Source organism: Sphingomonas sp. TF3 (genome assembly GCF_003985085.1).
GTDB lineage: Bacteria > Pseudomonadota > Alphaproteobacteria > Sphingomonadales > Sphingomonadaceae > Sphingomonas.
In genome coordinates, this window is the sequence record NZ_RWKS01000009.1 from 1 (window position 1) to 56,170 (window position 56,170).

A 56,170-nucleotide genomic window follows, 5' to 3' on the forward strand; every position below is an offset into this window, starting at 1 on the left:
GGTTACCTGCAACGCCCAATCGCAGCATCGGTCATAGCCTCGCGGAAATGATCGGGTGGAGGCGGACCAGGGGGCTTGGCGTTGAGGTGTGAATTCGTTCAAGTAAGCGCTGAAAATAATCGCATGTTGACCTTGTTTCAGTGTAGATCTCTAATGGTAGTAACGCTGACGCTTTAGAATTAGAATATGCCGGATGGAACGCTCCTTGAGTTTTGCACATTCTTTGCCGGGCAGATCTGAAGCGGAGTGGGAGCCGCTGTCCCATCATCTGCGGCAAGTGGGTGCGCGCGCCGAGGCATTTGCCGCCGTCTTTGGCGCGGCACAAGTCGCGCAAGTGATGGGTATATTGCACGACATTGGCAAGCACTCCCAAGCCTATCAGCGCTACATTCGAACGCCCCAGACGAGCGAGGCTAAGACGCGTGGCCCGGATCACAGCACGGCGGGGGCGAAGGAAGCTGTCTGCCTGTACGGCAAGCTCGGTCGTTTGATGGGGTTTGGCATTGCGGGCCATCACGGCGGCCTAATGGACGGGCACGCCCTGACCGAACGCCAGAACAAGACGGTCGAAGATTACACCGGGTGGGAGGTGCACGCCCCGCCGTTGCCCGACCTTGCTACGCTGCTGGCGAAGCTCAGAAAACCGCATCGCAACGCCATCGAACCGGCCTTCAGCCTCTTCTTCCTGGTCCGGATGCTCTTTTCTTGTCTTGTCGATGCCGATTTCCTGGAGACGGAGCGTTTCTATGCGGCGGCTGAGGGGCTTGCGCCGCCGCAGCGCGGGGGAAAGGTAGACCTTCGCCACCGCGATGCCGTCCGCGCCTTTATGGCGAAGCATCGACGTGAGGACACGCCCGTCAACAAACTGCGCTCGCAAATCCTGGACCATGCCGTGGCGAAGGCCGGGCTGGAGCCGGGCCTGTTCACGTTGACGGTCCCCACCGGCGGAGGCAAGACGTTGACGTCGCTCAGTTTTGCGATGGAGCATGCCAGCGCGCACGGGCTGGATCGGATCATCTACGTCATCCCCTTCACCTCGATCATTGAACAGACGGCCGATGTCTTTCGCGATGCGCTGGGAGAGCGGTTGAAGGGCGATGTGCTCGAGCATCATTCCAGCTTCGACTGGGATCGGCGGGAACCCGCCGGGGAGGGCGATGCCGAAGGGGAGGGTGTCAGCGGTCTCGCCAAGCTGCGACGGGACACGGAAAACTGGGACGTGCCGATTGTGGTGACCACGGCGGTCCAGTTCTTTGAAAGCCTGTTCGCTGCCCGTACCAGTCGTGCGCGCAAGCTGCACAATCTGGCCAGGAGCGTGATCGTGATCGACGAGGCGCAATCGATCCCGGTGCATCTGCTGCGGTCGTGCATGGCGGCGATTGATGAATTGGCCAAGAACTATGGGGCGAGCGTGGTGCTGTGCACAGCGACCCAGCCTGCATTGCGGCAGCAGGACGGTGCCCTGCCACACTCGACACCCGGAGGCGTTGCCGAAGGATTCGATATTCCCACCGAGCGCGAACTGGCACCCGATCCTGCCGCGCTGTACCAGGCCCTCAAGCGGGTCTCGGTCGAATGGCGGCAGGAGCCGCTGCCTGATGCGACCATTGTCGCGCGCTTCGCTCAACAACCGCAGATGCTGTGCATCGTCAACAGTCGCGGTCATGCGCGCGATCTGTTCGATGCGATCAGCGATCAGCCGGGCGCGCGCCACCTGACGACGCTGATGTGTGCCCGGCACCGGCGCGAGGTGCTTGCCAAGGTCCGCGCCGATCTCGCGGAGGGCAAGCCAGTACGACTGGTGGCGACGAGTCTGATCGAGGCTGGCGTCGACGTGTCCTTTCCAGAGGTGTGGCGCGCGGCCGCGGGCCTGTCGAACATTGCCCAGGCGGCCGGGCGCTGTAATCGGGGCGGCGAACTGGCCGGCTTCGGTCGCGCTGTGGTGTTCGAGCCGGCCGATCAGCGCATCCCGCCCGCCATCGACGCCTTTTATACTCCGGCCCGCGAAGCCTTGCGCCTCCATGCCGAAGACCCGCTGAGCCTGGAAGCGATCCAGCATTACTATCGGGCGCTCTATTGGCACCAGGGCTATGCGGCGCTCGATCGGGCAACCTGGCGCGGCGAATCCTATGCGATCGTCCCGGCCGTGCGGGCCAATGCGAGCGCGCGGGGCATCAACTTTCCCTTTGCGACGATCTCCGATGCCTTCCGCTTGATCGACGAGGTGATGGACCCGGTGCTCATTCCGTATGACCCGGATGCCGAGAAGGCGCTGCGCGCGCTTGCCCTTGCTCCATTCCCGCCCGCAGGTGTGTTGCGAACTCTTCAGCAATATGCGGTGCCGGTCCCGAAGAAGATACGCACCACCATGCTCGCCAGCGGGATCGCGCGGGTCGTTCGCGAGGACTATGGGGATCGGTTTGTGATGCTTCAGGACAGCGATCGGTATGATGCGTCACTCGGCCTCAATATAGGTGACGCGACTTGGAGGTCGAACGAAAACAATATTCTATAGTTTTATAAATTTTGAAGCATTGCCATGCGGCATCCCCCGGTTTACTCGCGTTTTGTTGGTGGGGGATGTAATGGCAGTTCGATTGCATGTCTGGGGAGGTCTTGCCTGCTTTACTCGCCCAGAGATGAAGGTCGAGCGCGTCAGCTATGATGTGATGACGCCTTCCGCCGCGCGCGGCATTTTGGAGGCGATCCACTGGAAGCCGGCGATCCGCTGGCAGGTCGATCGAATTCATGTGCTGAACCCGATCCGGTTTCAGTCGATCCGGCGTAACGAAGTGGGGACGAAGGCGAGCGCCGCCAACGCCGCCAGCGCGATGAAGCGCGGCACCACCGACGGGCTGGGTATCGCGGTGGACGACAATCGGCAGCAGCGCGCGGCGCTGGTGCTGGTCGATGTTGCCTATGTGATCGAGGCCCATTTCACGATGACCGATCGGGCGGGGCCGGACGACAGCGCCGCCAAGCATATCGCGATGTTCAATCGCCGCGCGGCACAGGGCCAGTGTTTCCATCGCCCTTGTCTGGGTACGCGCGAGTTTCCAGCCGAATTCGCGCTGATCGAGGACGGTGCTGCGCTGCCGCCCAGCACGCTCGACAAGCCGGATTCCGATTTGGGTTGGATGCTGCACGATATCGATTTCGCGCGCGGCAACGAATCGCGCTTCTTCCGGGCCGAGATGAAGGGCGGCGTGATCGAGGTGCCGCCGTTCGACGCCGCTGCGGTGGTGCGATGACGATCCTCCAGGCGCTGAACGGATATTATGATCGCCGTCCCGACCTCGCGGCACCCGGCTGGAGCCAGGAGAAGTTCGGCTGGTGCATCGTGCTCAGCACAGAAGGCGATGTGGTAGACGTCGAGAATCTCCACGACCTTTCGGGCAAGAAGCCCAAGCCGACGCTGTGGGTGGTGCCGGCCTCGTTCCCTCGGCCCGGGACGACGCCCCGTTCTTTCTTTCTCTGGGATAAGACTGCCTTTTCCTTGGGTGTAACAAAGGCCGCAACCGCATCTGGTTGGCAGATTGCGGAGCGTCAGCACGCTGCATTTGTTGCTTTGCATCTCGAGCGATTGGGGGCGCAGTCTGACGCAGGTTTGGTTGCTTTGCGCGGGTTCATTGAGGGCTGGCGACCAGACCAGTTCGAGGCGTTGCCGCGTGGCGGCCCGGAGATTCTCGACGCCAACGTGATGTTCCGGCTGGAGGGGGAACTTTGCTTCCTCCACGAACGCGCTGCTGCGCGGGCGCTGGTCGAAGGAGACATGCCGAGCGATCCAAGTGCCGAAGCGCAAGGCATCTGCCTCGTTACGGGGCAACGCGGTCCGATCGCTCGCCTACATCGTCCGATAAAAGGCATCGAAGGGGGGCAATCTTCAGGGGCGCCTCTGGTTTCGTGCAACAGTAATGAGAGTCCTGCCTTTTCATCGTTCGGCAAGGGGCAAGGTTTGCTGTCCCCTACTGGCAATGAGGCGGCCTTTAAGTATGCGACCGTACTCAACAGCATGTTGCAGCGCGACAGCGGCAACCGTCTGTCGCGCCCCATCGGTGATGCCACCGTGGTGTTCTGGGCGGATGCGAGCAAGGCGGAGGCGGAGGCTGCCGACGCCTTCATGGCGCTGATGATGGAGCCGGATGCGCGAGAGATCACCGACGAGAAGGAAGTTGCCCTCCTGCGGACGCAGATCGAGCAGATTGCTGCCGGACGTCCGGTGGCCGATCTGCGCGCGGACATCGCCGAAGGCACGCGCTTCCATGTCCTGGGCCTATCGCCCAATGCGGCGCGCATCTCCGTGCGGTTCTGGTTGACAGATACGCTGGATGTCTTTGCCCGCCGTCTCGCGGGACATTACCGGGACATGCGGATCGAACCGCTTCCGCGCAACTGGGGCGCGGCTCCCTCGGTCCGCCGCCTGCTCGCCCAAACCGTGGCGGCGCAGGGCGAAATGAAGAACGTGCCTGCGCTGCTCGCCGGGGAAGTGATGCGTGCGGTTCTGTCGGGCACAGCCTATCCCCTGTCGCTTCTCGCCGCTGTGCTGATGCGGCTTCGTGCCGGAGATAACGCGGCGACTGGCTGGCACGCGGCCGCGATCCGCGGCGTGCTGGCCCGCTCACCTGATTATAGTGCTTCCAATGGAGAACCCCCGATGAGCCTGCAACGGGACTATAAGGAACCGGGCTATCAGCTCGGTCGCCTGTTCGCCGTCTATGAACTGGCGCAGCGCGCGGCACTGGGCCGCGTGAACGCCAGCATCCGCGACAAATATTTCGGCGCGGCCTCGGCCACGCCGGCCAGCGTCTTTCCGATCATCGTGCGCGGCGGCCAGAACCATCTCGCCAAGGTGCGCAAGGAAAAGCCTGGCTGGGCCACGCTGATCGAGCGCGAGCTGGAGGAGATTCACAGCCATCTTGTACCCGAACTGCCGCGTTCGCTGAGTCTGCAGAAGCAGGGTGCTTTCGCGATCGGCTATTATCACCAACGCGCCACCAAATTGAGCAGCGATAAGGTCGGGGAACTCGATCCGACCGCGCTCACCGATACCGACGAGACCGAGGGGGAAGCATGAGCACGCCGGTTACACAGCGCCACGAGTTCGTCCTGTATTTCGACGTGACGAACGGCAATCCGAATGGCGATCCCGATGCCGGCAACATGCCCCGGCTCGATCCCGAAACCAATCAGGGGCTGGTGTCGGACGTTGCGCTGAAGCGCAAGGTCCGCAACTTCGTCGCGCTGGTGAAAGAGCAGGAACCGGGCTTCGAGATCTACATGACCGAAGGCGCCACGCTCAACAACCAGCACAAGAAGGCATGGAAGGCGCTGTTGCCCGAGGTTACCAAGGATGACGACTTCAAACGGTTGCCCAAGGACCAGCAGAAGGCGCAGGAACTCACCCGCTGGATGTGCACCAATTTCTGGGACATCCGCACCTTCGGCGCAGTGATGACGACGGGCGTCAACGCCGGGCAGGTGCGCGGGCCGGTGCAGTTCGGCTTCGCCAAATCGGTGGAGCGCATCCTGCCGCTCGAAATCTCGATCACGCGCATGGCCGCGACGACCGAGAAGGATGCCGAGGAAAAGGGCGGGCGCACCATGGGCCGCAAGCATATCGTCCCTTATGGCCTGTACCGCGTCCACGGCTTCGTCTCCGCGCCGCTCGCCAGCCATCCGACCAAGGGCACCGGCTTTTCGGAAAGCGATCTCGAACTGTTGTGGCAGGCGCTCACCCAGATGTTCGACCATGACCGCTCGGCCGCGCGCGGCGAGATGGCCAGCCGCAAGCTGATCGTCTTCCGCCACCAGAGCGCGCTCGGCAACGCCCAGGCGCAGAGCCTGTTCGATCGGGTGAAAACCTGGCGCGTCCACGAAGGGTCGGTGCAGGAAATCGGCAGCACCGCCACCGACAACTGGCCGCCCGCGCGCAAATGGGAGGATTACAAGGTCACGATAGATCGAGAGGGCGCACCGGCGGGCGTCGAGATCCTCGAATACTGACGCATGGCGATGCGCGCGCCGCCCCCGGACCCCGCCGCCGAAGACGCGCTGGTGCCGGTGTCGGCGTTGCAGCATTATCTGTTCTGCCCGCGCCAGTGCGCGCTGATCCATGTCGAGCGCATCTGGGCGGAGGACGGTGCCACCGCCGAGGGGCGCATCCTCCATGAACGGGTCGATGGCGGTCGACCGGATCGTCGCGCAGGCGTCCGAACGGTGCGGGGGCTGGTCCTCCGCTCGTTTGAACACGGCCTGGCGGGCAAAGCCGACGCGGTCGAGTTCGTCCGCGACGTGCCCTATCCGGTCGAGTATAAGCGTGGTCGCCCCAAGGCGCACCGCGCCGACGAAGTGCAGCTCTGCGCTCAGGCGCTGTGCCTGGAGGAGATGTTCGGCTGCGCCGTTCCTGAAGGCGCGCTGTTCTATGCCCAGACGAAGAAGCGCAGCCGCGTCACCTTCGATGCCGAGTTGCGCGCGCTGACGATCGCGCTCGCCGCCGAAACCCGGGCGATGCTCGCCGCCAGCCATACCCCGCCGCCCCAGGCGAAACCGGCCTGCCGTCGCTGCTCGCTGGCGGATGCGTGCCAGCCCAAGCGCCTGGAGCGTCCGCCCGCCGTCCAGCGCTGGCTTTTGCGCCAGCTCGCCGAACCCGATGCCCTGCCGGAGGAATGACCGATGCGGCGCCACCTCAACACCATCTACGTCACCACCGAGGATGCCTGGCTGCGCAAGGACGGGGCCAATATCGTCGTCGAGGTGGAGGGTGCCGAGCGCGGGCGCGTGCCGATGCATCTGCTGGAAGGGGTGGTGTGCTTCGGCCGACCGGGTGCCTCGCCCGCGCTGATGGCCGCCTGCGCCGAGGCGGCGATTGCACTCTCCTTCCTTACGCCCAACGGCAAGTTCCTCGCCCGGGTGGAGGGACTGCGTACTGGCAACGTCTTGCTACGCCGTACGCAGCACCGCGTCGCCGACGATCCCGTGCGCGCGGTACCGATCGTGCGCGGCATCGTCACGGCCAAGGCGGCCAACCAGCGCACTGTGATCCGCCGCGCGCTGCGCGATCATGGCGACCGGTTCGCCCCCGAAGCGCATGCTGCGCTTACGGCCGCAGAGGCGCGGCTGGGCCACGTCGCGCGCCGAGCTGCGCAGGCTGAGGATATCAATAGCCTGCGCGGGCATGAAGGGGAGGCGGCGCAAGTCTATTTCGGGGTGTTCGACGCAATGCTGCAGGGGGAGCGCCCCGTCTTCACCTTTGCTGGGCGTTCGCGCCGACCTCCGCTCGATCGCGTGAACGCGCTGCTCAGTTTTCTCTACGCGATGCTCGGGCATGATTGCCGCTCGGCGCTCGAAGGCGTAGGCTTCGATCCGCAGGTCGGGCTGCTCCATGCCGATCGACCCGGCCGCGCCAGCCTGGCGCTGGATCTGATGGAGGAACTGCGCCCGGTGTTGGCCGATCGGCTGGCGCTGACCTTGATCAATCGCGGGCAGCTTAAAACTCGCGATTTCGCGGTGGACGAGGGCGGTGCCGTGTCGTTGACGGAGGATGGTCGTAAGGCCGTGCTGGTCGCTTGGCAGGAGCGCAAGAAGCGCGAACTGCGCCATCCCTTTCTTGGGGAAAGCATGCCGATGGGGCTGGTGGCGCATGTGCAGGCGCAGCTGCTGGCGCGGCACTTGCGCGGTGATCTGGACGGTTACCCGCCCTTCATATGGAAGTGACGCGATGCTGATGCTGGTAACCTATGACGTGAGCACCGAGGACGCAGCGGGCCGACGTCGGCTTCGGCCGGTGTCCAAGGCCTGTCTGGACCTTGGCCAGCGCGTGCAGAATTCGGTGTTCGAATGCGAGGTCGATCCGGCGCAATGGGCATTGCTGCGCGCCGCGCTTTTAAGGGAAATTGATGCGGAAAAGGATTCGCTTCGCTTTTATCGGCTTGGTGCCGATGGCAAGCGGCGAGTCGAGCATGTCGGTGCCAAGCCGGTTCTTGATCTGGACGGCCCGCTGCTGTTCTGAACGTTCTGTCGCGGCAGGGTGCGCGAACCCCAATGTGTTGACATCGCACGGGAAGGTTCGCGCGGAGCAAAAACACATGCTTTTCATAGCGATGATTGGGAATGGGGGTGAAAGCACCTTGGTTTATGTGAAGTGTGCGCCACTTTCGCGCTGAAGCCCGGATTTACCGCTCTTTCTCATTGTATTAAGCACCGCGCTGTCGCTCCCCGCGCGGGGGCGTGGATCGAAACATCATCCGTTGTACACCAGAGTGAGTTGCGCCTTGTCGCTCCCCGCGCGGGGGCGTGGATCGAAACAGCCTGGTCGATGGTGCATTGCGCGCGATCGGTAGTCGCTCCCCGCGCGGGGGCGTGGATCGAAACGAAGTCATCTCGCTCAAGCTCGACGATGTCACCAGTCGCTCCCCGCGCGGGGGCGTGGATCGAAACGGAACATAGATGCAGAGTTCTGCATGCTCGGCTGGTCGCTCCCCGCGCGGGGGCGTGGATCGAAACCACCATCACGTCCGCGACGGGCAAGGCCGTCACAGGTCGCTCCCCGCGCGGGGGCGTGGATCGAAACTATCATCGTCATGGCTCTGGACAGTCGCCGCTCCGTCGCTCCCCGCGCGGGGGCGTGGATCGAAACCTTTCAGCATTACGACGCGTTCGCTGAATTGGAGGTCGCTCCCCGCGCGGGGGCGTGGATCGAAACAGTTCCCACTCGGTCAGCAGCATCGTGCAGAACGGTCGCTCCCCGCGCGGGGGCGTGGATCGAAACGGGATCGAGAACGGGTATGATACCCACTCTCAAAGTCGCTCCCCGCGCGGGGGCGTGGATCGAAACATCGTCAAGGATGTGCGTCCGGACGGCCATGGGCGTCGCTCCCCGCGCGGGGGCGTGGATCGAAACACCGGGGAGCGCTGCTTGACGGATACATCTCAGGTCGCTCCCCGCGCGGGGGCGTGGATCGAAACCCGCTCGACGAAAGCCACAGTTCGATATCTGGGCTGTCGCTCCCCGCGCGGGGGCGTGGATCGAAACAGGTGTGCGTCACGCGCTTTAACGTCGGCCAAGAGTCGCTCCCCGCGCGGGGGCGTGGATCGAAACAGCTTGCCCACGCGCACCGCCACAATGCGACAACGTCGCTCCCCGCGCGGGGGCGTGGATCGAAACACCGTCGAGCTGGCGCACGCGTTCCGCCACGCGGTCGCTCCCCGCGCGGGGGCGTGGATCGAAACCTTTCGGGTACGGGATAGTGTGTGGGGTAAGTCGTCGCTCCCCGCGCGGGGGCGTGGATCGAAACACGCACGAGATGCTGCGCGGCGTCGCGGCGGTGGTCGCTCCCCGCGCGGGGGCGTGGATCGAAACTACGTGTTCTGAATGTTCTGCGGCATCGTCGTTGGTCGCTCCCCGCGCGGGGGCGTGGATCGAAACAGTTTCTGAATAGCACTGATCTTGTCGTAACGCATAGTCGCTCCCCGCGCGGGGGCGTGGATCGAAACTGACCCCACGGCGCGGCCGGCGCGCCGCGCCGTGTCGCTCCCCGCGCGGGGGCGTGGATCGAAACCTCTGCAATATTTGACGGTACCGAATGTGTTGGCGTCGCTCCCCGCGCGGGGGCGTGGATCGAAACGTGTTCGATGGAACCGGCCGGTGCGGCGGGTGTCGTCGCTCCCCGCGCGGGGGCGTGGATCGAAACGATTTCATCGTTTGTTCGCTGACCGACACCGTATGTCGCTCCCCGCGCGGGGGCGTGGATCGAAACACCGTGGCGATAGACGACCAGCAGCAGGATCATGGTCGCTCCCCGCGCGGGGGCGTGGATCGAAACATGTGCCGTTAGCCGCCGGTGTCGTTGTGCTTACCGTCGCTCCCCGCGCGGGGGCGTGGATCGAAACTTGGCCACAATATCATACGAGTATGCGTGGAATGTCGCTCCCCGCGCGGGGGCGTGGATCGAAACTTTCCGCCTGGACTTGACACGCTTCGCCAGCGCGTCGCTCCCCGCGCGGGGGCGTGGATCGAAACTCGACCAATCGCTGCACGTTGGCGAACTGATCGAAAGTCGCTCCCCGCGCGGGGGCGTGGATCGAAACTCGATCGCCGCCGTGTCCACGCCGCGATCGGCCGTCGCTCCCCGCGCGGGGGCGTGGATCGAAACACCGCCGGGGCCGGGGCGGCGAGCGCTGCGGTGGTCGCTCCCCGCGCGGGGGCGTGGATCGAAACCATGCTTCGGCGCTCGTGTCCGGGCGGCGATCGGGTCGCTCCCCGCGCGGGGGCGTGGATCGAAACAGCCATCGCAGCCGCATCGGCCACGCGCGCAGCGTGTCGCTCCCCGCGCGGGGGCGTGGATCGAAACCCGTCGCCAAGATCGTGCGCGTCCGGCGTCCATGTCGCTCCCCGCGCGGGGGCGTGGATCGAAACACCGACATCAAACGTCGCGGAGGCGCGAAGCATGGTCGCTCCCCGCGCGGGGGCGTGGATCGAAACGAAGCCAAGGCGATCGAACTGGACAAGCCCCAGGTCGCTCCCCGCGCGGGGGCGTGGATCGAAACAATTGCGTCGCTTCGTCCGCGCCGATCCGGCCCAGTCGCTCCCCGCGCGGGGGCGTGGATCGAAACTCTGAGCTATCACGCTCCCACACCGTCATCGATCGTCGCTCCCCGCGCGGGGGCGTGGATCGAAACATCGCGGCCAATCCCGATCGGTGTCCGTCGCCGGTCGCTCCCCGCGCGGGGGCGTGGATCGAAACACCAAATGCCCCTAACGCGCTAGTCGGCGATCGAGTCGCTCCCCGCGCGGGGGCGTGGATCGAAACGCGATCGTCAAGCGCGCCCTCAAGAAAAGCCGTGTCGCTCCCCGCGCGGGGGCGTGGATCGAAACGGCGAGGTGACGATCGTCGAACGCGCCTGGGCCAGTCGCTTCCCGCGCGGGGGCGTGGATCGAAACATCATCCGCGCGAGGCCAAGCCCCCCGTGTTCGAGTCGCTCCCCGCGCGGGGGCGTGGATCGAAACGGCACAACCGGCCCGGTCGCGTAGACGATCTCGTGTCGCTCCCCGCGCGGGGGCGTGGATCGAAACACTGAGTTTAACATGAGGAGACGAATGATGGCAGTCGCTCCCCGCGCGGGGGCGTGGATCGAAACATTGGGCACGCGCGCGACAAGATGCATTTTCACCGTCGCTCCCCGCGCGGGGGCGTGGATCGAAACAATTCATCAAGTCGGCCCGGCCAGGCAAACCCGTGTCGCTCCCCGCGCGGGGGCGTGGATCGAAACATGGCACGCGCGAGGCCAAGCCCACCGTGTTCGAGGTCGCTCCCCGCGCGGGGGCGTGGATCGAAACTTTGGGCGAGCGGGTGAGCAGGTTCGCGCTCCCCGTCGCTCCCCGCGCGGGGGCGTGGATCGAAACATGCTGATGAAGTAGATCGTAGCGTTAACCGAGGCGTCGCTCCCCGCGCGGGGGCGTGGATCGAAACCAGCTTGAGCGAGAGGAGTTCGAAATTGTCGGCACGTCGCTCCCCGCGCGGGGGCGTGGATCGAAACCACTATGAGCCGACAGGCGACATTCAGTCGGGTCGTCGCTCCCCGCGCGGGGGCGTGGATCGAAACAGCGCGGCCGTCGCGGCACCGGCCGCCGCCGTTGGTCGCTCCCCGCGCGGGGGCGTGGATCAAAACTCGGTCCTGCTGTTTAAGAGTCATATGGCGAAAGACTGGTTTTACCCCAAGGGCACCTGAAAGCAGCTATTCCGCCGCCAACGCAGTTGCAACCGCCGCTATGAGATCTTCACCTTCCCGAACTTGCCGTCGAGAACCTTGGCGCCATCGCGAAGGAAATCAAGATGATCTGACCAGTGCTGCATCATGCGCACGCGCTCTTCCCAATATTCGCCGCGGGTATAGGCGCGGCGCACGGCATTGTTGTCGCAGTGGGCAAGTTGGCGCTCGATCGCGTCGGCGTGCCATAGCCCCATCTCGTTCAGCAGCGTCGCCGCCATGGCGCGAAAGCCATGGCCGGTCATCTGGTCTTGCGCGTACCCCATTCGACGAAGAGCTGCGTTGATGGTGTTCTCCGACATCGGTCGCTCAACCGAACGTAGCGATGGGAAAAGATACGAGCTGTGCTCGGCGTCGTGCTCAATCGATTCGATGATTCGAAGCGCCTGACGGGAGAGCGGTACCGAATGCGCTCGCCGCATCTTGGTCTTTTGCGGCGGGATCGTCCAAACGGCTTTGCCGAAATCGAAATCCGCCCATTCGGCAAAACGCAGCTCTCCAGGCCGAACAAATACGTGCGGTAGGAGGCGAAGCGCCAGGCCGGTCGTCGGATGATCTTCCAGCGCCTCGATGGCGCGCAACAGTGCGCCGGCCTCCGGGGGCGTGGTGATCGCGGCGCGGTGAACGTGTTTGGGTACGATCAGCGCGCCACGCAGGTCGGCGGCGACATCGCGCTCTGCGCGTGCAGTTGCGATGGCATAGCGAAAAATCTGCGAGCAGGTGCTGCGGAGCCGTTTTGCCGTCTCGTATCGACCTCTGGCCTCCATCTTGCGCAGCATGATGAGCAGTTCCTGCGCGGAGATCGAGGCGACCGGGCGCTGCCCAATCGCTGCGTTAATGAAGCCCAGCAGCCAGTGTAGCTTCTTCATCGTGACCGTCGAGCGACCCTCTTTCTTGACTTTGAGCAGCCATTCGTCCGCCACGGCTTTAAAGCTGTTGGAAGCTGCCACCGTCGCAGCAATCCGGTCGAGCTTGGTTCGTTCGGCAGGATCATCGCCCCGCGCCAGCACCTTGCGCGCCGCGTCACGGGCCGCGCGAGCCTCGGCTAGCCCAGTGTCGGGCCATACGCCGAATGCCAGGGTCTTTTGTTTGCCAAGGTGACGGTAGTTCATCCGCCAGTAGCGAGCGCCGGACGGTGCCACGAGCAGGTAGAGCCCGTCGCTATCACTCAGCTTGTACGCCTTGTCGCGACTCTTGGCCGCTTTGATCGCCACTACCGACAACGGCATGATGGTATCTCCATCCAAGCGACCGGCGCTGTGCCATCAAAAATACCATCAGATTGCTGGTATGCAGTGGTATTTCGCCGATCTGACTGAGACGGCTATACCACAAAAAACCGCAGAAAACAGCCATTTAGGGTACGTTTTGGGATGCCTTGGGAAGGCATTTTGGTGACCCCTACGGGAATCGAACCCGTGCTTCAGCCGTGAAAGGGCCGCGTCCTAACCGCTAGACGAAGGGGCCGTGCCCGAATGCTCGGGAGCGAAGGGCCGGTTAGGCAAAGCGGACGGGTTGGTCAACCCATTGTGTCGCATTTGTTGAATCAATCGGCCCAGGCGGCATCGTCGATGTGCAATTCGGCGGCGGGGCGGGTGCCCCAATCGTCGATGCGTGCGCGACCCGCAAGCCACAGGCGGCGATGCGGTGCCGCACCCAGCAAGGCCTGGCCCAGCGCGGTGTCGGCCTGGCGGAAGGCGACCGCCTTCAGCGTGCCACCGCCGCCGCCGGGGCAATCCCCGCTAACGATCGCGCGGACATGGCCGTTGCCGACCACATCGGCTTTGAGCACGCGCACTGGCCCCGCGACCACGCGCGGTTGTGGCCAGCCCATGCCATAAGGGCCGCCGGCCTCCATCGTCGTGACCAGATCGGGCGTCACGCCGCGCGCGCTCAGTACCGCGTCGAGCAACAGGGCGCGGTCGCCCATCGCGCGGGTGACGGCGGCGTCGAGACGTTCGCTCAGAAAGTCGCCAAAAGCTTCGATGCGGTCCTCGGCAATCGTCAGGCCAGCCGCCATCGCATGGCCGCCGCCTGCCACCAGCAAATCGGCCTCTTTCGCGGCGAGCACGGCGGCTCCCAAATCGACGCCGGGGATCGATCGCCCCGAACCCTTGCCGATGCCCGCATCGTCGAGCGCGATGACGAGTGCCGGGCGGCCGAACTTCTCCTTCAGGCGTCCGGCGACGATCCCGATCACGCCGGGGTGCCAGCCGTGCCCGGCGACGACGATCACCGCGCGGTTGCTCTTGTGTGCGGCGAGCATTTCGGCGGCTTCCTGCACGATCCCCTCGATCGCCCGGCGTTCCTCGTTGAGCCGGTCGAGCTCGGTTGCGATTCGTTCGGCTTCGCCCGGGTCGCGCGTTGTCAGCAAGCGGACACCGAGATCGGACTTGCCGACGCGCCCACCGGCATTGATGCGGGGGCCGAGCGCGAAGCCGAGATCGGTGCTGGTCGGCGCGCGAGTCAGCCGCGAGGCGGTGAGCAGCGCGTCGATCCCGATATTGCCGCGCTTGGCCATCACCTTGAGCCCCTGCGCGACGAAGGCGCGGTTGAGGCCTTTGAGCGAGGCGACATCGGCCACGGTGCCGAGGGCCACCAGATCGAGCAAATCGAGCAATTTCGGTTCGGGGCGATCGGCGAAGAATCCGCGCGTGCGCAATGTGCGGATTAGCGCGGCACCGAGCAGAAAGGCGACGCCGACGGCGGCGAGATGTCCGTGTGCGGCCCCCTCGGTCTCGTCGAGCCGATTGGGGTTCACCAAGGCAAGCGCATGGGGCAGGGCGCTCGCGCATTTGTGATGGTCGACCACCACGACGTCCACGCCCGCGACGCGCGCCATCTCCAGCGCCTCGAACGCCTGCGCGCCGCAATCGACGGTGATGATGAGGCTCGCGCCCTCGTCCTTCAGGCGCACAAGCGCCGGGCCGGACGGGCCGTAACCCTCCATCAGCCGATCCGGGATATAGGGCCGCGCCTCGAGGCCGAGGTCGCGCAGCAGCAGGATCATCAACGCCGCCGAGGTCGCGCCATCGACGTCATAATCGCCGAACACCGCGACATGCTCGCCCGCTTGCACCGCGTCGGCAAGGCGATCGGCGGCGCGGTCCATATCCCGGAAAATCGACGGATCGGGCATGAAGGCGCGGATGCTCGGGGCCTTGTGCGCCGCCAGCGCCTCGCGTGGGCAGCCGCGTGCCAGCAGCAATTGCGTGACCAGATCGTCGGGCGCGAAACCGGGGTCGCGTGCGTCGGTCTCCAGCATGCGCCAGCGCCACGGCTGGCCAAGAATCGAACGGGTGATGTTGAGGACGGTGTTCATTGCCGCCCTCCTACGCCGATATCGGGCTTGCGCAAATCATCGGGCCGCTGGACCGGGCGAACGCGCTGTGCGACGAGTATCTGAAAATAGGGGAGGACGGACGATGCGGTATCTGGCGAGCACGTCATTGGGATTGGCGCTGTTGGCGGCGACGCCCGTGACGGCGGCCCCGGCCCCGGCGCATTATGCCGCGACGATCACCCGCACGACCTTCGGCATTCCGCATATCCGCGCGACCACCTGGGGCGGCATCGGCTACGGCGTCGCTTATGCCTATGCGCAGGACAATCTGTGCATGCTGGCCGAGGAGTTCGCCACCGTGGCGGGCGAGCGATCGCGCTGGTTCGGGCCGAAGGAGAGCGCGGTGCTCGGCTTCGACAAGATCGACAATCTCTCGTCGGATGTCTTCTTTCGCTCGGTGATTGATGTGCCGACTTTGCGGTCGGGTATGACGCGCGGCAATCCCACCACGCGCGCGCTCGTGCGCGGCTATGTCGCCGGGTATAACAAGCTGCTGCGCGATATCGGCCCTGCGGGTATCCCCGGCGAGTGTCGCGGCAAGGGCTGGGTGCGCCCGATCACGCTCGACGATATGCTGCGGTTGAACGAAAAACAGATGCTGTTGGCGAGTTCGCTGGCGCTGGCACCGCTGGTCGTCCACGCGGTGCCGCCCGGCGCGACACAGGCTGCGCTGGTTCCCGGTGAAGACCCGCTGCGGCAACGCGACATTGGTTTTGGCAGCAACGGCTGGGCCTTCGGCAAGGACGTCACCGCCAATGGGCGCGGCCTTGTTGTCGGAAACCCGCATTTTCCGTGGAACGGGCCGTCGCGCTTTTATGAAATGCACCTGACCTTGCCCGGCCAGTATGATGCAATGGGGGTGGGGATCGCCGGCGCGCCGGTCGTCACGCTTGGCTTCAACAAGGATGTCGCCTGGACGCATACGGTGACGGCAGCGCAGCATTTCACGGTGTTCCAGCTCAAGCTCGATCCCGCCGACCCGACCAAATATCTGGTCGACGGCAAGAGCGAGGCGATGCGGCGGCAGGTGATCTCGGTCCCGATGCCGGATGGTGCTCCGCCGGTGCAGCGGACGACCTATGCGACGCGCTATGGGCCGATCGTCTACAATCCGCTGGCGGGCTTCGGCTGGACCAAGACCCAAGCCTATGCGCTGCGCGATGCCAACCACAATAACCAGCGGGCGCTGGAAACCTGGGTCGCGATCGGGCAGGCGCGCAGCGCCGGCGAGGTGCGCGCGGCGGTGGAGCGGACGCTGGGTATTCCGTGGGTCAACACCATCGCCGCCGATCGCGCGGGGAATGCGCTGCACGCCGATGTAACGGCCGTGCCCAACGTATCGGCAGACAAAGTGCGCGCGTGCGGGATGCCGCTGTCCGGCGCGCTGAAAGGCAAACTCATTCTGCTCGACGGTAGCCGCTCGGTCTGCGATTGGGATCGGGCTGCGGGCACGCCGGTCGCCGGCTTGATGCCGGCGCGCGATCAGGCGGTGCTGGAGCGGCGGGATTATGTCGCCAACAGCAATGACAGCTATTGGTTGAGCAACCCCAAGGTTCCCGCCGTGGTCCGCTCGCCTATCCTGGGGGCAGCCGAGAGCGAACGCACGCTGCGGACGCGCTCCGGTCTGATCGAGATCGACCGACGGCTGAGCGGCACCGATGGATTGCCGGGCACCAGGGTCGACCCCGCCGCCGCTGAAGCGATGGCCTTTGCCAATAAGAGCCTGGCGGCCGAACTCGCGATCGATCCATTACTGGCTTTGTGTCGCGGGCAGGAGGATGTAGCGGCGGCGTGCGCGGCGCTTGGCGGTTGGGACCGGCGCTTCAATCTCGACAGCCGCGGCGCGTATTTGTTCGCGACCTTCTGGGAGGGCGTGCGGTCTTTGCCGGGCTTGTGGGCGGTGCCGTTCGACAAGGCCGATCCCGTCCACACGCCGCGCGATTTGGTGACGAGCGGCGCGCAAGGGGCGAAACTGCTTGCTGCGCTAAAGGCAGCGGCGGCGGCGCTGGCAAAGCAGGGGATCGCGCTCGACGCGCGCTGGGGCGATGTGCAGTTCGCGGTGCGTGGGCAGGACCATATCCCGATCCACGGGGCTTCCGGGCAATTGGGGGTGCTCAACGTCCAACAATCCGACGCCGTTCCGGGCGGGATCGTGCCGAAGCATGGGTCAAGCTACGTCCAGATTGTCACCTTCGACACGGTAGGGCCGGTGGCGGACGCGTTGCTCAGCTATTCGCAGTCGACCGATCCGGCATCGCCCTATTTCGGCGACCAGACGCGCGCATTTTCGGCGAAGCGTTTCCACCATTTGCCGTTTAGCGAGGCGCAGATTTTGGCAGACGGGGGGCGCAAGAGCGTGCGGATCAGCGAATAAGCGGCTGGATCACGCCTTGATCCAATTGCCCTCGCGGAACCATTTGGTGACGATGTACTTCGTCCCCTGAACCACCGGCATGCCTTCGTGCAGCGTGGCGGTGTTGCGGTCGCCATCGGGCTTCATGTTGTTCCAGGTAAGCAGCAACCCTTTTTTCGGGGCGACGCGGATGCCGATGGTCGGGAACCATGTCGCGCCCCCTTCCTCGACATCGTTGAGGTAGATCATCGCGGTCCAGGTCCGCTGTCCGCCGGTTTCGACCATTTTGGGCCAATACGGCTGGGCTTCGTTGAAATAGTCGAAATGCGCGCGAAAATGCTGGCCGACCGCATAGCGCTGGCCCTGCATCGTTTCCCCGTGGACCGGATCGATACCGAGGAGATCGGCGATCGCTTCATCGGTTGGGCGGACGTCGGGCGACCAGCGATCCATGTCGCAACTGTCGCTGGTGCGAAAATCCTGCACCGATTCCTCTGCCAGAACGGTCGAGCGGCGGCGATTTGTGTCGATCAGCGCCACCAGCCGGTCGCAGGTCGCGGCATCGAGGAAATCGGGATGGTAGAAAATCTGCGCCTCGTCGACCTTGGCGCGCTTCACTGCCGGGTTGGAATCGAGTCGACGGGAAACGGATTCGCCGACCAGGCGGCGCAAAGGCGAAGGGCCGCCGGATTTCTTTGCAAACAGAGCCATGGCGCGGGACTTTGCCGCGCGCGCCCGAAAAAACAACTCGAAAAAACAGGGGCCGCAAACCCAAGTTTGCGGCCCCTGATCGGGTGGTTACCAGAAAATGTCGTACACCGTATCGACGACATAGCCGGTGCGGATATCCACGAGCAGCGCGTCATTGTAATAGCGCACCCAGCGATAGGGCCCGTAGGCTGGCGGCAGCCGATAATAGTCGGCGTCGTCGATCCAATAATCCTGGTCGTACAGGAACGAATTTAACGTAAAGCCGATCGAGAAACGGCGATAGCCATAGCCCCAACCCGCTGGAGCATAATAACGGGGCAGGTGGTAAAGGTTGCGGTTCTGGTTGCGGTAATAATTGTAATTATACCGGTTGTCCCGCCGCCAGTCGCGATTCCAGCCGCGATTACCGTTGTTATTCCAGCCGTTATTGTAGGCGGGACGACCGTCGTGCCGGTCACCGCGCCAATCGCCGCCGCGCCCGTCATTGCCGCGCGGATCCCCGCGGCCGGGTTGTGCACCGCCGCCATAGCGGGGATCGCGGCCCGGCTGGGCTCCGTCAAACGCCGGCCGACCGCCATTCGGACCACCGTTGAACCCGGGGCGACCATCGAACGGACGGCCGCCCGGCTGCTGCGGGGGCTGTCCCTGAGGGCGGTCGCCACGATCGTTGCCGAAGTCGGGACGAAAACCCGGTCGGCCATCCTGGCCATTCGGGCGTCCACCGCGATCATCCCGCCCTGACCACCTTGGTGCCTGGGGCTGTTGCGGTTGCGCCTGGGGCTGAGCTTGCGATTGTGGTGCTGGTGGACGGGCAGCGGGCGCTTGCCCGGCCGGTTGACCCTCCGGACGCCGCCATTGCGGACGACCGGCATCGCCGACCATCGCCGGGCGCTGCGGGCGTCCTTCTCGTTGGCCCTGACCCTCTTCGCGATGCGGCCGGTCGTTGCCCTCCTGCGCCATTGCGGCCGCCGGGATCAACGCAGAGGCCGCCATGATTGCGGCGAGCAAAGACTTGCGCATCAAAACTTCCTTCTCTTCGTCCAGACGCCATGTCCGGTCGTTGAACCCTATATGGTCCCGTGTCGATGAGCCGTCGCTGAATTGGGCTGACAGCTTTGCGAAAGGTATTATTTACTTCGCGGGATCAGCGCGGGAACTTCGCGTGCCGCGTCGGTTGGAGAAACGCCGGGCGATGGCGGAGCGTCGATCGTTTCGTCGCCGCGTTGCACGCTTGCCGCCAGCAACACCGCTTCGACCAGGCGCGGATAGATGCCGCAGCGGCACAGGTTGGTGATGCTCGCGCGGATGTCATCCTCGCTTGGGTTGCGGTTCTTCTTGAGCAGCACCGCTGCCGCCATGATCATGCCAGGGATGCAGAAGCCGCATTGTGGCACGTTCTTGGCAAGGAACGCCATTTGTGCCGGATGCGTGCGATCGCGCGACAGCCCCTCGATCGTGGTGACAAAACTGCCCTCGATCGCGCCGATCGTACGCTGGCACGAGCGCACGGCTTCGCCATCGATTTCGACGGTGCACGCCCCGCATTCGCCATTGCCACAGCCATATTTCGTGCCGGTGAGGTTGGAGGCATCGCGCAGCGCCCACAAGAGCGGCGTGTTCGGGTCCATCTTATACTGAACGGGCTGATTGTTGACGGTGAAGCGGGTCATGTCGGCACGATAGGCCAAGATGTGTCGGTACGAAACGGGTCGTTTCCCGTCCTGCGATTGTCGGGCGGGGAGAGGCGGGCGATATAAGTCCGATGACGCTTCCCACCCTGTTCATCCCGCATGGCGGCGGCCCCTGTTTCTTCATGGATCCCGCAGGCGGACCACCCGACCCGATGTGGCGGCCGATGCAGGCCTATCTGGCCGGGGTGATCGCAACGCTGCCCGAGCGACCGCGCGCCATCCTGATGGTATCGGGGCATTGGGAAGAGCCGGAACTGACCGTCAATGGCGGCGACGGGCATCCCATGCTGTTCGATTATTACGGCTTCCCGGAGCATACTTATCGGCTCGACTGGCCGTCGCACGGCAGCCCGGATGTCGCGCGGCGTGCGTCTGCACTGCTGGAGGGTGCCGGGTTCCCCACGACGAAAGATTCGGCACGCGGCTGGGATCACGGCGTTTTCATCCCGATGATGGTGGCAGTTCCGGACGCCGACATCCCGCTGGCGCAGCTTTCGCTGCGCGCCGATCTCGATCCCGCCGCGCACATCGCGATCGGTCGGGCGCTGGCACCGCTACGCGACGAAGGGGTGCTGATCGTCGGCTCCGGCATGAGTTTCCACAATTTGCGTGCTCGCGGCCCGCAAGTGACGGCGGTAGCGGACGAATGGGACGCCGCGCTGACCGCAGCCGTTACCGATTCCGATCCGGCCTCGCGTGCGGCGCGCATGGCCGCGTGGGAGAGACTTCCCCACGCTCGCTTCGCCCATCCGCAGGCCGAACATCTGCTGCCGCTGATGGTTGCGCTCGGCGCGGGCGGGGATGGCCCGGCCGTGCGCGATTATGCCGATCATGTGCTCGGCTGGGCGATCTCGGGCTATCGCTTCGGCTGAAGCGTCAAGCGCGCCAGCCGGTGTCGATCTTGTCGACCAGGCGGACCATCGCGTCGAAATCGGCCTTGCCCGGGCCACCCGGCACCTGCGCCATGTGCAAATCGCGCTGATGCACCGCGATCACTTCGGGCGACACCTCGATCGGCGTGCCCATCGACATCGTTGCAATCTGGATTTCGCAGGCGCGCTGCAGCGACCAATGTTTGATGAACGCCTCGGGCAGGGTCCGGCCCATGACGAGGATGCCGTGGTTCTTGAGCAGCATGACGCGCTTGTCGCCGAGATGTTCAAGCAGGCGGGAGCCTTCCTCGTCGCGCACCGTCACGCCTTCGAAATCGTGATAGGCAATTTGCCCCGCAAAATTGCAGGCGTAGAAATTGGTGGCGCGCAAGCCGCCCTCAAGCGAACTCACCGCCATGCCCGCCGTGGTGTGCGTGTGCATGATGCAATGCGCGTCGGGCAAATGGCGGTGGAACAGCGCGTGCTGCACAAAGCCGGCGCGATTGACCGGATAGGGGCTGTCGTCGAGCTTGTTGCCGTCAATATCGATCTTGACCAGGCTGGAGGCGGTGACCTCGCTGAAATGCAGGCCGAACGGATTGATCAGGAAGGCACCCTCTTCCTCGGGCACCTTCAGCGTGATGTGGTTATAGATCATTTCCGACCAGCCCAGCATCGCGAACACGCGGTAGCAGGCGGCGAGTTCCTGTCGCGTCGCCCATTCGGCTTCGGACATCTTCGCAGTGCGAAGGATTGCGGTGGCCATAGCGGACTCTCCTAATCCGGGTCTTTTTTCTAGGGTCGGTATCGCATGAGATTTACCGGATTGCCAGAGCGGGGGATTGCCAGACCCGGCTTGGTCCGGGCATGGGGGCGGCGAGTAGGAAACGGCGCGTTAGCGGCCGGGAGAGGATCGCATGCACATCGACGCCGCCAAAACACCGCAGGATGCCGACGACATCGCCACCAAGGGCGTGAATGCGCCCGATCTGCAGGTGTTCGTGTTCGCATTGTTCTTCATCTTCGGCGGCATCACCAGCCTGAACGATGTCATCATCCCCAAGCTGAAGGAGCTGTTCACGCTCACCTACACGCAGGCGATGCTCGTTCAGTTCTGCTTCTTCACCGCCTATCTTTTGATCGGCATTCCGGGGGCGGCGCTGGTCAAGCGGATCGGCTATATGCGCGGCGCGGTCGCCGGGCTGGTGACGATGTTGGTTGGCTGCCTGCTGTTCATTCCCGCGTCTAGCACAGCGACGTACGCGCTTTTCCTGTTCGCGCTCTTCATCCTGGCGGCGGGCGTGGTGCTGGTCCAGATCGTGGCCAATCCGCTGATCAGCTTGCTTGGCAAAGCCGAAACCGCATCCAGCCGTCTGACCTTCGCCCAGGCGTTCAATTCGCTCGGCACGACGATCTTTCCATATGCAGGCGCCATCATCATTTTGGGCAGCCTTTCCAAGATTTCGGCGTCGGACCTGACCGGCGCGGCGCTGGATGCGTATCGCACGGCGGAAAGCGGCGCGATCGTTCGTGGCTATCTCGGTCTGGCGGTTGCGCTGGCTGTCGTCGCCGCCGCAGTCTGGCTGTTTCGCAACCGGCTGCCGCATGATGCCAATGCCGCGAAAGACAAGCCCCTTGTCGGTGCCACGCGCTACGTCGCGGGCCTGGCTCTGGTCGCGCTCGGTGCGGTCGTCGCCGTGGAGGTGCAGGCGTGGATCGGGTTGGTCCTCATCTTGCTGGCACCGGTAATCTGGTTGTACGGTAACGACCTTATGCAACGTCCGCGCTTCGCGCTCGGCGCGCTTTGCATCTTCCTTTATGTCGGTGCGGAAGTGTCGATCGGCTCGCTGATCGTGAACTACCTCAAACAGCCTGGCGTCATGAACCTCGACATCACCAGCGCTGGCAAGATGATCCCGTTTTACTGGGGCGGGGCGATGATCGGCCGGTTTGTCGGGTCTGCGGTGTTGCGTGTCGTCAACCCGGGCAAGGTCCTGGCGGGCGTCGCCGTCGGTGCGGTCGCGCTCATCCTGATCTCGAGTTACGCAACGGGGGCGGTCGCGGGTTACAGCCTGCTGGCGGTCGGGCTGATGAACGCCATCATGTTCCCGACGATCTTCAGTCTTGCCTGTGAAGGTCTCGGCGCACGTGCGGCAGATGGATCGGGAATCATCAACGTTGCGATCTTCGGGGGTGCCGTGCTGCCCCTGGCGACCGGAACGTTGGCGGATGCGAGCGGAAGCCTGACGCTCGCGCTGCTTATTCCGGTGGCGTGCTATGTGGTGATCTGCGCGTTCGGCGTTTACGCCGCGCGGTCGGCACCCCAATACGCCGACGCCTGAGTTCAGAAGCGCAGCGCTGCGATCTCGGCTGGGGTGAAGCCGGCCTCGGCCAGGATTGCGGCCCCGTCGGGTGCGCCCGCCATGCGCGGGGGCACTGTCGCGCTGACCGAATAACGCGGCGCTGGAGCGGGCTGCGTCACGCCGTCGGCAGTGACGAACGCGCCGCGCGCGACGTTGTGCGGGTGTGCGACGGCTTCATCGAAGCAGAGGACGGGGGCGACGCAGGCTTCGTGGCCCTCGAACGCCGAAACCCACGCGTCGCGCGTGCGCAGTTTGAAGCGATCGGCGAGTTCCGCCTTCAGGCGCGGCCACGATGCGGGGGCGAATTGGGCATCCCATTCCGCGCCATCCAAACCCATTACCCGGCGTAGCGCCGCATAGAATTGCGGTTCGATCGCTCCAACCGCGATCCATTTGCCGTCGGCCGTTTCATAGGTGTCGTAGAAATGCGCGCCGCCGTCGAGCAGGTTGGTGCCGCGCTCCCCGCTCCAGCGGCCCATCGCGCGGAACCCCCAGATCATGCTGGCGAGCACCGCCGAGCCATCTGTCATCGCGCAATCGACGACTTGACCTTGCCCCGTTGCTTGCGCGCTCAGGATCGCGGCGAGCATGCCGAAGGCCAGCATCATGCCGCCGCCGCCGAAATCGCCGACCAGATTCATCGGCGCGACCGGCTTACGCCCGGTTTCGCCCAAGGCGTGGAGTGTGCCGGAGATGGCGATGTAGTCGATGTCGTGGCCCGGCTCGTTGGCCAGCGGCCCGGTCTGGCCCCAGCCGGTCATGCGGCCATAAACAAGTTTGGGATTATCGGCGAGCAGCGCCTCCGGCCCTAGGCCAAGCCGCTCCATCACGCCCGGCCGAAAGCCCTCGATTAGCCCGTCGCAGGTTGCGGCGATGCGCCGGACGGCTGCGATTGCCTCGGGCTTCTTGAGATCAAGTGTGATCGTCCGGCGAGAGCGTAACAATGGATCCCGCGCGGCGTCGGTCAGGCCGCCAGTACCGGGGCGTTCGACGCGAATAACCTCCGCGCCGTGATCGGCGAGCATCATGCCGCAGAACGGCCCCGGCCCGATCCCCGCCATTTCGAGGATGCGAAGTCCGGCGAGGGGCGGGGATGCCATGCTGTCTCTCCTGCTTGACCTTAAAACGCGGCAATCCCGGTGATGGCGCGGCCGAGGATGAGCGCGTGCACGTCGTGCGCGCCCTCATAGGTGTTGACCGTTTCCAGGTTCATCAAATGGCGCATCACTTGATATTCGCCGGAGATGCCGTTGCCGCCGTGCATGTCGCGGGCGTTGCGGGCGATGTCCAAGGCCTTGCCGACATTGTTGCGTTTGACGATCGAGATCATCTCGGGTGCGAATTTGCCCGCATCCATCAGACGCCCGACGCGCAACGAAGCCTGCAGGCCGAGCGCGATCTCGGTCTCCATGTCGGCCAGCTTCTTCTGGTACAACTGGCGTCCGGCGAGCGGGGTGCCGAACTGGTTGCGGTCGAGCCCATATTGGCGCGCGGCGTGGAAGCAGAATTCGGCGGCACCGAGCGCGCCCCAGCTGATGCCGTAACGCGCGCGGTTGAGGCAGCCGAAGGGTCCCTTAAGACCCTGCACATTAGGCAGCAGCGCGTCTTCGCCGAGCTCGATCTCGTCCATCAGAATCATGCCGGTGATCGAGGCGCGCAGCGACAATTTGCCCTCGATCTTGGGCGTGGCGAGGCCCTTTGCGCCCTTTTCGACGATAAAGCCGCGAATGCCATCGCCATGCGCTTCCGACTTCGCCCAGATGACGAAAACGTCGGCGATCGGCGAATTGGAGATCCACGTTTTCGCGCCCGACAGCAGATAACCGCCATCGACCTTCTTCGCGCGCGTTGTCATGCTGCCGGGGTCGGAGCCTGCATCGGGTTCGGTCAGGCCGAAGCAGCCGATCCATTCGCCGGTGGCGAGCTTGGGCAGATATTTGCGCTTCTGCTCTTCCGAGCCGTACGCAAAGATCGGATACATCACGAGACTCGATTGCACCGACATCATCGAGCGATAGCCCGAATCGATCCGTTCGACTTCGCGCGCGACCAGACCGTAAGCGACATAGGATGCGCCGACGCCGCCATATTCCTCGGGCACCGTCGGTCCGAGCAGGCCGAGCGCGCCCATTTCGCGGAAGATGTCGGGATCGGTGATTTCGTTCTGAAAGGCGTCGATGATGCGGGGGGCGAGCTTGTCCTGCGCATAAGCGCGCGCCGAATCCCGGATCATCCGCTCGTCATCCTCGAGTTGATCGTCGAGGAAAAAGGGATCGGCCCAATCGAAACGCGCCATATCGGCCATGTGATACTCCAGCATTGATCAATCTGAGTGCTTCCCCGGCGAAGGCCGGGGCCCAGTAGCGAAGTGATCGTTGGCGAGGGCTGCGCCCGTTTACCACTGGCATCTCGGCTGGGCCCCGGCCTTTGCCGGGGAAGTTTATAAGGAAATTACGTGTTTAAAATCCGGTCGTCGAACAGGCCAAACGCCAGCGTCGAGGCATAATAGCCGATCGCGCGCTCGCGCGTCATCGTATGCGCCCATTTGCGCATGTCGAAGGCGGCGTTCTGCATCGCCATCAGCGCTTGTGCCGCGATCAGCGGGTCGACCGGGCGGATCGAGCCCTCGGCGATACCGTCGCTCATCGTGCCGGCGAAGCGGCGGGCGATCCGGTTGGAGCGATCGACCATCGCAAGCCGCGCCTGCGCGGGCAGGCCGGAGAGCGCGGTGGTGCGCAGCAAGGGGCCACGTTCGGAGAACTGGACGTCGAGCAAGGTGGCGATCGTGCCGGAAAGGCGATCCCAATGGCTGCCACCGCGCTCATCGGCGAGGCGCTGGGCATCGGCGACGGTGTCGAGGCTGCGCTTGTAGCAGGCCAGCACCAGATCGTCCTTGGCATCGAGATGGTGGTAGAAACTGCCCTTGGTCACGTTCAGTTCGGACGCGATTTTCTGCACCGAGGCGCCGCGATAACCGAGCTGGTTGATCAGCCGCGTCGCCGCGAGCAGGAACGCCTCGCGGCCTGGCTCGGGCTCGTCATGCGCGAGGTCGATCAATTCGGGCGACCAGCGGGCGTTCGGCCCGGCAATGCCGTGCGCGAACACGTCCATCAGACGCTCCTCGACGCGCGGATATTGGTCGAGGTCATAGCGGTTGAGCCACACCGGCAGCCAGAACGTGTTTTCCAGCAGCACGTGCGCGCGGCCACCATGCAGGTCGGTCTGCGCACGGTTGGTGGTCGGGCCCCACAGGCTGCGAGTCTTGCGGAACACTTCGCGCCAGCCCGCCATCAGCCGACCGAGCACGGGCTCCTCCATCGCGCGCAGATCCGACAGAATCGCGAAGGATGTTTCCTCGCCCCGCTGAATCCGCGCCAGCCGCGCCATGTTGAGCGACAGATATTTCGCGACTCGGGCGCGGGGCGTCGGCTCGGCGAGCGACTCCTCGAGCATGCCCAGCAGGCGGTCGAGTGTATGCTCGAAACACGCTGCCGCCAGATCTTCCTTGCGCTTGAAATAATAGGTGACGCTGGTGGTATTGAGGCCGACGCGGCGCGCGACATCGGCGAAGGTCATGCCCTTCGCGCTCTGTTCGTTGATCGCTTCGGCCGCGGCCGCCAGAATCGCGTCGCGCTTGGCGCGAAAGCGCTTGGTGCTGGTGTCTTCCTCGGGCGGAATCGTGTCGGGGGCCTCCATGCCGGAAACTGTAACATCATCTTTTAGAAGAAACAGTCATTTTTGTTGGCTACGGCATTCCACGCATTTTGAGCGCCAAAGACGCTTTACCGAATACGCGGTACGGTCTAACCAGCGATCCGATAGCAAGATCGGAGAGCGCAGATGGACTTCAGCTTCAGCGAACGCGAAACCTATTTTCGGGACCGCGTGAAGGGGTTCATCGACCAGCAAATCCGTCCGCGCCAAGCCGAATTTGATGCGCAACACGACGCGGGCGAGCGCTGGAAGGTCATTCCCGTCATCGAGGAGATGAAGGAAAAGGCCAAGGCCGCCGGGCTATGGAATTTCTTCATGCCGCCGCATTCGGGGCAAAGCCATGTCGATGACAGCTTCGAGTTCGAAGGCACCCAACTGACCAATCTCGAATATGCGTTATGCGCCGAGGAGATGGGCAAGGTCGGCTGGGCGAGCGAATGTTTTAACTGCTCGGCCCCTGATACCGGCAATATGGAGGTGCTCCACCGTTATGGCACGCGCGAACAGAAGGAGCGGTGGCTGCGGCCGTTGATGAACGGCGAGATCCGCTCTGCGTTCCTGATGACCGAGCCGGCGGTTGCCTCGTCGGACGCGACCAATATCGAGACCTCGATCGTGCGCGACGGCGACGAATATGTCATCAACGGCACCAAATGGTGGTCGTCCGGCGTGGGCGATCCGCGCTGCAAGATCGCCATCACCATGGGCAAGACCAACCCCGACGCATCGCGCCACAGCCAGCAGAGCCAGGTGCTGGTCCCGATGGATGCGCCGGGCGTGACGATCAAGCGGATGCTGTCGGTCTATGGCTATGACCACGCGCCGCATGGCCATGGCGAAGTGGTGTTGAAAGACGTGCGCGTGCCGGTGGAGAACGTGCTTCTGGGCGAGGGGCGCGGCTTCGAGATTGCGCAGGGTCGGCTCGGGCCGGGTCGCATCCACCATTGCATGCGCACGATCGGGACGGCGGAAACCGCGATCGAGGCGATGGCCAAGCGGCTGTTGTCGCGCGTCGCCTTCGGTAAGCGCATCGCTGACCATAGCGTGTGGGAAGAACGGATCGCGCGCGCGCGGATCGACATCGAGATGACGCGGCTGCTGTGTCTGAAGGCCGCCGACATGATGGACAAGGCCGGCAACAAATCGGCCCAGCTCGAAATCGCGATGATCAAGGTGCAGGCCCCCAATATGGCACTGAAGATCCTCGACGACGCCATTCAGGCACATGGTGGCGCGGGTGTCTCCAGCGATTTCCATCTGGCGCACGATTGGGCGGCGATGCGCACCCTGCGCTTCGCGGACGGCCCGGATGAAGTCCACAACCGCGCGATCGCCCGCAACGAGTTTGGCAAATATGCCGAGTTCAAGGTGGATCGTCCGTCGAGCGGCGATCTGGCGGTGTCGCGGTGAAAGCGGCCGTCCTTTATGCGCCAAAAACCGAGTTGGTGATCGAGGACATCGCGATCTCCGATCCGGGGCCCCGCGAAGTGCTGATCCGCACCGTCGCGTGCGGGGTATGCCGGTCCGACCTGCATTTCGTCGACGGGGCGTTTCCGCACCCGATGCCGACGGTGCCGGGTCATGAAGCGGCTGGGATTGTGGAGGCGGTTGGCTCGGACGTCGCGCATTTGAAGGTGGGCGATCATGTCATCACCTTCTTCACGGTGTTCTGCGGTGCCTGCGAATTTTGCGTTAGCGGGCGGCCGTCGCTGTGCATCGATCCCTCGACGCGGCGGGGGAAGGGCGCGCCGCCGCGACTGAGCTTGAAGGACGGCACGCCGCTCGCCCCGTTCCTCAACCTTTCGGCCTTTGCCGAGATGATGTTGGTGCACGAAAATGCCTGCGTCGCGATCAGCAAGGAGATGCCGCTGGACCGGGCGGCGTTGCTTGGCTGCGCGGTGATTACGGGCGCGGGGGCAATCTTCAACGACAGCCAATTGCGCCCGGGCGAAAGCGTTGCCGTAATCGGCTGCGGCGGGATCGGGCTCGCGGCGATCAACGCCGCCAAGATTGCGGGCGCGGGACAGATCATCGCGATCGATCCCGTCGCCGACAAGCGCGCGCTGGCGGCGAAGCTGGGTGCCACGCACACGCTCGATTCGAACGATCCCGATCTGGCGAAGACGGTTGCCGGGATGACCGGGGGCGGGGTGCATTATGCGATCGAGGCGGTCGGGCGGCCCAACACCGCTGAGCTCGCCTGGACGATCCTGCGGCGCGGCGGCACCGCGACGATCCTCGGCATGATCGCGCCGGGTGGGGAGGTGAAGATCGCCGGGCCGACCTTCCTGACCGGCAAGAAGTTGCAAGGGTCGTTGCTGGGATCGACCCGCTTCCCGATCGACATGCCGCGACTGGTGCAATTGTATCTCGACGGCAAGCTCGATCTCGACACGATGGTGGCGGAGCGGATCGCGCTTGAAGGCGTCAACCATGCGCTCGCCAATTTGCGCACCGGGGACACGGTGCGGTCTGTGATCGAGTTCGCATGATGGCCGACAGCGCGGACGTCACGATGGTCGGGACGATCCCGGTGCCCGCCGATGACACGATCGACGCAGGCGCGGTGGCGGCGTGGATGAAGGGCCATATGCCCGCAATCGACGGTCCTGTCACGCTATCGAAGTTCAAAGGCGGTCAGTCGAACCCGACGTATCGCGTTGATGTATCAGGGAAAAGCTATGTTCTGCGGCGCCAGCCGTTCGGCAAGCTGTTGCCCTCTGCGCATGCCGTGGACCGTGAATATCGGCTGATTGCAGGGCTGCATCCAACCGGCTTTCCGGTGCCGACGCCGTTCGGGCTATGCGAAGATCCAGCGGTTATCGGATCGATGTTCTATGTAATGGAACTGGTCGAGGGGCGCAGCCTGTGGGACGGCGCGCTTCCGGGCATGACCCCGGCCGAGCGGCGCGCGCATTACGAGGCGATGGTCGATACGCTCGCCGCCTTGCACAACACCGATTATGTCGCGGCGGGGCTGGGCGATTATGGCCGCCCGGGCAATTATTTCGAACGCCAGGTGGCGCGCTGGACCAAGCAATATCGCGCGTCCGAAACCGAGCATATGCCAGCGGTCGAGGCGTTGATCGAGTGGCTGCCCGCCACCCTGCCCGAGCAGACGCGTACGTCGATCGTCCACGGCGATTTCCGCATCGATAATATGATCTTTGCGGCCGACGCGCCGCGCGTCGCGGCGGTGCTCGACTGGGAATTGTCGACACTGGGCGATCCGCTGGCCGACATCGCCTATTTCCTGATGAACTGGGTGACCGAGCCAGAGGGGCGCTCCGGCGTGAAGGGACTGGATGGACCCGAGAGCGGCATACCCACCGTGGACGAGGTGGTCGCGCGCTATTGTGCGGCAACAGGGCGGGACGGACTGCCCAATCTCAACTGGTACTTCGCCTACAGCCTGTTCCGCCTGACCGGCATTGTCCAGGGCATCAAGAAACGCATCGTCGATGGCACTGCCTCCAGCGCGCAAGCGGCGCGGACGGCCGAGCGGGTCGGCCCGCTGGCCGAAGCGGCGTGGGATTTCGCCAAGAAGGCAGGCGCGTAAGCGCGGGCCGAAAGAGGGAAAAGCATGAGCCAATTCGACCTGGGCGGCAAAGTCGCCATCATCACCGGCTCCTCGCGCGGGATCGGCAAGGCGAGCGCGTTCGAATTGGCGGAGCATGGCGCGAAGGTGGTAATTTCCAGTCGCAAGCAGGAGGCGTGCGATGCCGTGGCCGCCGAGATCAACGCGCGTTATGGGGAAGGCCGCGCGATCGCGGTTGCCGCCAACATCTCCGACAAGGCCGGGCTGCAACATCTGGTCGATGCCACACGTGCCGCCTTTGGGCAGATCGACGTGCTGGTGTGCAATGCCGCATCCAACCCTTATTACGGCCCGCAGGCGGGGATTGCCGACGAGCAATTCCGCAAGATTCTCGACAACAACATCGTGTCGAACCACTGGCTGATCGCGATGGTCGCGCCAGAAATGCGCGCGCGCAAAGCGGGGAGCATCATCATCATTTCCTCGATCGGCGGATTGCGCGGCTCGACGCTGATCGGGGCCTATTGCATCTCCAAGGCCGCCGACATGCAATTGGCGCGCAATCTCGCGCATGAGTTCGGGCCCGATAACGTCCGGGTCAACTGCATCGCGCCCGGCCTGATCAAGACCGATTTCGCGCGCGCCTTGTGGGAAGATCCCGAGCGGATCGAGGCCGCCAACAAGACCGTGCCGCTGCGCCGGATCGGCGAGCCCGAGGAAATCGCCGGGGCGGTGGTGTTCCTCGCCGCGCAAGCGAGCAGCTTCATGACCGGCCAGACGATCGTCCTTGATGGCGGCGTGACGATTTAGGAGAGGCAGATATGGCGCGCTTTACCGGCAAATCGATCATCGTAACGGGCGCAGGATCGGGCATCGGGCGGGCGACGGCGCTCTTGTTTGCGCGCGAGGGCGGATCGGTGATCGTTGCAGACCAGGCTGAGACGGTCGAAGAAACCGCCGATCTCATCGACCGCGCGGGCGGTACTGCCCATGCGATCCGGATCGATGCCGGAAATGAGGAGGACGTGGTGCGCGCGGTGAATGTCGCGTGCGAATATTATGGCGGTCTTGACGTCATGTTCGCCAATGCCGGGATTTCCGGTGGGATGGCGAATATCTTCGATACCGATGTCGCGCTGATCACCGAAGTGCTGCGCGTCAATTTGATCGGTCCGTTCCTCGCGATCAAACACGCCGCACCCAAGATCGCCGAGCGTGGCGGTGGCGCGATCGTGCTGACCGCGAGCGTCGCGGGCATCCGCTCGGGCGCGGGGTCGCCGGCCTATTCCGCATCCAAGGCTGGCGTTATCAACCTGGCGATGGTGTCGGCGCAGCAGCTTTCGGGATCGAATGTCCGCGTCAACGCGATCTGCCCCGGCTTGACCGAGACGGGCATGACCAGGCCCACCTTCGATTATGCGCGCGACGCGGGGAAGATGGATCGGCTCGGTCGGCTGAACCCGCTGCGACGCGGCGCGCAGCCCGAGGAACTGGCGGAAGTCGCTGCCTTCCTGGCATCGGATGCGGCAAGCTATGTCAACGGGCAGGCGATTGCGGTTGATGGCGGGCTATCCAGCAGCCACCCGGTTACCCGGCAGGACTATGGCAAGACCGCCGTGTAACGCCCAAATCCGTTCGGGCTGAGCCTGTCGAAGCCCTCCTCGCCCAGGCACCGCCATCGCATAGGGGATGGCCCTTTGACGGGCTCGGGGTGCACGGAAGATCAGCTCATTCGCGCAGGCGGATCAGCCCTTCCTGCGCGACGCTGGCGACCAGACGACCGTCACGCGTGAAAATCTTGCCGCGATTGAACCCGCGCGCATGCCCCGCCCAGGGGCTGTCGCAGGCATAGAGCAACCAGTCGTCGGCGCGGAAATCCTCATGCAGCCACACCGAGTGATCCAGGCTGGCGCTTTGCAACTTGTGGGTGAGCCAGTTGACACCGTGCGGCAGCGTTGCCGTGCCGAGCAGCGACATGTCCGAGGCATAAGCGAGCACCGCGCGGTGCAGGGCGGGATCATCGGGAATCGGCGCAACCACGCGAAACCAGCTGTTCTGGAACGGTGCATGTTTGACCGGATCCAACCAACTGCGCGGCGAGACCGGGCGAATTTCCACCATACGCGGGCGCAGGAAATTGGCACGGAAGCGATCGGGAATGCGGTCGATCATTGCGAGCCGGATATCGCGATCGTTGGTGAGGCCCTCGGGTGGGGGGACGTCGGGCATCGCGTCCTGATGGGTGAGGCCGCCCTCAGGCATCTGTAGCGAGCAAGCAAGGTTGAGGATCGGCACGCCGCGCTGTGTCGCGATCACGCGACGGGTGGAGAAACTCTTGCCGTCGAAATCGCGCACCACCCGGTACAGGATCGGGTGGTCCTCCGCCCCCGGTCGCATGAAATAGGCGTGGAGCGAATGCGCGGCGCGTGGCGCATCGGTTGAGCGTTGCGCTGCCTGCAACGCCTGCGCGATGACCTGTCCGCCGAACACGCGCCCGAACCCGTCATTGCCGCGGATGCCGCGATACAGATCGGTGTCGATCTCCTCGACATCGAGCAAGTCGACGAGATTTTGCGCGAGCTGAGCGGGCGTGGGCAGGTCGTCCATCAATAGCCCGCCGCCCGCGCGATCCGGTCCGCATGGAAATTGGCGTCGCCGAACATCTCGGCCAGCACGCGCGCGCGCTTCATGTAGAAGCCAATGTCATATTCATCGGTCATGCCGATCCCGCCGTGCATCTGGACGCCTTCCTGCACCGACAGCGTCGTCGCCATGCCCGTCATCGCTTTGGCAACCGACACGGCGGTGTCGGCGGCATCGCTCCCGGCGTCCAGCAACTGTTGCGCCTTCAGCACCGCCGCGCGCGCGACTTCCATCTCGGAATAGAGATGCGCGGCGCGGTGTTGCAGCGCCTGGAAGCTGCTGATCAACGCGCCGAACTGCTTGCGTTCCTTGAGATAGCCAACCGTCATGTCCATCGCGCCGCCACCGACGCCGAGTAGCTCGGCGGCGGCCCCCGTGCGTCCGGCGCGGAGCAAGCGGTCGAGTGGCGAGCGGCCATGATCGACCTCGCCAATCACCGCGTCGGCATCGACCTCGACCCCGTCGAATTCGAGCCGCGCGGCGAAGCTGGCATCGGCGAGGCGCTCGGGCGTCGCGGTCAGGTTGGCGGCACCTTTGGGGATGGCGAAGAGCGTAATGCCTTTGGCATCGTCGGCATTGCCTGTAGTGCGCGCGGCAACGATCAGCAGATCGGCGACATGCCCGTGGGTGACGAATTGCTTCTTGCCGGTGAGCTTGAAGCCGTTACCCGAGCGTTTGGCCTGCAATCCGATCGTGTCGCGATGCTTGGCAGCTTCGTCGATCGCAAGAGCGGTGACGGTTTCACCCGCGAGGATGCCGGGGAACCAGCGCGCGGCATGGGCGGTACCCTTCAGCGCTTCGACTGCGGCGACGGCGGTGGCGAGGAAGGGCGAAGGCGACAGGTTTCGGCCAATTTCCTCCAGCACCACGCCCGCCTCGACATGGCCGAGCCCAAGGCCGCCCTCGGCTTCGTCGATCAAAATGCCGGTAAAGCCCATTTCGGCGAAGCTCTTCCACAGGTCGCGGCTGAATCCGGTGGCGTCCTTGCTGTCGCGTAGCGCGCGCATGTGCGTCACCGGCGCATGGTCGGCGACGAAATCGCGGATCGTGTCCTGAAGCGCTGTCTGATCGTCGTTGAGATAGAGTGGCATGTGTCAGTCCTAACAATGCGTCACCCCGGCCTTGTGCCGGGGTCCACCGCGCCTCGGGCCGAGCCGCTGGTGGGAGAAGTGGACCCCGGCACAAGGCCGGGGTGACGGCTCCCTCGATTTTACGACGGCAATTCCAGGACCCGCTTGGCGATGATGTTGAGCTGTACCTCGCTCGTCCCGCCCTCGATCGAGCCTTGGTTCGCAACCATGCGCGCGCCTCACGCCCGCCGCCCGACGCGTCGCTTTCCCATTCGAGCGCGTTCGATCCGCCTGCCGCCATTTGCAGTTCATGGCGGGCCTTGTTCAGCTCGGTGCCGTAATATTTCATCATCGAGGGTTGCGCGGGGTGCGCGCGGCCTGCTTTCAACTCGTCGATAAAGCGTTCGGACATCGCCCCGAACGCCTGGGAGCGGACCTCGAACGTCGCGATCGCCGCGCGCAGCAGCGGATCGGCCAAGCGCCCGTCATGGTCGAGCCCAACCGTCGCGATCGCACCTTCGATCAACGGGTTACCACCGTTTCCTGCCAGGCCCATACCGGAAATCATTTCGCGTTCATGGCCGAGCAGATATTTGGCGACATCCCAGCCCTTATTCTCCTCATGCACACGCTGCGATTTGGGCACCTTCACATTGTCGAAGAAGGTTTCGCAGAAGGGCGAATAGCCCGAGATCAGCAGGATCGGCTTGGTCGAAACACCGGGCGAGGCCATGTCGAACAGCACGAAGCTGATGCCGCCCTGCTTTGACTCCTTAGAGGTGCGAACCAGGCAGAAAATCCAGTCAGCCTTGTCGGCATAGGACGTCCAAACCTTCTGGCCGTTGACGATATAATGGTCGCCCGCGTCCTCGGCCGAGGTGGCGAGGCTGGCGAGATCGGAGCCGGCATTGGGTTCGCTATAGCCCTGGCACCAACGGATTTCGCCGCGTGCGATCTTGGGGAGATAATCGAGCTTCTGCTCCTCGGTGCCATATTTGAGCAGCGCCGGTCCGAGCATGGAAATACCGAACGAATTGAGCGGATTACGCGCCTTTATTGCTGCCATTTCTTCGCGCAAGATCTTGGTTTCGGCAGGCGACAGGCCGCCGCCGCCATAAGCCGCCGGCCAATCGGGCACGGTCCAGCCACGCGAGGCCATGGCATCCATCCACGCCTTCTGGCCCGGTTGGAAATCGGGATTACGGCCGCCCCAGCAGGCATCCTTTTCCGACCGGATCGGCTCGCGCATTTCGGGCGGGCAATGCGCTTCGAGCCAGGCGCGCGTCTCGGCGCGGAAGGTGTCGAGGTCCGTCATATCGTCTCCTCCATTCGTCTCGTGCGCTCGCGCCGTTCGCCGCGAACGCGGCGCTCAATTGAAGCGACCGTTGCTTTCGGCCTTGCTCTTCAGAAGCTCCGCCACCGCGAAGCCGTGTTTTTCGAGCCCGGCCACGATCTTCTTGAGCCCTTCGGTATCCGCCCAGAACATGGGCCCGCCGCGATAGACCGGCCAACCATAGCCATAGATCCACACCACATCGATGTCGGACGCGCGCTGCGCCATCTTCTCCTCGAGGATCAACGCGCCTTCGTTGACCATGGTGTAGAGCGTCTTCTCGACGATCTCCTCGTCGCTGATCTCGCGCTTTTGCAGGTTCGATTTCGAGCGGAAATCCTCAATGATTTCGGCGACGCGGGGCGAGGGCGTCGGGTTGCGCTTCTCGTCATAGTCGTAAAAGCCCTTGCCGGTCTTCTGGCCCCAACGGCCTTCGGCGGCGAGCGCGTCACGGATGTTTTCGATCCGGGTCGGGTCGCGGTGCCAGCCAATGTCGACGCCCGCGAGATCGCTCATCTGGAACGGCCCCATCGGCATGCCGAAGGCGACATGGACGCGGTCGATCTGCTCCGGGGTCGCGCCTTCCAGCAGCAGCTTCATCGCCTCGATCTGGCGGGGTTTCAGCATGCGGTTGCCGATGAAGCCATCGCACACCCCCGCGACCACCGCGACCTTTCGGATCGTCTTGGACAGCGCCATGACGGTCGCGAGCACATCGTCCTCGGTCTGTGCTCCGCGCACGACCTCCAGCAATTTCATGACGTTGGCGGGCGAGAAGAAGTGCATGCCGAGCACGTCGCCAGGCCGTTTGGTGACCGAAGCGATCTCGTCGATGTTGAGATAGGACGTGTTCGACGCGAGGATCGCGCCGGGCTTGGCGATGGCGTCGAGCTTGGTGAAGATGTCCTTCTTCACCTCCATCGTCTCATACACCGCCTCGATGATGAGGTCGCAGTCGGCGAGCGCGCTGAAGTCGAGCGTGGGGGTGAGCGCGGCCATTGCGGCCTCGACCTGTTCGGGCTTCAACCGGCCCTTGGCGGCAGAGGCTTCGTAATTCTTGCGGATCACGCCGGTGCCGCGATCGAGCGCGTCCTGCGCCATTTCGACGATCGTCACCGGTACGCCCGCCGACAGGAAGTTCATCGAGATGCCGCCGCCCATCGTGCCCGCGCCGATGACGCCTACGCGCTTGATCTCGCGCAGCGGGATTTTGGGATCGATGCCGTCGATCTTGGCGGCCTGGCGCTCGGCGAAGAAGATGTGGCGTTGTGCTGCGGACTGCACGCCCATCATGAGCTTCATGAATTCCTGCCGCTCGAAGGCGATGCCTTCGTCGAAGCTGGAGCCGTCGGTTGCCTTTTCGACGCAGGCGATATTGGCAGCGGGCGCGTCGAAGCCGCGGAAGCGCTTGGCGTTGTCTTTTTTGAACGCCGCAACCGCCTCGGGATCGGCTTGGGCCGTCTTGTCGCGCGCGCGGGGCAAGGGGCGCGCATCGGCGACGTCGCGCGCGAAGGCGATCGCGTCGGCAACCAAGCTGTCCTCGCCCGCAATCCGGTCGATCAGCCCGGCGGACAAAGCGAGCTTTGCCGGAATCGGATCACCCTTGGCGGTCAGTTCGAGCGCAAGCTTCACGCCCGCGATGCGTGGCAGGCGCTGCGTGCCACCCGCGCCGGGGAGCAGGCCGAGCTTGACCTCAGGCGTGCCGATTTTCGCGCTGGGGACAGCGATGCGATAATGGCAGCCGAGCGTCACCTCGCACCCGCCGCCGAGCGCGGTGCCGTGGATTGCGGCGACCACCGGCTTGTCTGCGGCTTCGATCATGTCGACCACGGTCGGCAGGCCCGGTTCCTGCATCGGGCGGCCGAATTCGGTGATGTCGGCCCCTGCGAAGAAGGTGCGGCCATCGCAGCGGATGACCATCGCCTTTACCTGCGGGTTGGCGAGGCCTTCCTTGATCCCGGCCTCCAGCCCCTGCCGCACCGCCGCGCCAAGTGCGTTTACGGGCGGGTTGTTCGAGATGATGACGAGGACGTCGTCGTGGAGTTCGGTGGTGATCGGGCTAGTCATCGGCATTCTCCTAAGCGTCACCCCGGCCTTGTGCCGGGGTCCACCGCGCCTCTCTAGAAAAGCGCTGGTGGATGAGTGGACCCCGGCACAAGGCCGGGGTGACGGAAAATCAGGTCAGCGCACTGTAGATCAACGTCTTCAGCTCGCGGCGGATCGGGTAGACATTGCTCGGGCTCATTTGCGTCATGAACACCATCGACAACTGCTCGACCGGATCGACGAAGAAGGCGGTCGAGAACATCCCGCCCCAATAATATTCGCCGACCGAACCCGGAATCATCGAGCGCGCGACATCGATGTTGACCGCGAAGCCCAGACCAAAACCGGTGCCGGCATTGGCGGTTTCGCTGAACAGCGACTTGGACATTTTCGACAGATCCGAGCCGCCAGGCAGGTGGTTCATCGTCATCAGCTCGATCGTCTTGCGCCCGACGATGCGCGCGCCGTCGAGTTCACCGCCGTTCAGCAACATCGTGCAAAACCGATGATAATCGAGCGCGGTCGAAACCAGGCCGCCGCCGCCCGACACCAGCTTGGGCGGGCGGCTCCACGCGCTCGCTTCGCCGCGATCATAGAGGAAGCGGCCCTTTTCAGGGGTGAAGGTGTAGCAATCGGTCAGCCGGTCGATCTTTTCTTCGGGCACCGCAAAGAAGGTGTCGTCCATCTTGAGCGGGGCGAAAATCTGCGTGCGGAAGAAGTCGGCGAGCGACTGACCCGAAACCTTCTCGACCACCGCGCCCAACACGTCGGTCGACACCGAATAATTCCACGCCTCGCCGGGCGAAAACTCGAGCGGCACTTTTGCGACCGCTTCGATGAAACCGTCCAGATCGAGATTGCCGTGCCAGTTCTCGATTTTGCCCTCGCGATAGGCCGCATCGACATAGGAACGGTTCTGGAAACTGTAGGTCAGCCCCGATGTGTGGCGGAGCAAGTCGAGCATCCGCATCGGCTCTGTCGTCGGGCGTGTTTGGAACGGCACGCCGCCACCGCCGCCATTGTAGACGCCAATGCCCTTGAACGCGGGCAGCACGTGATGGACGGGCGTGTCGAGCGCGACCTTGCCCTGCTCCAGCAGCATCATGAAGGCGATCGAGGTGATCGGCTTGGTCATCGAGGCGATGCGGAACAACGACCCTTCGTCGATGCTTTTGCCGCCCTCGCGCGCCGGCCCTTGCGAGGAGAAGTGCGCGATGTCGCCGCCGCGTGCGATCAGGATCTGCGCATTGGCCAGCCGCCCGGAATCGAGATAGCGCTCCTTCAGGAAAGTATCGATCCGCTCCAGCCGTGCAGCGTCGAATCGTCCGATCTCCGGCATCGTTCTGCCCATAGCGATTTCCATACCCTCACTTCGAAAGTCCTATTCCCCTATTGCCTTGAGTCACGCATGAATCAACACTAACCTTGCGATCAGCGCTGGTTTTGGCAAACCCGAGTTTCAACTCGGGCGTGCCGACCGGCTAGGGAAGAGGATGCATCGTGGATACAGAACCGCTTGTCGCGCTCGATCCGGCATGGCCGAAAACGACGCTGGCGCAGGCGACCGCCGCGCTGACCGCCGCGGGCACCAAGTTCGAGATGGAGACGGCGACGATCGGTGGCATTCCCACCCGCGTCTGGAAACATGCGCCGCCGTCGCTCGCCTGGCTGATCGCCGCGTCGCGGATGCATGGCGAGCGTGTGTTCACCATCTATGAGGACGAACGCGTCAGCTATGCGGCGAATTTTCGGGCGGTGGCGACGCTGGCCCATGCATTGGTCGCGATGGGCGTCTCCAAGGGTGACCGCGTCGGGCTGGCGATGCGCAATTTGCCCGAATGGCCGGTGATCTTCTTCGCCGCCGCCAGCATCGGTGCGATCGTGGTGCCGCTCAATGCGTGGTGGACCGCAGGCGAGCTCGAATATGGCATCGATGATTCGGGGTGCCGTGTGCTGTTTGTCGATAACGAACGCTATCAGCGGTTGGTGGCGCACGCCCCGCCTTTGCCCGCATTGGAGACAATGATCGTGGCGCGCGCGCCGGGCCTGGTCGGCGACGGCGCACAGCGGCTCGAGGATCTGATCGGCACGCCGCACGACTATGCGCAATTGCCCGACACGGAACTGCCCCCGATCGAGATTGCGACCGACGACGACGCGACGATTTTCTACACAAGCGGCACCACCGGCAATCCGAAGGGGGCGCTCGGCACGCATCGCAATTTGATGACCAATATCCTCAGTTCGGCTTTTGGCGGCGCACGCGCCTTTGTGCGGCGTGGCGAAGCTGTACCCGACCCGCAACCAAGGACCTATCTGACCGTCATCCCAATGTTCCATGTGACGGCATGCAGCGCAACGATGATGGGTTCGATAGCGGCAGGCAACACGTTGGTGTTCATGCGCAAATGGGATCCGGTACGCGCGATGGAGATCATTCAGACGGAGAAGGTTCACGCCACCGGCGGCGTGCCGACGATCGCCTGGCAGATATTGGAGCATCCTGAGCGCGCCCGATATGACCTCTCCTCGCTGGAGATGATCGCTTATGGCGGTGCGCCATCGGCCCCCGAGCTCGTGCGGCGGATCTACACCGAATTTGGCGCGCTGCCGTCGAACGGCTGGGGCATGACCGAAACGATGGCGACGGTGACCGGACACGGTGCCGAGGATTATCTTGCGCGGCCTACCAGCGCCGGGCCGCCGGTGCCCGTTGCCGACCTCAAGATCATGGACGAAGACGGTATCACCGAGCTGCCGATCGGCGAGGTCGGCGAATTGTGGGCGCGTGGGCCAATGGTGGTCAAAGGCTATTGGAACAAGCCGGAGGCGACCGCCGCCACTTTCGTCGACGGCTGGGTGCGCACCGGCGATCTCGCACGGCTCGACGAGGAAGGCTTCGTCTATATCGTCGATCGCGCCAAGGACATGATCATCCGCGGCGGCGAGAACATCTACTCGTCGGAGGTCGAGAACGTCCTCTATGCGCATCCGGCGGTGACCGATTGCGCGCTGATCGGCATCCCGCACCGCACGCTGGGCGAGGAACCGGCGGCGGTGGTCCACCTTGCCCCAGGTACGACCGCAACCGAGGCGGAATTGCAGGCGTGGGTGCGCGATCGGCTCGCGGTGTTCAAGACGCCGGTGGCGATCCGCTTCGTTCCCGAAACGCTGCCGCGCAATGCCAATGGCAAGATCTTGAAGAAGGACCTTAAGGGCCTGTTTGAGGATCGCGCCGCCGCCTGAGCGATCAGGCGTCGAACGCGGCCGCGCGACGCGGCAGCGTGCGGTGAATGATGAACACCGTCAGCAGCAGCGTGGGAACCACCAGGATGCTCCCCTCCGGCCCGGTTTCGCCGCCCGAAAGCAACGCGGCCCCGGCCGGGTGCGAGGCAAGCAGGTGCCCCTCCATCGCCAGCCCGGAATCGCGCACGCCATACAGGAAGGACTGCGCCCAGTCCCACGTTGCGTGGAAGCCGATCGCCCACCACAGCGACCCGGTGCGATACAGCACATAGACGAAGGTGAGCCCGGCGAGGGCGACGCTGACCAGGCCCATCGCCGTTTCGCCCTTATTGGCGAGATGCCCGCCCGCAAAAACCCCGACCGAGAAGACCAGTGCCGCCACCCAGAACCCGATCGTGCGGGCGTTTTTGCTGGCGGGAGGAGCCACGGCGCGCACAATTCCCGCGACACCCCGCGCAAGCGTGTATTGCAGGAAACCGCGGGTCAGAAATTCCTCGAACAGGCCGACCAGGCAGAAGGCGAAGAACCACGCCGCGCCATACCCCAGCGCCGCACTGCCGCCGATCGCGAAGCCGTCGAACACCAGCGCGCCGGACAGCGTCAGCATTCCCACCAGCAGCGACAGCATGGCAATGCCCCAGGCCATGCCGGTGAGCAGATCGGGCACAGCGCGCTCCCGGCGCAGGCCATAAGCAGCGAAGGGGCGACGCTCGATCCGCGACATCAGCCAAGAGGTGACGAGCAGCACCGCGAAGGTGAGCGCTTCGCCCTTGATCGATGGGATGACGCCTTGCGGCGCGCCCGTAGGGGGGTGGGGAGGCTTTCCGTTGATAAAGGTTGCCGCAGCCACCGCTCCGATCGTGAGCACGGTCAGGATCAGGCAAAACAGCAGCAGACTCCACCCCGCACGTAGCCCGTCGCTACCGATGAAAATGCGGCGGAGTCCCCGGTCACGGGGCTGAGCGGTGTCGGCGTCGGTCATCAAGGTCCCCCCGGCGATTTTGGGCGTGTCGTGGTAGGCGGTCGATCAGTTCGGCGCGATAACCCGCTGGACCGCGCGGCACCACCCGTCGAGTCGGTCGACGCGGGTCTGCTCGGCGATTTGCGGGGTGAAGGTTTCAACGTGTCCACGCATCGCGCTGGCCTCTGCCAGATTGGCGAAAAGGCCATAGCCGACTCCCGCCAGCATCGCCGCGCCCAGTGCGGTTGTCTCGGCAAATTTGGGGCGCTCGACATTGACCCCGAGAATGTCGGACATGTCCTGCGCCATCCAGTTATTGGCGACCATCCCGCCATCAATCCGCACACACGCCCAGTCGACGCCGTCCGCAGCAAAGGCGGTTTTCAGGTCGTGCGCCTGATGCGCCATCGCCTCCAGCGCGGCGCGCACGATATGCGCCTTGCCGGTCGAAAAGCTTAAGCCCGAGATGGCGGCGCGCGCTTCGGGTTCCCACCACGGCGCACCCAGGCCGGAGAGGGCCGGTACGAGGAAGGTTCCGCCATTGTCGGGAACGCTGCGCGCCAGTATCTCGGTTTCCGCAGCGGTGCCGATCAGGCCGACCGCGTCGCGCAACCATTTGATCAAGCTGCCCGCGACGAATACCGAGCCCTCCAGTGCATAAGCGCGTCGCCCGTCAATCTGCCACACGATCGTGGAGAGCAACCGGTTGCGCGAGGTCGGCGGGATCGGTCCGGCCTGGCTCAGGACAAATGCGCCGGTGCCGAAGGTCGCCTTGGTCTCGCCGATCTCGAGGCAGGATTGGCCGATGGTTGCCGCTTGTTGATCCCCGGCGATGCCGCAGATCGGGATGGCCGCGCCGAACAACCGGGTTTCACCGAAATGCCCGGCGCAATCGACGATTTCGGGCAAGGCCGAGCGGGGGGCACCGAACAGCTCGATCAGTCCGTCATCCCAATGGCCGCTGCCGATCGCCATCAGCGCGGTGCGGCTGGCGTTGGTGGCGTCGGTGATGTGCAGGCCGCCCGTCAGCTTCCAGATCAGCCAGCTTTCGACCGTGCCGACAGCGAGTCGCGATCCGGCGGTTTTTACGGCATCCCAATGCGCCATCGCCCAGCCGATCTTGCTCCCCGAAAAATACGGGTCGAGCAACAGGCCGGTCTTGGCCTGCACCATCGGCTCATTGCCCGCCTCTTTCAGCGAGCGGCACGTCGCTGCGGTACGCCGGTCTTGCCAGACGATCGCGGGGGCAAGCGGTTCGCCCGTTTCGCGGTCCCAGAACACGATCGTCTCGCGCTGGTTGGTAATGCCGATCGCGGCAATCTTTTCGGCACCCCCCACTTTTTCTATCGCCGTGCGGGCGACCGCGAGGGTTTTTGTCCAGATCTCGGACGCGTCGTGCTCGACTCGCCCGGGTTCGGGATAATGCTGGGTCAGTTCTGCGCCCGCCGTCGCCACACAGCTGCCGTCGAGGCGAAAAGCCATGGCACGCGTCGAGGTCGTGCCTTCGTCTATAACGAGAATGAGGTCTGACATGGGACAAGGGCTAGCGCGGTTTGCGCGGCGAGGGAATGCCGCTAGGAACGGGTCATGGCAGATCGGGATGAAAGCAAGAGCGACGCGTTCGGCCTGACCGCGACGCGTGCGCATGACACTGAGGAGGAACGTCGCATTGGATTGCGGCGCGATCGCCTGTTGGCCGCACTGACGCTGATCGCCGGCGTGGGCCTGGCATTGGCGCTGCCCTTTGCGTTGAAGGCAGGGGCCGAGTTCTTTCTGCCAACCACCGCCGCTTTGGTGATCGCGATCGCCTTGGTTCCTGTTCTGGAATGGTTTGAGCGACGGCGCGTGCCGTCTGCGCTCGCTGCGTTGATTTGTGTGTTGTTGTTTCTGGTCGCGGCAAACGTTGCGCTGGCGGCGATCGTAGTTCCCGCGACGGAATTTTTTCGTCGCCTGCCTGAACGGATCGACCGGATCCAGATGAACATCGCGCCCTTGATCGATTTCTATTCGAGTTTCGAGCGTTACCTCAATCGCACGGTGCAACATCTGGCTGCATCGGGGCCGGTCCGGGCACCGGCCACCACTGCGGTCGCACCGCCGAGTTCGATCTTGGAGCTCGCCGCGAGTTTCGCGCCGTCGGTGATCGTGCAGGTGTTCTTCGGGATCCTGGTGGTGTTCTTCTTCCTCTCGGGCTGGACCGGGCTGCGCAAGAAGACGATCACCAGCCGCGCCAGCTTCGGCGGGGCAATGGCGACGGCGCGGGTCATTCAGGATGTCGTGGACGATACGTCGGCCTATCTTGGTACGATTACGATCATCAACCTGTCCTTCGGCCTGATCATCGCCGGCGTGTTGTGGGTGATGGGAATGCCCTATCCGTTGATGTGGGGTGGGATCGTCGCCTTGCTCAACTACGTCCCGTATTTCGGCCCGATCACGGCGGCGTTGCTACTCGCGCTGGGGGGATTGATGACCTTCCACGACATCTGGGTCGCGCTTGTGCCCGCCTTTGTGATGATCGGGTGCCATTTGATCGAGGCGAATGCGGTCACGCCGTTGATTGTCGGGCATCGCTTGACCATCAACCCGATCATGATTTTGGTGTCGATCAGTTTCTGGAGCTGGGTGTGGGGTACGGCGGGCACGCTGCTGGCGGTGCCCTTGCTGATCATCATCCAGACCGTGCTGGGGGCAGCAGGCAAGCCGGATATTGCAGGTTTTTTGTTTGAACACGGCACCTTGACCCGACCGCGTCGCGGCCGCTTCGACGCTTCTTTCGAAGAAAGTGAAACGGAGCGTTGACAGGCTAGGGGGCGTCGCTTAGGAGCCGCGCCTCACGCTTTTCAAGCGGGTGTAGCTCAGTTGGTTAGAGCGCCGGCCTGTCACGCCGGAGGTCGCGGGTTCGAGCCCCGTCACTCGCGCCATTCCCCGCAAATTGCTTGGGAAGGCGGCGATATCCCCTCAAATTTTTGACGTCGTGCAGCCTGGGTTCAGGCATTAGTGTTGAACGTTCGACGAACAATCGTATCGTGTTCTCCTGAGGTCATTGACAGGGTAGGGGGCGTCGCTTAGGAGCCGCGCCTCTCGCTTCTCAAGCGGGTGTAGCTCAGTTGGTTAGAGCGCCGGCCTGTCACGCCGGAGGTCGCGGGTTCGAGCCCCGTCACTCGCGCCATTCCCCTTCATGCCCAGGGGGAATCAGCGAAATTTCCCTGTCTCCATCCACGCCAGCATCCGCCGCATCGGCAGGATCCAGATCCAGGCGATGCCAGCGATCAGATAGAATGCGGCCTGCAACAATGGATGCCAGCCGCCGACCAGGCGAGACAGGCTGGCAACCAGGATGCACCACACGCCGATCAACACCAGAATCGCCAGCATCCCGACGGGTTTACGCCAACTTGGGGTCATGGTCGGGGAATCCATCCACATTCGGTGATGACGGCGTGGAGCGGCATGTCCCACGCTTCGGTCGGCAAGGACTCGACCTGTTGCACGCTCCACGCAACCCCGATCCGCCAAGCGTCGGGAAACGTCGCGAAGGCGCGGTCGTAATAGCCGGCACCTTGCCCCAGCCGGTCGAGCTTCGCATCGAACGCCAGCATGGGCGTGAGAATGATGTCGGGGACGACCTCTGGCGCGTCGCTGGGAGGCTGGGAGAGCCCGTACCGGCCCTCGACAAGCGCCGAGTACCCATCCCACTCCAGAAAGCGCATGGGCGCTTCCCGCGTGGTTACGTGGGGCAAAGCCAGACGGCAGCCTGCGGCCCGTGCCGCAGCGTCGAGGTGTTGCGGATCGGCTTCACTGCCGATGGGAATGTAGGAGGTAACGATCCGCCCCGGCTGCAGCAGCGCAAGCAACGCCGGCGGTGCCGCGATCGGGGCGGGGGAATGCGCGAAAAAGCGGTCGCGCTCGGCGCGAATCCGCGCGCGCAGCGCCCGCTTGTCGATCGTGGTCTGCGTCACGGTCTCTCGTCCGGCGATGGCCAATGCGTGGCCTGAGCGCCACGGGAAAGCGGGGTGGCGGGACCGCCGTGGCCGTGTGCCGGGTTATCCTCTGACGCACGGTACGTCAGGTGGGGACCATGTGCTTCGGGCCAGGGCCCGGGCAGGGACAGCCCCCTTGGATGATGAATAGCCTCAGGGATAATAAAGGCTCGTACCGGGCAGTGCCCGCCACCAAACGATATAGGCGCTTGTGCGCTATTGCTCAAGGGAGGTGGCGATCGATTCGAGCCGTTCGGCGATGCGCGTCAGCAGCACCTCATCCTGGATCTTGGCCGGACGACGTTCCGCCTCGTCCAGCGCGTCCGCCAGCATCAGCGCAACGAACAACATCGTGCGCTCGCCATTCATCCCGCCCGACGCGCGCGCCGCGGTGGCCCATTTTGCGTCCAGCACGGTGCCGAGGCGAAGCAGCTGATCTTCCTGACCATCAGGACAGGCCACGGTATGGCGACGGTCGCCAATCGTCAGCGTAACGTCAGCCATCAGTCGCCCTCGCGCTGCAGAATGGCGTCGAGGGCGGCGATAGCCTCCGCCATGCGGGTCCGCAGCGTTTCATGGCGGCGCGCCAGGACTTGGCTGTGGGTCATCCGCGCTTGGGCGGCGGCGTCGATACGAGCGAGGGCACGGTCGATCCGGTCGAGCGCGGCAGGATAAGGAACGTCTGCCATGCTTACGAGATAGCATGGCGCGGGACAGGGACAAGGCGCATTTGTGACGAGTTCGCGTCATCCGTTCGGATTGCACGATGAAGGGTGCCAAAGAGGGCGGGCGGTTGACGCGCCCGCCTGTCGCCCGCAAAGACGCGCGCATTCGAAGGACTCGGTGGCGCGCCGCTACAGGGTCAGCCGCTTGAAGGAGCCAGCACAATGACGATCAAGGTAGCGATCAACGGTTTCGGGCGTATCGGTCGCCTTGTCGCACGCGCCATCCTGGAGCGTGGCGATAGCGGGCTCGAACTGGTCACGATCAACGATCTCGCCGATGCCAAGTCCAACGCCTGGTTGTTCAGCCGCGACTCGGTTCATGGCAAATATCCGGGCGAGGTCTCGGCCGAGGGCAATGATCTGGTCGTCGACGGCAAGCGCATCCGCGTCACCGCCGAGCGCGACCCCGCCAACCTGCCCCATGCCGAGCAGGGCATCGACATCGTGCTGGAATGCACCGGCTTCTTCACCGATCGCGCGAGCTGCCAGAAGCATCTCGATGCCGGTGCCAAGAAGGTGCTGATTTCGGCCCCGGGCAAAGGCGTCGATCTGACCGTCGTTTTCGGCGTCAACCATGACAAACTGACCGCCGAGCACACGATCGTGTCGAACGCGTCGTGCACCACCAACTGCCTGGCCCCGGTTGCCAAGGTGCTGAACGATGCGATCGGCATCGAGCGCGGTCTGATGACCACCGTCCACGCCTACACCAACGACCAGAAGATCCTCGACCAGATCCACCCCGATCTGCGCCGCGCGCGGGCCGCTGCCATGTCGATGATCCCGACCACCACCGGTGCCGCCCGCGCGGTGGGTGAAGTGCTGCCCGAACTGAAGGGCAAGCTCGACGGTTCTGCGATCCGCGTGCCCGTTCCCGACGGCAGCCTGATCGACCTGACCTTCATGCCGTCGCGGGAGACGACCAAGGACGAAGTCAACGCGATCCTCAAGGCCGCGTCCGAAAGCGGACCGCTCAAGGGCGTGCTGGTGTTCTCGGACGAGCCGCTGGTCTCGGTCGACATCGTTCACACGCCTGCCTCGTCGACGATCGACAGCCTCGAGACAGCAGTGATGGACGGCAAGCTGGTCCGCGTGGTTAGCTGGTATGACAATGAATGGGGCTTCTCCAACCGCATGGTCGACACTGCGGGGGCAATGGGCAAGTTCCTCTAATGGGGGTTCTGGCGGGCATCGCCCGCCATGGCCGCCCGAAAGGTCCGATGGAGACCGTCGACCATGTCGAAGTGACTCTGGACGGGGGCCTCCATGGCGATTTTCGCGGGGTGATCAAACCCGGTGGCAAGGGGCGGCGACAAGTCACCCTGCTGGAGCGCGGTGATTGGGACGCGGCGATGGCCGAGGTCGGGCATAGCCTGCCCTGGTTCGAACGTCGCGCGAACTTGCTGGTCGAAGAGCTTGATTTACCACAAGTTCCTGGCGTGCGGCTGCGGATCGGCCAGTCGGTGACCCTGATGATTACGCGCGAAACCGATCCGTGCGAGCGCATGGAAGCGCTCGCACCCGGATTGAAGGCGGCGCTGCTGCCAGATTGGCGCGGGGGTGCGTGTTCGCGCGTCCTGGTCGGCGGGACGATCCGCGTCGGCGATGCAATTGTGGTTCTTGAGGAGTGATGGACATGACGCGGGCCTTCAAGACGTTGGACGACATGGGCGATGTGCGCGGCAAGCGCGTGCTGGTACGCGAAGATCTCAACGTGCCGATGCACGACGGCGCGGTGAGCGACGATACGCGGCTGCGCGCGACCGTACCGACGGTGACCGAGCTTTCCGACAGGGGCGCGATCGTGCTGATTCTCGCGCATTTCGGGCGCCCCAAGGGCGTCCCCTCGGCCGAGCTGTCGCTGAAGCAACTGGTTGGCCCTTATGCGGTCGTGCTCGGTCGGCCGGTGACCTATGTCGATTGGGAAGGCGATGCCGCAGCGGTTGCGGCGTTGCAGCCCGGCGACATTGCCGTGCTGGAGAATACGCGCTTCTTTGGCGGCGAGGAAAAGAACGATCCGGCGGTGATCGACCGCTTTGCGGCGCTGGGCGACCTGTATGTGAACGACGCCTTCTCCGCCGCGCACCGCGCGCACGCCTCGACCGAGGGGCTGGCGCACAAGCTGCCGGCCTTTGCGGGCCGCGCGATGGAAGCGGAACTCGACGCGCTCGACAAGGCGCTGGGCAACCCTGAGCATCCCGTGGCGGCGGTGGTCGGCGGGGCCAAGGTTTCGACCAAGCTCGATGTGTTGAAGCATCTGGTTACCAAGGTGGACCACCTCATCATCGGCGGCGGCATGGCCAACACCTTCCTTGCGGCGCGCGGCGTCGATGTCGGCAAGTCGCTGTGCGAGCATGAACTGACCGGAACGGCTGAGGAAATCTTCGAGGCAGCGGACAGCGCAAACTGCACGATCCATTTGCCCTATGATGTGGTGGTGTCGAAGGAATTCCGCGCCAACCCGCCGGTCCGCACCGTCAATGTGCATGAAGTCGCCGCCGACGAGATGATCCTCGACATCGGACCGGCCGCGACCGAGGCGCTGGCCGATGTGCTCAAGAATTGCCGGACTTTGGTGTGGAACGGACCGCTGGGTGCGTTCGAAACCCCGCCGTTCGACACGGCGACGGTTGCGCTCGCCAAGACGGCAGCCGCTTTGACCAAGAGCGGTTCGCTCGTCTCGGTGGCGGGCGGTGGCGACACGGTTGCCGCGCTCAACCAGGCGGGCGTGGCGGACGAGTTCACCTTCGTCTCGACCGCCGGTGGTGCCTTCCTGGAATGGATGGAAGGCAAGGACCTTCCCGGCGTCGCCGCGCTGTCGCGCGGATGATCAGCTTTGCGGGGCCGGCGGTGCCGGTTCCCGCAACAGCGGGACGAGTTCGGCGTTGAGCGAGTCGAGATCGAACGCCGCTGCCTTGGCGTAGCGGACATGGCCCGAGCGATCGATGATGTAGTTGGTCGGAACCCCGCTCAGGATCGGGTAATTGCCCTTGATCCGGCGTGCCGAAGGCATGTGCATCACCGCGAACAGCTTCTTCAACTGGTAGAGCGGCAGCGAGTCCTCGGTGGCGATGGTGAACACCTTGAGGCCGTGGGTCTTTTGCAGCTCGTAATAGGTGTCGAGTGTGGGCAGCTCCTTCTTGCACGGCCCGCACCAGGTGGCCCAGAAATTGAGCACGACGACCTGGCCGCGCAAGGCGTCTGACGAGACCTTGCTTCCATCGATCAGCGTGAGTTCGAACGGTGGCGCGACATCGCCCACCTTGGGCGGTCCGCCCGCGCCCAACAAGGCGACCGCGGCCAGCGCCAATGCGCCCGACAGTGCGACTTTCGAAAAACGGCGCATGGCTTCCCCCCTCAGAGATGCCCGCGAGCGTGCCGCGCCCCAAGGCGCGCGTCAAGCGTTGCCCCGGAGGATCGGGGTCGCTAACACCCGCGGCCATAACAACACCGCTTTAGGAAATGGGAGCTTCCGATGACGCCACAGGTCAAGGCCATTCTCGACAAATATGAGTCGGACAACCCTGCAACCAAGGCCAATCTCGCCCGCATCCTGATGCAGGGAAAGCTTGGCGGCACCGGCAAGCTGGTGATTCTTCCGGTCGACCAGGGGTTCGAGCATGGCCCGGCGCGCAGCTTCGCGGTCAATCCGCCCGCCTACGATCCCCATTATCACTATCAGCTTGCGATCGATGCCGGGCTTTCGGCCTATGCCGCGCCGCTTGGCATGTTGGAGGCGGGGGCGGAGACCTTTGCCGGGCAGATCCCGACGATCCTCAAGGTCAACAGCTCGAACAGCTGGGCGCAGGGCGCGAACCAGGCGGTGACCGGCAGCGTCGAGGATGCGGTGCGGCTTGGTTGCGCGGCGATCGGCTTCACCATCTATCCCGGTTCGGACGATTTGTTCGACATGATCGGGCAGATTCGCGAGCTTTCGGCCGAGGCAAAGTCGGTCGGCATCGCCACCGTGATCTGGTCCTATCCGCGCGGCGGCATCCTGCCCAAGTCGGGCGAACTGGCGCTCGATGTCGGTGCCTATGCCGCGCACATGGCGGCGTTGCTGGGTGCGCACATCATCAAGGTGAAGCTGCCGAGCGACCATATCGAGCAGAAGGAAGCCAAGCCCCTTTATGAGGGCACCGACTGGTCGAAGCAGGCGGACCGGGTGCGCCATGTCGTGCAGGCGAGCTTTGCCGGGCGGCGGATCGTGGTGTTCTCGGGCGGCGCGGCCAAGGGTGCCGATGCGGTCTATCAGGACGCGCGCGACATTCGCGATGGCGGTGGCAACGGCTCGATCATCGGCCGCAACACCTTCCAGCGCCCGCGCGCAGAGGCGCTTGAGATGCTCGCCAAGATCATCGCGATCTACAAGGGCGAGGAGTAAACCCGATGTCCGGGGCGGGGTGGGAGGCGGTCGACGGCTATATCGTCGACCATTTGCTGGGTGACGATGTGGTGCTGGATGCAGCCCTCGCTGCCAACGCCGCCGCCGGACTGCCGCAGATCGATGTCTCGCCCGCACAGGGCAAGATGCTGCATCTCTTCGCGCGGATGGTCGGCGCGCGGCGCATCCTCGAGATCGGCACGCTTGGCGGCTATTCGACGATCTGGCTGGCGCGGGCCCTGCCCGAAGACGGGCGAATGGTGACGCTGGAAATCGATCCGCACCATGCGGCGGTGGCGGGCGACAACATCGCGCGCGCTGGCCTTGGCGAACGGGTCGAAGTCCGCGTCGGCGCGGCACTGTCATCGCTTGAGGCGATGATCGCGCAGGGCGAGGGGCCGTTCGACCTGGTGTTTGTCGATGCCGACAAGGAAAATTGTGTCCCCTATGTCCGCTCGGCTATGGCGCTTGCGCGACCGGGCACGACGATCGTGGTCGATAATGTGGTGCGCGACGGCGAGGTGCTCGACCCGGCAAGCACCGATTCACGCGTTCACGGAGTCCGCGCGTTGTTCGACATGATCGCAAGCGAGCCACGTTTGAGCGCCACCGCTGTGCAAACCGTTGGCGCGAAGAAATGGGATGGCTTCGTGCTGGCCGTTGTAGAAGCGGTCTGAGCGCTATGTCCGAAGAGTTCGCCTATCATCGCAGCCTCGGCCCGATGATCGGCGTCCTTCTCGGGATTGCCATTGTCGAGATGTGCGTGGTCCATCTGGTGGTGGGTGCTGTGTTCGGCTGGACGGTTGCGCTTGGGGTCGGCGTGCTTGACCTATCGCTGGTGCTTGGCCTGATCCTGTTGCTGCGGTCGCTCCGGCGGTTGCCGGTGACGCTAACCGAGCACGCGCTGACGATGCGGGCTGGCCTGCTGAAATCGGTCACCGTTCCAACGCGCCAGATCGTGGGTTTGCGCGCGACGTGGGATGCCGCTGCGCTCAAACAGCGCGGGGTTCTGAATCTTGCTTTGGCGAGTTGGCCGAGCGTCGTGGTCGATCTTCACCCGCCCGTTGTCACGCGGCGCGGCAAACCGATCCACGCGATCGCGCATAAGCTTGACGATCCCGCCGCTTTCCATGCCGCGATCGCCGCGCTATCGCGCGACAATGGACATTGAAGACCCCCTCGGCCCGCTCGACCCCGATTTCGCGGTGCAATTCCAGCGCGACGACCGTCGGCCGCGCTGCCAGCTCTATCTGGTGTCGCCGCTCGAGGTTGGCGGCGGCTTTCCCGATCGCCTGAAGCGGGCGCTGGACGCCGGCCCGGTCGCGGCCTTTCAGTTTCGCGTGAAGGACATCGACCAGCATAGCGCGGCAGCCCTCGCCGAACCGTTGCAGCGCATTTGCGCCGATGCCGACGTCGCCTTCATCGTCAATGACAGCATATCGCTCGCCAAACGACTGGGGGCTGACGGCGTGCATCTGGGGCAGGGCGATGGCGACCCACGCGAGGCGCGCGCGCAGCTCGGACCCGCGGCGCAAATCGGCGTGACCTGCCACGACAGCCGCCATCTCGCGATGGAAGCGGGCGAGGCGGGGGCCGACTATGTCGCGTTCGGCGCGTTTTATCCGACCACCACCAAAACGACCGAGCATGTCGCCGATCCGGTACTGCTGAGCTGGTGGTCGACGGTGTTTGAAATTCCCTGTGTGGCGATCGGCGGGATCACGCCGGTCAATGCGCCGCCGCTGATCCGCGCCGGTGCAGATTTTCTCGCGGTGTCGGGCGCGGTGTGGGGCGGGGACGAGGCGGCTGCGGTACGCGCGTTCGAGGCCGTGCTCGCCGCCTGATGGCGCTTCAGTAGGTGTTGCGCCCGGCGCGGATTTCAGCCTTGGCGGTGAACAGCTTGCGGGCGGTGGTGCCGGCATCGCGCACCAGCACCATCACCTCGTCATTGACCTGGATCTTCTCGTCGGGGGACGGCCGCAGGATGGCGGCACCGCCGCGCTTGATCTGGACGATGAAAAACGCACCGGCCGCCTGACGTTCGGCCTCGCCGACGGTCAACACACACATCGCCGACCCGGCGTGCGCCGAGACGATTTCCAGATCCAGGCCCATTTCGCCGAGTTCGCCGCGCGCGCGTTTGAGCGCCGCGTCCGATCCCAGATCCGCGCTTTTCGGGAAGAGCACCATGCGTGCGATGCGTTCGGCACCGATATGGGTCGGCAGCACGACATGGTCGGCCCCGGCGCGGCGCAGCTTGCGTTCGGTCGTCGGGGCCTCGCCGCGCGCGATGATTTCGAGCGTCGGGTTGAGATTGCGCGCGCTGAGCGTGATGAAAACGTTCGCCGCGTCGTCTGGCAGGACTGTCGAGAGTACACGTGCTCGGTCGATCCCGGCCGCGAATAAAATCTCTTCCTCGGTCGCGTCGCCTCCGATGCACAGGTGGCCGGCGGCTTCGATCTCGGCGAGGCGATCCGCACTCCGCTCGATGATGACCAGCGGCATTTTCGCCTCCGCAAGGTCGCGGGCGAGCATTGTCCCGATGCGACCGAAGCCGCAGATCACGACATGACCGGACAGTTTGTCGATTCGCGCGCGCATACGGTTGGCTCCCAGGATCTGGCGCAGTTGCAGGACGGTGAAGAATTGGACGAGCGCACCGGTCAACAGGATCATGCCGGTGCAGCCAAACACGATCGTGGCGATCGTGATGGTATGCAGATAGCCCGTGTTGATCGGTCTGACTTCGTCATAGCCGACCGAGAAGACGGTCAGCAGCACCATGTACGACGCGTCGACGAAATTCCATCCCGCCGCCATGTAGCCGAGCGTTGCCAAGACGATGACAAGTCCGACATAGCCGAGAATCGTGATGAGATTTCGGGCGGGGGAGCCGAGAACGGCTTCAGCGTCGGCGAGGATCTTGCGCACGGACCGGGACTGTTGCCCAGCGTGAACAGCAAGTCCAGTGGAGGATTAGCGGGCCGTCGTTACCAGTGCCGCACGCGCCCCGTATCGACATGGACGAAGCCGTCGCGCGGATAATAGCCGACACCGCCGCCGCCCAGAGCGAGAGCCGCGCCGTGCAGCCGATCGAGCGTTACGCCGGGCACCATGATGTCGGTCGCCTTGCCCAGCATGTGCTGGCTCTGGCTGGCAACGCCGGTATGTTCGCCGCCCTTGGCGCGGAGCGCGGCGTTGGTTGCGGGCGAGCGATAGCCCGAGATCAGATTGATCTTGCTGCCGCCGCTCAATTCCAGCTTGTCGCGCAACTGTACGAGCAAGGCGAGCAGACGGCGGTCCATCACCGTCGATTCACCGGTGCGCCAGTCGCGCAGGCCATGGTTCAGCTCGGCCAGTCCCTCGGGCAGGAACGTGCCGTTCCGCGCGAACAGCGCATCGACGGTTTCATTGTTGTGAACGTTGCGAATGGCCAGCCGCCATTCGGTGCCGACCGCCATGGCGGGAAAAGGGAGCGCAAGCGCTGCACCGCCGATGAGCGCGCCGCCAATCATCGCGCGTCGGGACAGGGTCATCGCTTCTGGCGTCACCTTGGACACAAGCCGGTATTCCAATCGTTTGTCTGCTTATCATAGTATGTAGGAGATTAAGGCGATGCGAAAAACCTTGGCTGGATCGGCTTGTCTGGCAATAGCATCGCTTGGTCTTGTTGGGGCCGCGCCCGTGGGAACTATCAACGCTGCGGCCCCCGCCGCGCTCGATATTTCGACGTTACATGTCCAGGTTATCCTCGATCATCTCGGCTTCTCGCCCGGCGTGCTCGATGGCCGCGCGGGCAAGTCATTGGTGGCGGCGCTCAAGGGCTTTCAGGAAACGCGGGGCCTTCCGCAAACCGGCGAGATGGATCTCACGACGCTGCGCGCGCTGCATCCCTATCGGGACTGGCGGCCGACACAGACGGTTGCGTTGACCGTTGACATGCTGGCGGGTCCGTTCGTCAATCCGCTGCCGAAGAACCCGCAACTCCAGGCAAAGCTGTCCTCGCTCGGATATCGCTCGCCGATGGAGAAGCTGGGCGAAATGTTCCACGCCAAGCCTTCGGTCCTGCTCGAATTGAACAGCCCGCAGACGCGGCTGGTGCCGGGCAGCAAGATCGTCGTGCCCAATGCGATCACAGCAGGACGTGCCTATGACCCCAAGCTGCCCGAGAAATGGCGGCAGACGCTCAGCGACCTGAACGTCGATTCGACGCAGCCGACGGGGGCGAAGGTGGTGGTCGACAAGTCCGAGGAGGTGCTGCGCGTTCTGGACAAGGACGGCAAGCTGGTCGCGCAGTTCATGGCGACGATGGGAAGCGAGCATGATCCGTTGCCGATCGGCACCTGGAAGATCCTGGGGCCGTCCTACAATCCGCCCTTCCACTACAATCCCAAGCTGTTCTGGGACGCAAAGAAGGGCGCAAGGGCGGCGTTGCTGCCACCGGGTCCAAACGGGCCGGTGGGCGTGGTGTGGCTTGATCTGTCCAAGCCGCATTACGGCATCCACGGGACGCCTTCGCCAGAGACGATCGGCCGGGCCGAAAGCCATGGCTGCATCCGCCTGACCAATTGGGATGCGGCGCGGCTGGCGATGATGATCAAGCCGGGCACGCCGGCTGTGTTCCAGGAATAATCCGTGGGGTGGTTGGGTCGTATCGCGCTGTTGGTCATTGCCGTCGCGGCGGCCGGGTGGATCGCTTTGCTGGCATTGTTGCCCGACGCTCCGCGCACGGCGGCGGGACTCACCACGCGACCGGTTGTGGCCGAACGGAACCCGTCCGGCACGCGTCTGGTCGTTCCGGTGGCAAGGGTGGCGCGCGGCGCTCTCATCGAGTCCTGGGGCGATCCGCGGGAGAATGGGCTGCGCCTGCATCACGGCACCGACATTGCCGCTCCGGCGGGCAGTCCAGTGCTGGCAGCCGCGTCCGGTACGGTTGAGAAGCTGTTCACAAGCGCGGCGGGCGGCACCACCGTCTATGTCCGCTCGCCCGACCGGCGCTGGACGTATTATTACGCGCATCTTTCCGCCTATGCGCCGGGGCTGCACGAGGGGCAGGGTGTCGCGGCTGGAACGGTGCTCGGCTATGTCGGCGATACCGGCAATGCCGGTGCGGGCAATTTCCAACTGCATTTCGGCCTGACGCGCACCACGCCCGAGCAGCATTGGTATGAAGGGGAGGATGTCGACCCCTACCGCTATCTTGCCGGACAGCCCTTGCCCGGCTAAAGGCCGCGCCTTGCTCTTTCCAACTACAGGCACCCCCATGAAGATCAACGCGGTCGAAATCCGTCCCGGCAACATTCTCGAATATGAAGGCGGCATCTGGAAGACGGTGAAAATCCAGCATACCCAGCCGGGCAAGGGTGGTGCCTATATGCAGGTCGAGATGAAGAACCTCATCGACGGCCGCAAGACCAACGTCCGCTTC

At 64.3% G+C, this 56,170-nt stretch carries 49 protein-coding genes, 3 tRNA genes, 1 pseudogene and 1 CRISPR repeat array (1 of these 54 cut by a window edge); of the genes and pseudogenes, 29 read left to right on the top strand and 24 right to left on the bottom strand.

The genetic code is table 11. The features are described 5' to 3' along the window. The first annotated feature begins 205 nt into the window (after window positions 1-205). The 7 genes from EJC47_RS09630 to cas2 all read left to right on the top strand — a co-directional run bounded on the left by EJC47_RS09630 (window position 206) and on the right by cas2 (window position 8,008). A complete protein-coding gene (locus EJC47_RS09630) occupies window positions 206-2,515 on the top strand; it encodes a CRISPR-associated endonuclease Cas3'' (RefSeq protein ID WP_260591533.1) in 2,310 nt (769 codons plus the stop codon). Between the two features lie 70 nt (window positions 2,516-2,585). Continuing rightward, the gene (gene cas5c / locus EJC47_RS09635) at window positions 2,586-3,251 is read left to right on the top strand and encodes a type I-C CRISPR-associated protein Cas5c (RefSeq protein ID WP_126847186.1); all 666 of its coding nucleotides are present in this window, start codon (window positions 2,586-2,588) and stop codon (window positions 3,249-3,251) included. Then, the gene (gene cas8c / locus EJC47_RS09640) at window positions 3,248-5,074 is read left to right on the top strand and encodes a type I-C CRISPR-associated protein Cas8c/Csd1 (protein WP_126847189.1); all 1,827 of its coding nucleotides are present in this window, start codon (window positions 3,248-3,250) and stop codon (window positions 5,072-5,074) included. The genes cas5c and cas8c overlap by 4 nt, the downstream gene beginning before the upstream one ends. Next, window positions 5,071-6,003, top strand: a complete 933-nt coding sequence (cas7c, locus tag EJC47_RS09645; RefSeq protein WP_126847191.1) for a type I-C CRISPR-associated protein Cas7/Csd2 — start codon at window positions 5,071-5,073, stop codon at window positions 6,001-6,003. The genes cas8c and cas7c overlap by 4 nt, the downstream gene beginning before the upstream one ends. A 3-nt stretch (window positions 6,004-6,006) precedes the next feature. Next, on the top strand, window positions 6,007-6,669 hold the full coding sequence (gene cas4 / locus EJC47_RS09650; protein WP_260591534.1) for a CRISPR-associated protein Cas4: 663 nt from the start codon (window positions 6,007-6,009) through the stop codon (window positions 6,667-6,669). Between the two features lie 3 nt (window positions 6,670-6,672). After that, the gene (cas1c, locus tag EJC47_RS09655) at window positions 6,673-7,713 is read left to right on the top strand and encodes a type I-C CRISPR-associated endonuclease Cas1c (protein WP_126847193.1); all 1,041 of its coding nucleotides are present in this window, start codon (window positions 6,673-6,675) and stop codon (window positions 7,711-7,713) included. Window positions 7,714-7,717: 4 nt separating this feature from the next. Beyond that, complete coding sequence (gene cas2, locus EJC47_RS09660) at window positions 7,718-8,008, top strand: CRISPR-associated endonuclease Cas2 (protein ID WP_126847195.1); 291 nt, start codon at window positions 7,718-7,720, stop codon at window positions 8,006-8,008. 198 nt (window positions 8,009-8,206) lie between these two features. After that, window positions 8,207-11,667: direct repeats of the CRISPR family, unit length 32 nt; unit sequence GTCGCTCCCCGCGCGGGGGCGTGGATCGAAAC. Window positions 11,668-11,765: 98 nt separating this feature from the next. Here the strand turns inward: cas2 and EJC47_RS09665 are convergent. The 3 genes from EJC47_RS09665 to recJ form a co-directional block, all read right to left on the bottom strand. After that, window positions 11,766-12,995: a tyrosine-type recombinase/integrase gene (locus EJC47_RS09665; RefSeq protein ID WP_126847197.1), complete on the bottom strand. Its 1,230-nt coding sequence runs from the start codon at window positions 12,993-12,995 to the stop codon at window positions 11,766-11,768. A 163-nt stretch (window positions 12,996-13,158) separates the two neighbouring features. After that, a tRNA-Glu gene (locus tag EJC47_RS09670) sits at window positions 13,159-13,233 on the bottom strand. A gap of 79 nt (window positions 13,234-13,312) precedes the next feature. Beyond that, window positions 13,313-15,088: a single-stranded-DNA-specific exonuclease RecJ gene (gene recJ, locus EJC47_RS09675; RefSeq protein ID WP_126847199.1), complete on the bottom strand. Its 1,776-nt coding sequence runs from the start codon at window positions 15,086-15,088 to the stop codon at window positions 13,313-13,315. A 103-nt stretch (window positions 15,089-15,191) separates the two neighbouring features. Here recJ and EJC47_RS09680 point away from each other — a divergent pair, with 103 nt between their 5' ends. Next, a complete protein-coding gene (locus tag EJC47_RS09680) occupies window positions 15,192-17,483 on the top strand; it encodes a penicillin acylase family protein (RefSeq protein ID WP_126847201.1) in 2,292 nt (763 codons plus the stop codon). Window positions 17,484-17,492: 9 nt separating this feature from the next. On the opposite strand, the gene EJC47_RS09685 is transcribed toward EJC47_RS09680, so the two are convergent. The 3 genes from EJC47_RS09685 to EJC47_RS09695 all read right to left on the bottom strand — a co-directional run bounded on the left by EJC47_RS09685 (window position 17,493) and on the right by EJC47_RS09695 (window position 19,843). Then, window positions 17,493-18,173, bottom strand: a complete 681-nt coding sequence (locus EJC47_RS09685) for a prolyl hydroxylase family protein (RefSeq protein WP_126847203.1) — start codon at window positions 18,171-18,173, stop codon at window positions 17,493-17,495. Between the two features lie 87 nt (window positions 18,174-18,260). Continuing rightward, window positions 18,261-19,193 carry an RcnB family protein gene (locus EJC47_RS09690; protein WP_185867627.1) on the bottom strand — a complete coding sequence of 311 codons (933 nt, stop codon included), beginning with the start codon at window positions 19,191-19,193 and terminating at the stop codon, window positions 18,261-18,263. 107 nt (window positions 19,194-19,300) lie between these two features. After that, window positions 19,301-19,843 carry a (2Fe-2S)-binding protein gene (locus tag EJC47_RS09695; protein WP_081988767.1) on the bottom strand — a complete coding sequence of 181 codons (543 nt, stop codon included), beginning with the start codon at window positions 19,841-19,843 and terminating at the stop codon, window positions 19,301-19,303. Window positions 19,844-19,935: 92 nt separating this feature from the next. On the opposite strand from EJC47_RS09695, the gene EJC47_RS09700 reads away from it, so the two are divergent. Further along, complete coding sequence (locus EJC47_RS09700; protein ID WP_126847205.1) at window positions 19,936-20,736, top strand: DODA-type extradiol aromatic ring-opening family dioxygenase; 801 nt, start codon at window positions 19,936-19,938, stop codon at window positions 20,734-20,736. A 4-nt stretch (window positions 20,737-20,740) separates the two neighbouring features. Here the strand turns inward: EJC47_RS09700 and EJC47_RS09705 are convergent, their stop codons facing one another. Beyond that, window positions 20,741-21,502, bottom strand: coding sequence for a class II aldolase/adducin family protein (locus EJC47_RS09705; protein ID WP_010402529.1), 762 nt, complete (start codon window positions 21,500-21,502; stop codon window positions 20,741-20,743). A 151-nt stretch (window positions 21,503-21,653) separates the two neighbouring features. Here EJC47_RS09705 and EJC47_RS09710 point away from each other — a divergent pair, with 151 nt between their 5' ends. Further along, window positions 21,654-23,078 (top strand): sugar MFS transporter, encoded by a 1,425-nt coding sequence (locus tag EJC47_RS09710; protein WP_126847207.1) that lies wholly within the window; start codon window positions 21,654-21,656, stop codon window positions 23,076-23,078. A gap of 2 nt (window positions 23,079-23,080) precedes the next feature. Here EJC47_RS09710 and EJC47_RS09715 read toward each other — a convergent pair whose 3' ends face one another. The 3 genes from EJC47_RS09715 to EJC47_RS09725 form a co-directional block, all read right to left on the bottom strand. Next, window positions 23,081-24,199, bottom strand: coding sequence for a CaiB/BaiF CoA transferase family protein (locus tag EJC47_RS09715; RefSeq protein ID WP_126847209.1), 1,119 nt, complete (start codon window positions 24,197-24,199; stop codon window positions 23,081-23,083). A 20-nt stretch (window positions 24,200-24,219) separates the two neighbouring features. Next, entirely contained in the window at window positions 24,220-25,404 is a 1,185-nt protein-coding gene (locus tag EJC47_RS09720; protein ID WP_126847211.1) for an acyl-CoA dehydrogenase, read from the bottom strand. 146 nt (window positions 25,405-25,550) lie between these two features. Then, window positions 25,551-26,795 (bottom strand): TetR/AcrR family transcriptional regulator, encoded by a 1,245-nt coding sequence (locus EJC47_RS09725; RefSeq protein ID WP_126847213.1) that lies wholly within the window; start codon window positions 26,793-26,795, stop codon window positions 25,551-25,553. Window positions 26,796-26,939: 144 nt separating this feature from the next. On the opposite strand from EJC47_RS09725, the gene EJC47_RS09730 reads away from it, so the two are divergent. Genes EJC47_RS09730 through EJC47_RS09750 form a run of 5 tightly spaced genes read left to right on the top strand, consistent with a single transcriptional unit; the run spans window position 26,940 to window position 31,973 of the window. After that, the gene (locus EJC47_RS09730) at window positions 26,940-28,223 is read left to right on the top strand and encodes an acyl-CoA dehydrogenase family protein (protein WP_126847215.1); all 1,284 of its coding nucleotides are present in this window, start codon (window positions 26,940-26,942) and stop codon (window positions 28,221-28,223) included. Beyond that, a complete protein-coding gene (locus EJC47_RS09735) occupies window positions 28,220-29,305 on the top strand; it encodes a Zn-dependent alcohol dehydrogenase (protein WP_126847217.1) in 1,086 nt (361 codons plus the stop codon). Before EJC47_RS09730 ends, EJC47_RS09735 begins: the two co-directional genes overlap by 4 nt. Continuing rightward, entirely contained in the window at window positions 29,305-30,372 is a 1,068-nt protein-coding gene (locus tag EJC47_RS09740) for a phosphotransferase family protein (protein WP_126847219.1), read from the top strand. The genes EJC47_RS09735 and EJC47_RS09740 overlap by 1 nt, the downstream gene beginning before the upstream one ends. Window positions 30,373-30,396: 24 nt before the next feature. Continuing rightward, complete coding sequence (locus EJC47_RS09745) at window positions 30,397-31,161, top strand: SDR family oxidoreductase (protein ID WP_126847221.1); 765 nt, start codon at window positions 30,397-30,399, stop codon at window positions 31,159-31,161. 11 nt (window positions 31,162-31,172) lie between these two features. Further along, a complete protein-coding gene (locus tag EJC47_RS09750) occupies window positions 31,173-31,973 on the top strand; it encodes an SDR family NAD(P)-dependent oxidoreductase (protein WP_033965749.1) in 801 nt (266 codons plus the stop codon). A gap of 106 nt (window positions 31,974-32,079) precedes the next feature. Here EJC47_RS09750 and EJC47_RS09755 read toward each other — a convergent pair whose 3' ends face one another. The 5 genes and pseudogenes from EJC47_RS09755 to EJC47_RS09775 all read right to left on the bottom strand — a co-directional run bounded on the left by EJC47_RS09755 (window position 32,080) and on the right by EJC47_RS09775 (window position 38,806). Next, window positions 32,080-32,958, bottom strand: coding sequence for an acyl-CoA thioesterase (locus EJC47_RS09755; RefSeq protein ID WP_126847224.1), 879 nt, complete (start codon window positions 32,956-32,958; stop codon window positions 32,080-32,082). Next, entirely contained in the window at window positions 32,958-34,085 is a 1,128-nt protein-coding gene (locus EJC47_RS09760) for an acyl-CoA dehydrogenase family protein (protein WP_126847226.1), read from the bottom strand. Before EJC47_RS09760 ends, EJC47_RS09755 begins: the two co-directional genes overlap by 1 nt. 119 nt (window positions 34,086-34,204) lie before the next feature. After that, window positions 34,205-35,379 (bottom strand): annotated as a pseudogene (locus tag EJC47_RS09765) (acyl-CoA dehydrogenase family protein). 54 nt (window positions 35,380-35,433) lie between these two features. Further along, entirely contained in the window at window positions 35,434-37,464 is a 2,031-nt protein-coding gene (locus EJC47_RS09770) for a 3-hydroxyacyl-CoA dehydrogenase NAD-binding domain-containing protein (RefSeq protein ID WP_126847228.1), read from the bottom strand. A gap of 109 nt (window positions 37,465-37,573) precedes the next feature. Next, on the bottom strand, window positions 37,574-38,806 hold the full coding sequence (locus EJC47_RS09775) for a serine hydrolase domain-containing protein (protein WP_126847230.1): 1,233 nt from the start codon (window positions 38,804-38,806) through the stop codon (window positions 37,574-37,576). A 137-nt stretch (window positions 38,807-38,943) separates the two neighbouring features. Here EJC47_RS09775 and EJC47_RS09780 point away from each other — a divergent pair, with 137 nt between their 5' ends. After that, the gene (locus tag EJC47_RS09780; RefSeq protein WP_126847233.1) at window positions 38,944-40,689 is read left to right on the top strand and encodes a class I adenylate-forming enzyme family protein; all 1,746 of its coding nucleotides are present in this window, start codon (window positions 38,944-38,946) and stop codon (window positions 40,687-40,689) included. 4 nt (window positions 40,690-40,693) lie between these two features. On the opposite strand, the gene EJC47_RS09785 is transcribed toward EJC47_RS09780, so the two are convergent. Both EJC47_RS09785 and EJC47_RS09790 read right to left on the bottom strand, forming a co-directional pair. Continuing rightward, window positions 40,694-41,671, bottom strand: a complete 978-nt coding sequence (locus tag EJC47_RS09785) for a CPBP family intramembrane glutamic endopeptidase (protein ID WP_126847235.1) — start codon at window positions 41,669-41,671, stop codon at window positions 40,694-40,696. A 45-nt stretch (window positions 41,672-41,716) separates the two neighbouring features. Next, complete coding sequence (locus EJC47_RS09790; RefSeq protein ID WP_126847237.1) at window positions 41,717-43,183, bottom strand: FGGY family carbohydrate kinase; 1,467 nt, start codon at window positions 43,181-43,183, stop codon at window positions 41,717-41,719. A gap of 54 nt (window positions 43,184-43,237) precedes the next feature. Here EJC47_RS09790 and EJC47_RS09795 point away from each other — a divergent pair, with 54 nt between their 5' ends. The 3 genes from EJC47_RS09795 to EJC47_RS09805 all read left to right on the top strand — a co-directional run bounded on the left by EJC47_RS09795 (window position 43,238) and on the right by EJC47_RS09805 (window position 44,822). Further along, window positions 43,238-44,452 carry an AI-2E family transporter gene (locus EJC47_RS09795; RefSeq protein WP_126847239.1) on the top strand — a complete coding sequence of 405 codons (1,215 nt, stop codon included), beginning with the start codon at window positions 43,238-43,240 and terminating at the stop codon, window positions 44,450-44,452. A gap of 45 nt (window positions 44,453-44,497) precedes the next feature. Further along, window positions 44,498-44,574: transfer RNA gene (locus tag EJC47_RS09800), tRNA-Asp, on the top strand. Between the two features lie 171 nt (window positions 44,575-44,745). Then, window positions 44,746-44,822, top strand: a tRNA-Asp gene (locus EJC47_RS09805). A 23-nt stretch (window positions 44,823-44,845) separates the two neighbouring features. On the opposite strand, the gene EJC47_RS09810 is transcribed toward EJC47_RS09805, so the two are convergent. From EJC47_RS09810 to EJC47_RS09825, 4 genes are all read right to left on the bottom strand, one after another. Beyond that, entirely contained in the window at window positions 44,846-45,058 is a 213-nt protein-coding gene (locus tag EJC47_RS09810; protein WP_033965758.1) for a DUF2842 domain-containing protein, read from the bottom strand. Further along, window positions 45,055-45,612 (bottom strand): 5-formyltetrahydrofolate cyclo-ligase, encoded by a 558-nt coding sequence (locus tag EJC47_RS09815; protein ID WP_126847241.1) that lies wholly within the window; start codon window positions 45,610-45,612, stop codon window positions 45,055-45,057. Before EJC47_RS09815 ends, EJC47_RS09810 begins: the two co-directional genes overlap by 4 nt. Before the next feature lie 237 nt (window positions 45,613-45,849). Continuing rightward, the gene (locus EJC47_RS09820) at window positions 45,850-46,137 is read right to left on the bottom strand and encodes a cell division protein ZapA (RefSeq protein ID WP_126847243.1); all 288 of its coding nucleotides are present in this window, start codon (window positions 46,135-46,137) and stop codon (window positions 45,850-45,852) included. Next, window positions 46,137-46,322, bottom strand: coding sequence for a hypothetical protein (locus tag EJC47_RS09825; RefSeq protein WP_126847245.1), 186 nt, complete (start codon window positions 46,320-46,322; stop codon window positions 46,137-46,139). The genes EJC47_RS09820 and EJC47_RS09825 overlap by 1 nt, the downstream gene beginning before the upstream one ends. Before the next feature lie 198 nt (window positions 46,323-46,520). On the opposite strand from EJC47_RS09825, the gene gap reads away from it, so the two are divergent. From gap to EJC47_RS09840, 3 genes are read left to right on the top strand one after another with little or no spacing between them, the layout of a single operon-like run. Further along, on the top strand, window positions 46,521-47,531 hold the full coding sequence (gene gap, locus EJC47_RS09830; protein ID WP_126847247.1) for a type I glyceraldehyde-3-phosphate dehydrogenase: 1,011 nt from the start codon (window positions 46,521-46,523) through the stop codon (window positions 47,529-47,531). Further along, entirely contained in the window at window positions 47,531-47,989 is a 459-nt protein-coding gene (locus EJC47_RS09835; protein ID WP_126847249.1) for an MOSC domain-containing protein, read from the top strand. Before gap ends, EJC47_RS09835 begins: the two co-directional genes overlap by 1 nt. 5 nt (window positions 47,990-47,994) lie before the next feature. Next, window positions 47,995-49,188, top strand: a complete 1,194-nt coding sequence (locus tag EJC47_RS09840) for a phosphoglycerate kinase (RefSeq protein ID WP_185867628.1) — start codon at window positions 47,995-47,997, stop codon at window positions 49,186-49,188. On the opposite strand, the gene EJC47_RS09845 is transcribed toward EJC47_RS09840, so the two are convergent. Continuing rightward, window positions 49,189-49,704, bottom strand: coding sequence for a TlpA family protein disulfide reductase (locus tag EJC47_RS09845; protein WP_126847253.1), 516 nt, complete (start codon window positions 49,702-49,704; stop codon window positions 49,189-49,191). A 129-nt stretch (window positions 49,705-49,833) separates the two neighbouring features. Between EJC47_RS09845 and EJC47_RS09850 the strand changes: the two genes are divergently transcribed. From EJC47_RS09850 to thiE, 4 genes are read left to right on the top strand one after another with little or no spacing between them, the layout of a single operon-like run. Further along, window positions 49,834-50,742 (top strand): class I fructose-bisphosphate aldolase, encoded by a 909-nt coding sequence (locus tag EJC47_RS09850; RefSeq protein ID WP_126847255.1) that lies wholly within the window; start codon window positions 49,834-49,836, stop codon window positions 50,740-50,742. Window positions 50,743-50,747: 5 nt separating this feature from the next. Beyond that, window positions 50,748-51,419, top strand: a complete 672-nt coding sequence (locus EJC47_RS09855; RefSeq protein WP_126847257.1) for an O-methyltransferase — start codon at window positions 50,748-50,750, stop codon at window positions 51,417-51,419. Window positions 51,420-51,424: 5 nt separating this feature from the next. Next, on the top strand, window positions 51,425-51,913 hold the full coding sequence (locus EJC47_RS09860) for a hypothetical protein (protein ID WP_185867629.1): 489 nt from the start codon (window positions 51,425-51,427) through the stop codon (window positions 51,911-51,913). Further along, window positions 51,903-52,586 carry a thiamine phosphate synthase gene (thiE, locus tag EJC47_RS09865; protein WP_126847259.1) on the top strand — a complete coding sequence of 228 codons (684 nt, stop codon included), beginning with the start codon at window positions 51,903-51,905 and terminating at the stop codon, window positions 52,584-52,586. Before EJC47_RS09860 ends, thiE begins: the two co-directional genes overlap by 11 nt. 7 nt (window positions 52,587-52,593) lie before the next feature. Here thiE and EJC47_RS09870 read toward each other — a convergent pair whose 3' ends face one another. Both EJC47_RS09870 and EJC47_RS09875 read right to left on the bottom strand, forming a co-directional pair. Next, complete coding sequence (locus EJC47_RS09870; protein WP_126847261.1) at window positions 52,594-53,673, bottom strand: potassium channel family protein; 1,080 nt, start codon at window positions 53,671-53,673, stop codon at window positions 52,594-52,596. Between the two features lie 59 nt (window positions 53,674-53,732). Beyond that, the gene (locus EJC47_RS09875; RefSeq protein WP_126847263.1) at window positions 53,733-54,278 is read right to left on the bottom strand and encodes a DUF882 domain-containing protein; all 546 of its coding nucleotides are present in this window, start codon (window positions 54,276-54,278) and stop codon (window positions 53,733-53,735) included. 79 nt (window positions 54,279-54,357) lie between these two features. Here EJC47_RS09875 and EJC47_RS09880 point away from each other — a divergent pair, with 79 nt between their 5' ends. The 3 genes in view from EJC47_RS09880 to efp are tightly spaced (at most 37 nt apart) and all read left to right on the top strand, a layout consistent with a single transcriptional unit that may run on beyond the window. Next, window positions 54,358-55,374 (top strand): L,D-transpeptidase family protein, encoded by a 1,017-nt coding sequence (locus EJC47_RS09880; protein ID WP_126847265.1) that lies wholly within the window; start codon window positions 54,358-54,360, stop codon window positions 55,372-55,374. A gap of 3 nt (window positions 55,375-55,377) precedes the next feature. Next, the gene (locus EJC47_RS09885) at window positions 55,378-55,968 is read left to right on the top strand and encodes a M23 family metallopeptidase (RefSeq protein WP_126847267.1); all 591 of its coding nucleotides are present in this window, start codon (window positions 55,378-55,380) and stop codon (window positions 55,966-55,968) included. A gap of 37 nt (window positions 55,969-56,005) precedes the next feature. Continuing rightward, window positions 56,006-56,170, top strand: partial view of an elongation factor P gene (efp, locus tag EJC47_RS09890; protein ID WP_126847269.1) — the start only. The gene runs 399 nt beyond the window's last position; only the first 165 of its 564 coding nucleotides appear in the window; its start codon is at window positions 56,006-56,008; its stop codon lies off the right edge, out of view.

Bases quoted from the DNA above. Each gene is read 5' to 3' on its own strand.
- cas5c (WP_126847186.1), top strand. From the start codon at position 2,586: ATGGCAGTTCGATTGCATGTCTGGGGAGGTCTTGCCTGCTTTACTCGC.
- cas8c (WP_126847189.1), top strand. From the start codon at position 3,248: ATGACGATCCTCCAGGCGCTGAACGGATATTATGATCGCCGTCCCGAC.
- cas7c (WP_126847191.1), top strand. From the start codon at position 5,071: ATGAGCACGCCGGTTACACAGCGCCACGAGTTCGTCCTGTATTTCGAC.
- cas4 (WP_260591534.1), top strand. From the start codon at position 6,007: ATGGCGATGCGCGCGCCGCCCCCGGACCCCGCCGCCGAAGACGCGCTG.
- cas1c (WP_126847193.1), top strand. From the start codon at position 6,673: ATGCGGCGCCACCTCAACACCATCTACGTCACCACCGAGGATGCCTGG.
- cas2 (WP_126847195.1), top strand. From the start codon at position 7,718: ATGCTGATGCTGGTAACCTATGACGTGAGCACCGAGGACGCAGCGGGC.
- EJC47_RS09665 (WP_126847197.1), bottom strand. From the start codon at position 12,995: ATGCCGTTGTCGGTAGTGGCGATCAAAGCGGCCAAGAGTCGCGACAAG.
- recJ (WP_126847199.1), bottom strand. From the start codon at position 15,088: ATGAACACCGTCCTCAACATCACCCGTTCGATTCTTGGCCAGCCGTGG.
- EJC47_RS09680 (WP_126847201.1), top strand. From the start codon at position 15,192: ATGCGGTATCTGGCGAGCACGTCATTGGGATTGGCGCTGTTGGCGGCG.
- EJC47_RS09685 (WP_126847203.1), bottom strand. From the start codon at position 18,173: ATGGCTCTGTTTGCAAAGAAATCCGGCGGCCCTTCGCCTTTGCGCCGC.
- EJC47_RS09690 (WP_185867627.1), bottom strand. From the start codon at position 19,193: ATGCGCAAGTCTTTGCTCGCCGCAATCATGGCGGCCTCTGCGTTGATC.
- EJC47_RS09695 (WP_081988767.1), bottom strand. From the start codon at position 19,843: ATGACCCGCTTCACCGTCAACAATCAGCCCGTTCAGTATAAGATGGAC.
- EJC47_RS09700 (WP_126847205.1), top strand. From the start codon at position 19,936: ATGACGCTTCCCACCCTGTTCATCCCGCATGGCGGCGGCCCCTGTTTC.
- EJC47_RS09705 (WP_010402529.1), bottom strand. From the start codon at position 21,502: ATGGCCACCGCAATCCTTCGCACTGCGAAGATGTCCGAAGCCGAATGG.
- EJC47_RS09710 (WP_126847207.1), top strand. From the start codon at position 21,654: ATGCACATCGACGCCGCCAAAACACCGCAGGATGCCGACGACATCGCC.
- EJC47_RS09715 (WP_126847209.1), bottom strand. From the start codon at position 24,199: ATGGCATCCCCGCCCCTCGCCGGACTTCGCATCCTCGAAATGGCGGGG.
- EJC47_RS09720 (WP_126847211.1), bottom strand. From the start codon at position 25,404: ATGGCCGATATGGCGCGTTTCGATTGGGCCGATCCCTTTTTCCTCGAC.
- EJC47_RS09725 (WP_126847213.1), bottom strand. From the start codon at position 26,795: ATGGAGGCCCCCGACACGATTCCGCCCGAGGAAGACACCAGCACCAAG.
- EJC47_RS09730 (WP_126847215.1), top strand. From the start codon at position 26,940: ATGGACTTCAGCTTCAGCGAACGCGAAACCTATTTTCGGGACCGCGTG.
- EJC47_RS09740 (WP_126847219.1), top strand. From the start codon at position 29,305: ATGGCCGACAGCGCGGACGTCACGATGGTCGGGACGATCCCGGTGCCC.
- EJC47_RS09745 (WP_126847221.1), top strand. From the start codon at position 30,397: ATGAGCCAATTCGACCTGGGCGGCAAAGTCGCCATCATCACCGGCTCC.
- EJC47_RS09750 (WP_033965749.1), top strand. From the start codon at position 31,173: ATGGCGCGCTTTACCGGCAAATCGATCATCGTAACGGGCGCAGGATCG.
- EJC47_RS09755 (WP_126847224.1), bottom strand. From the start codon at position 32,958: ATGGACGACCTGCCCACGCCCGCTCAGCTCGCGCAAAATCTCGTCGAC.
- EJC47_RS09760 (WP_126847226.1), bottom strand. From the start codon at position 34,085: ATGCCACTCTATCTCAACGACGATCAGACAGCGCTTCAGGACACGATC.
- EJC47_RS09770 (WP_126847228.1), bottom strand. From the start codon at position 37,464: ATGACTAGCCCGATCACCACCGAACTCCACGACGACGTCCTCGTCATC.
- EJC47_RS09775 (WP_126847230.1), bottom strand. From the start codon at position 38,806: ATGGAAATCGCTATGGGCAGAACGATGCCGGAGATCGGACGATTCGAC.
- EJC47_RS09785 (WP_126847235.1), bottom strand. From the start codon at position 41,671: ATGACCGACGCCGACACCGCTCAGCCCCGTGACCGGGGACTCCGCCGC.
- EJC47_RS09790 (WP_126847237.1), bottom strand. From the start codon at position 43,183: ATGTCAGACCTCATTCTCGTTATAGACGAAGGCACGACCTCGACGCGT.
- EJC47_RS09795 (WP_126847239.1), top strand. From the start codon at position 43,238: ATGGCAGATCGGGATGAAAGCAAGAGCGACGCGTTCGGCCTGACCGCG.
- EJC47_RS09810 (WP_033965758.1), bottom strand. From the start codon at position 45,058: ATGACCCCAAGTTGGCGTAAACCCGTCGGGATGCTGGCGATTCTGGTG.
- EJC47_RS09820 (WP_126847243.1), bottom strand. From the start codon at position 46,137: ATGGCTGACGTTACGCTGACGATTGGCGACCGTCGCCATACCGTGGCC.
- EJC47_RS09825 (WP_126847245.1), bottom strand. From the start codon at position 46,322: ATGGCAGACGTTCCTTATCCTGCCGCGCTCGACCGGATCGACCGTGCC.
- gap (WP_126847247.1), top strand. From the start codon at position 46,521: ATGACGATCAAGGTAGCGATCAACGGTTTCGGGCGTATCGGTCGCCTT.
- EJC47_RS09835 (WP_126847249.1), top strand. From the start codon at position 47,531: ATGGGGGTTCTGGCGGGCATCGCCCGCCATGGCCGCCCGAAAGGTCCG.
- EJC47_RS09840 (WP_185867628.1), top strand. From the start codon at position 47,995: ATGACGCGGGCCTTCAAGACGTTGGACGACATGGGCGATGTGCGCGGC.
- EJC47_RS09845 (WP_126847253.1), bottom strand. From the start codon at position 49,704: ATGCGCCGTTTTTCGAAAGTCGCACTGTCGGGCGCATTGGCGCTGGCC.
- EJC47_RS09850 (WP_126847255.1), top strand. From the start codon at position 49,834: ATGACGCCACAGGTCAAGGCCATTCTCGACAAATATGAGTCGGACAAC.
- EJC47_RS09855 (WP_126847257.1), top strand. From the start codon at position 50,748: ATGTCCGGGGCGGGGTGGGAGGCGGTCGACGGCTATATCGTCGACCAT.
- EJC47_RS09860 (WP_185867629.1), top strand. From the start codon at position 51,425: ATGTCCGAAGAGTTCGCCTATCATCGCAGCCTCGGCCCGATGATCGGC.
- thiE (WP_126847259.1), top strand. From the start codon at position 51,903: ATGGACATTGAAGACCCCCTCGGCCCGCTCGACCCCGATTTCGCGGTG.
- EJC47_RS09875 (WP_126847263.1), bottom strand. From the start codon at position 54,278: ATGACCCTGTCCCGACGCGCGATGATTGGCGGCGCGCTCATCGGCGGT.
- EJC47_RS09880 (WP_126847265.1), top strand. From the start codon at position 54,358: ATGCGAAAAACCTTGGCTGGATCGGCTTGTCTGGCAATAGCATCGCTT.